Source organism: Burkholderia sp. WTPI3 (assembly GCF_021483755.1).
GTDB lineage: Bacteria > Pseudomonadota > Gammaproteobacteria > Burkholderiales > Burkholderiaceae > Burkholderia.
The window spans coordinates 1-47,413 of record NZ_JAGIXF010000059.1 but is presented as its reverse complement, the minus strand read 5'-3'; the positions used below and the strand labels follow the sequence as shown (position 1 = coordinate 47,413).

The 47,413-nt window shown below is 66.3% G+C and carries 35 protein-coding genes and 3 pseudogenes; 21 read left to right on the top strand and 17 right to left on the bottom strand.

From position 1 onward, the window contains the following. Positions 1–1,410: 1,410 nt before the first annotated feature. On the bottom strand, positions 1,411–1,935 hold the full coding sequence (locus J7024_RS26355) for a hypothetical protein (protein ID WP_124825374.1): 525 nt from the start codon (positions 1,933–1,935) through the stop codon (positions 1,411–1,413). 342 nt (positions 1,936–2,277) lie between these two features. Here J7024_RS26355 and J7024_RS26350 point away from each other — a divergent pair, with 342 nt between their 5' ends. Then, positions 2,278–3,525 carry a multidrug effflux MFS transporter gene (locus J7024_RS26350; RefSeq protein WP_124825373.1) on the top strand — a complete coding sequence of 416 codons (1,248 nt, stop codon included), beginning with the start codon at positions 2,278–2,280 and terminating at the stop codon, positions 3,523–3,525. Positions 3,526–3,650: 125 nt separating this feature from the next. Here the strand turns inward: J7024_RS26350 and J7024_RS26345 are convergent, their stop codons facing one another. Next, positions 3,651–4,340: a hypothetical protein gene (locus tag J7024_RS26345; RefSeq protein ID WP_124825372.1), complete on the bottom strand. Its 690-nt coding sequence runs from the start codon at positions 4,338–4,340 to the stop codon at positions 3,651–3,653. An 83-nt stretch (positions 4,341–4,423) separates the two neighbouring features. Here J7024_RS26345 and J7024_RS26340 point away from each other — a divergent pair, with 83 nt between their 5' ends. After that, the gene (locus J7024_RS26340; RefSeq protein ID WP_175769916.1) at positions 4,424–6,007 is read left to right on the top strand and encodes a TPM domain-containing protein; all 1,584 of its coding nucleotides are present in this window, start codon (positions 4,424–4,426) and stop codon (positions 6,005–6,007) included. Positions 6,008–6,085: 78 nt separating this feature from the next. Further along, positions 6,086–6,706 carry a LemA family protein gene (locus J7024_RS26335; protein ID WP_124825370.1) on the top strand — a complete coding sequence of 207 codons (621 nt, stop codon included), beginning with the start codon at positions 6,086–6,088 and terminating at the stop codon, positions 6,704–6,706. 26 nt (positions 6,707–6,732) lie between these two features. Here J7024_RS26335 and pbpC read toward each other — a convergent pair whose 3' ends face one another. After that, the gene (gene pbpC / locus J7024_RS26330) at positions 6,733–8,988 is read right to left on the bottom strand and encodes a penicillin-binding protein 1C (RefSeq protein ID WP_234745598.1); all 2,256 of its coding nucleotides are present in this window, start codon (positions 8,986–8,988) and stop codon (positions 6,733–6,735) included. A gap of 7 nt (positions 8,989–8,995) precedes the next feature. Then, complete coding sequence (locus tag J7024_RS26325; RefSeq protein ID WP_234745597.1) at positions 8,996–15,034, bottom strand: alpha-2-macroglobulin family protein; 6,039 nt, start codon at positions 15,032–15,034, stop codon at positions 8,996–8,998. A gap of 303 nt (positions 15,035–15,337) precedes the next feature. On the opposite strand from J7024_RS26325, the gene J7024_RS26320 reads away from it, so the two are divergent. The 6 genes and pseudogenes from J7024_RS26320 to J7024_RS26295 form a co-directional block, all read left to right on the top strand. Continuing rightward, entirely contained in the window at positions 15,338–15,844 is a 507-nt protein-coding gene (locus J7024_RS26320; protein WP_124825367.1) for a sugar dehydrogenase complex small subunit, read from the top strand. Further along, on the top strand, positions 15,844–17,463 hold the full coding sequence (locus J7024_RS26315; protein ID WP_124825366.1) for a GMC family oxidoreductase: 1,620 nt from the start codon (positions 15,844–15,846) through the stop codon (positions 17,461–17,463). The genes J7024_RS26320 and J7024_RS26315 overlap by 1 nt, the downstream gene beginning before the upstream one ends. Positions 17,464–17,465: 2 nt before the next feature. Continuing rightward, positions 17,466–18,743 carry a cytochrome c gene (locus tag J7024_RS26310; RefSeq protein WP_124825365.1) on the top strand — a complete coding sequence of 426 codons (1,278 nt, stop codon included), beginning with the start codon at positions 17,466–17,468 and terminating at the stop codon, positions 18,741–18,743. Positions 18,744–18,920: 177 nt separating this feature from the next. After that, positions 18,921–19,340, top strand: a complete 420-nt coding sequence (locus J7024_RS26305) for a DoxX family protein (protein ID WP_096499770.1) — start codon at positions 18,921–18,923, stop codon at positions 19,338–19,340. Positions 19,341–19,403: 63 nt separating this feature from the next. Further along, a complete protein-coding gene (locus J7024_RS26300) occupies positions 19,404–20,510 on the top strand; it encodes a porin (protein WP_124825364.1) in 1,107 nt (368 codons plus the stop codon). Positions 20,511–21,188: 678 nt separating this feature from the next. Next, a pseudogene (locus J7024_RS26295) lies at positions 21,189–22,088 on the top strand (phage late control D family protein); the annotation flags it as partial. Between the two features lie 213 nt (positions 22,089–22,301). Here the strand turns inward: J7024_RS26295 and J7024_RS37570 are convergent. The 3 genes and pseudogenes from J7024_RS37570 to J7024_RS26285 all read right to left on the bottom strand — a co-directional run. Continuing rightward, positions 22,302–22,685 (bottom strand): annotated as a pseudogene (locus J7024_RS37570) (type VI secretion system baseplate subunit TssF); the annotation flags it as partial. A 61-nt stretch (positions 22,686–22,746) separates the two neighbouring features. Further along, positions 22,747–22,920 (bottom strand): annotated as a pseudogene (locus J7024_RS37565) (type VI secretion system baseplate subunit TssF); the annotation flags it as partial. Between the two features lie 272 nt (positions 22,921–23,192). Then, the gene (locus J7024_RS26285) at positions 23,193–23,396 is read right to left on the bottom strand and encodes a hypothetical protein (protein ID WP_124825362.1); all 204 of its coding nucleotides are present in this window, start codon (positions 23,394–23,396) and stop codon (positions 23,193–23,195) included. Between the two features lie 235 nt (positions 23,397–23,631). Between J7024_RS26285 and J7024_RS26280 the strand changes: the two genes are divergently transcribed. Continuing rightward, complete coding sequence (locus J7024_RS26280) at positions 23,632–24,132, top strand: AAA family ATPase (protein ID WP_124825361.1); 501 nt, start codon at positions 23,632–23,634, stop codon at positions 24,130–24,132. 51 nt (positions 24,133–24,183) lie between these two features. On the opposite strand, the gene J7024_RS26275 is transcribed toward J7024_RS26280, so the two are convergent. The 3 genes from J7024_RS26275 to J7024_RS26265 all read right to left on the bottom strand — a co-directional run bounded on the left by J7024_RS26275 (position 24,184) and on the right by J7024_RS26265 (position 27,515). Further along, positions 24,184–24,726: a cysteine hydrolase family protein gene (locus tag J7024_RS26275; protein WP_124825360.1), complete on the bottom strand. Its 543-nt coding sequence runs from the start codon at positions 24,724–24,726 to the stop codon at positions 24,184–24,186. Between the two features lie 241 nt (positions 24,727–24,967). Beyond that, a complete protein-coding gene (locus tag J7024_RS26270) occupies positions 24,968–26,275 on the bottom strand; it encodes an MFS transporter (protein ID WP_175750439.1) in 1,308 nt (435 codons plus the stop codon). A 55-nt stretch (positions 26,276–26,330) separates the two neighbouring features. Further along, positions 26,331–27,515, bottom strand: coding sequence for a M20 aminoacylase family protein (locus J7024_RS26265; RefSeq protein ID WP_124825358.1), 1,185 nt, complete (start codon positions 27,513–27,515; stop codon positions 26,331–26,333). Positions 27,516–27,695: 180 nt separating this feature from the next. Between J7024_RS26265 and J7024_RS26260 the strand changes: the two genes are divergently transcribed. Then, the gene (locus tag J7024_RS26260) at positions 27,696–28,598 is read left to right on the top strand and encodes a LysR substrate-binding domain-containing protein (protein WP_124825357.1); all 903 of its coding nucleotides are present in this window, start codon (positions 27,696–27,698) and stop codon (positions 28,596–28,598) included. A 193-nt stretch (positions 28,599–28,791) separates the two neighbouring features. Continuing rightward, on the top strand, positions 28,792–29,112 hold the full coding sequence (gene ppnP / locus J7024_RS26255; RefSeq protein WP_012366195.1) for a pyrimidine/purine nucleoside phosphorylase: 321 nt from the start codon (positions 28,792–28,794) through the stop codon (positions 29,110–29,112). 133 nt (positions 29,113–29,245) lie between these two features. Here the strand turns inward: ppnP and J7024_RS26250 are convergent, their stop codons facing one another. The 4 genes from J7024_RS26250 to J7024_RS26235 all read right to left on the bottom strand — a co-directional run bounded on the left by J7024_RS26250 (position 29,246) and on the right by J7024_RS26235 (position 33,596). Then, complete coding sequence (locus tag J7024_RS26250; protein ID WP_175750440.1) at positions 29,246–29,578, bottom strand: hypothetical protein; 333 nt, start codon at positions 29,576–29,578, stop codon at positions 29,246–29,248. 507 nt (positions 29,579–30,085) lie between these two features. Further along, positions 30,086–31,873, bottom strand: a complete 1,788-nt coding sequence (locus tag J7024_RS26245; RefSeq protein WP_175750441.1) for a chloride channel protein — start codon at positions 31,871–31,873, stop codon at positions 30,086–30,088. Positions 31,874–31,902: 29 nt separating this feature from the next. Next, complete coding sequence (locus J7024_RS26240; RefSeq protein WP_124825355.1) at positions 31,903–32,316, bottom strand: MarR family winged helix-turn-helix transcriptional regulator; 414 nt, start codon at positions 32,314–32,316, stop codon at positions 31,903–31,905. Positions 32,317–32,420: 104 nt separating this feature from the next. Then, positions 32,421–33,596, bottom strand: a complete 1,176-nt coding sequence (locus J7024_RS26235; RefSeq protein WP_124825354.1) for an HPP family protein — start codon at positions 33,594–33,596, stop codon at positions 32,421–32,423. A gap of 367 nt (positions 33,597–33,963) precedes the next feature. On the opposite strand from J7024_RS26235, the gene J7024_RS26230 reads away from it, so the two are divergent. Further along, a complete protein-coding gene (locus J7024_RS26230) occupies positions 33,964–34,929 on the top strand; it encodes a LysR family transcriptional regulator (protein WP_124825353.1) in 966 nt (321 codons plus the stop codon). 48 nt (positions 34,930–34,977) lie between these two features. Here J7024_RS26230 and J7024_RS26225 read toward each other — a convergent pair whose 3' ends face one another. Both J7024_RS26225 and J7024_RS26220 read right to left on the bottom strand, forming a co-directional pair. Then, positions 34,978–36,372, bottom strand: coding sequence for an MFS transporter (locus J7024_RS26225; protein ID WP_175759973.1), 1,395 nt, complete (start codon positions 36,370–36,372; stop codon positions 34,978–34,980). Between the two features lie 70 nt (positions 36,373–36,442). Continuing rightward, on the bottom strand, positions 36,443–37,381 hold the full coding sequence (locus J7024_RS26220) for a 2-hydroxyacid dehydrogenase (RefSeq protein ID WP_124825351.1): 939 nt from the start codon (positions 37,379–37,381) through the stop codon (positions 36,443–36,445). Positions 37,382–37,494: 113 nt separating this feature from the next. Here J7024_RS26220 and J7024_RS26215 point away from each other — a divergent pair, with 113 nt between their 5' ends. The 7 genes from J7024_RS26215 (at position 37,495) to J7024_RS26185 (ending at position 44,822) form a co-directional block, all read left to right on the top strand. Next, on the top strand, positions 37,495–38,403 hold the full coding sequence (locus tag J7024_RS26215) for a LysR substrate-binding domain-containing protein (protein ID WP_124825350.1): 909 nt from the start codon (positions 37,495–37,497) through the stop codon (positions 38,401–38,403). A 256-nt stretch (positions 38,404–38,659) separates the two neighbouring features. Then, positions 38,660–39,691: a TRAP transporter substrate-binding protein gene (locus J7024_RS26210; protein ID WP_175769918.1), complete on the top strand. Its 1,032-nt coding sequence runs from the start codon at positions 38,660–38,662 to the stop codon at positions 39,689–39,691. A gap of 3 nt (positions 39,692–39,694) precedes the next feature. After that, entirely contained in the window at positions 39,695–41,581 is a 1,887-nt protein-coding gene (locus J7024_RS26205) for a TRAP transporter large permease (RefSeq protein WP_175769919.1), read from the top strand. An 8-nt stretch (positions 41,582–41,589) separates the two neighbouring features. Continuing rightward, on the top strand, positions 41,590–42,666 hold the full coding sequence (locus J7024_RS26200) for a LacI family DNA-binding transcriptional regulator (RefSeq protein ID WP_124825347.1): 1,077 nt from the start codon (positions 41,590–41,592) through the stop codon (positions 42,664–42,666). Continuing rightward, on the top strand, positions 42,663–43,688 hold the full coding sequence (locus J7024_RS26195; RefSeq protein ID WP_124825346.1) for an NAD(P)-dependent oxidoreductase: 1,026 nt from the start codon (positions 42,663–42,665) through the stop codon (positions 43,686–43,688). Before J7024_RS26200 ends, J7024_RS26195 begins: the two co-directional genes overlap by 4 nt. Beyond that, entirely contained in the window at positions 43,685–44,557 is an 873-nt protein-coding gene (locus J7024_RS26190) for an amidohydrolase family protein (protein ID WP_124825345.1), read from the top strand. The genes J7024_RS26195 and J7024_RS26190 overlap by 4 nt, the downstream gene beginning before the upstream one ends. Then, positions 44,526–44,822 (top strand): hypothetical protein, encoded by a 297-nt coding sequence (locus J7024_RS26185; protein WP_124825344.1) that lies wholly within the window; start codon positions 44,526–44,528, stop codon positions 44,820–44,822. The genes J7024_RS26190 and J7024_RS26185 overlap by 32 nt, the downstream gene beginning before the upstream one ends. 55 nt (positions 44,823–44,877) lie before the next feature. Here the strand turns inward: J7024_RS26185 and J7024_RS26180 are convergent, their stop codons facing one another. Further along, entirely contained in the window at positions 44,878–45,966 is a 1,089-nt protein-coding gene (locus J7024_RS26180; protein ID WP_124825343.1) for a calcium:proton antiporter, read from the bottom strand. A gap of 543 nt (positions 45,967–46,509) precedes the next feature. On the opposite strand from J7024_RS26180, the gene J7024_RS26175 reads away from it, so the two are divergent. Continuing rightward, the coding region (locus J7024_RS26175) for a 3-hydroxyacyl-CoA dehydrogenase NAD-binding domain-containing protein (protein WP_234745596.1) at positions 46,510–47,413 on the top strand (904 nt) is incomplete at its 3' end.

The window sequence follows — 47,413 nt, the reverse complement described above, 5'->3', positions numbered from 1 at the left end:
GTCAGGCTTTCGAGGCACGCAACGTGGAACAGGCGATGCGTTAGCGGACAAGCACCCGACTTGATGTTTATTCGTCAACCGGAGCATGGGCGCATAGAAGTACGGGACGAGTCATTTCAGCTTGCCGGTACAGCATCAACATCTAACTCGTGCGACGGAGCCACGGTGCTTGGTAAGGTCGTTTACTACATACCCAGTCCCGACTATCGTGGGCCCGATCAAGTGGACTATCGAATTTCGTCTCAGTATCGCACTTATACACGGACCGTATCCATCGAAGTAAATTAAACGTACACAAGGATAGCCGAGCCGAATTTAGAAGGTGCGACTAAATGGACTACAGTGCATTCAAGGTGCTAGTATTGGACGCCATTGCCACGCGCGACGGTGACTTGAGCTGGTGCTAACTTGATCGGCTTCTTGTTTTGGTAAATCAAAAAATGTCGACATCATTGATGTCTGCTCTCGCTGAACTTGAGAAAGAGGGCAAAATCTGTCGCGTCGAAGATGCGAACCCGTCCCAGCCGCGTTATGCCCGTTCCCCGAATGAATAATGTTAGCCAAGACCAATGCCACGAGCGGGAGTGGTCGAAGTCCGCCATCCGACTAGTTGTCGGTGATGGCGAGCGGCAGCCATGAAGAGCCGTTCAACGCAGTTGTGTCGATCATCGATAATCACGGAGGCAGGGACCGTTCGGTTATTAAATTTTTCACGACAAGCGAAACAAAAGAGTCTGCGATGAAAAAAGTAACCTTGCTGATGTAAATTTTATTTTTTTCATATATGACTGCCGCTTCTGCAAATGCTTATATTACACCCAATTCAACTACACTCGATCGCAATCAACAAATCGACGGAGATCTGATCCAGAGAATGAGCGTGATGAATAAAAATCTGTCTATCATGGTTGGGAGGCGTGAGCGACTGGATCGAGTAATGGCGATGAATCACATGATAATTTACATGTACACACATCGTTAATGTAAATAAATCACTCGTAGGCACTCAGCAGTTTGCCGCGGAGTTGCGTCCGAAATTAATTAGCGCGGTATGTACAGGTGACCTGATGAAGGATGTTAGAGATAATAGCATTCCGGTCACTTACGACTATCGATGGGAAGATAGCACCTCGGTTACGACGATCACGATCAGGCCGGAAGACTGTAAACATTGATGACCGTGTACTTTTTGTTGACAACGCGTCGAACTGAGTCAATCAGCATGCAGCCAGTCGGCCAGTTGGAGATGTTCGATGGAAAGGCCGTTCGTCAGCTTTAGGAGAATCCACATGGCAGCAACGGGTCGGCAAGCGACATCCACGGAATTCCACGAAGAACCAATAAGAAACCGCCGGCGCATGCCGGCGGTTTCGGTTTTCGGCCCGGTCGCTCGCGCGACGGAGCCGGGTATCAGGCCTTGATTTCCGGCCCGCGTGCGGCCGGTCGGGCCGGCGCTGCCTGTGCCGGTGCCGGCCCGATCGACTGCGTGGGCGGCTGCGCCGGCACGATCACGACGACCGGTTCCGGCATTGCCCAGATCGGCATCGCGAAGCCGACCGGTTGCGGCATCGGCATTGCGAGCGCGTCGCCCAGCGTCGCGTGCTGCAACATCATCATCTGCTGCTGCATCGCGATCATCTGCGCCTGGGCTGCCTGGATCTGTCGCAGCGCGGCCGCCGGCGGCACGCCGCCCGACGACGACGTCTGCATCTCGAAGCTCGCGCCGCCATGCGGGCTGTGCCAGCTCCACGAGCTGACCTTCATCGGGCCGAGCGCCGTGTGGACGACGTGCGTTTCGGCTTTCACGGGCACGGCGTGCCCGTCGACATTGACGAACATCGGCTGTGCGGCCGGGGCGTTGGCGGCCTGCCCGGCCAGGGCGAGCACGGGCATCAGCGCCAGCGCGCCCGCTGCCATATACGAACGGAATCGCATAGATCGTATCTCCATCAAACGAAACTGATCGAATCAACAACGAACGAATCGTGCGGCTCACGGATGGAGCCATGAGTGAATATGCGGGCACAGGCTTAAGTCAGGATTAAAAGCGGCGCAGGCCCGCGGCAAGCACCTGTCCCGTGCAGTCGCGACCGATCCGATGCAGGGTGCATAGCCGGTTTCCGGCTGTGCCGCAATCGGCATTCAACCTCGCCCGCGCCATGGGATTCCTGTCGCGTCGCGCAACAACAGGCACAATGTGCGATTGGCCGCGCACCGCTGTTCGTGATTCGAACAAATTGGCGCGTGTTGCCGCCGTCCGAATCCTTCCCGGTTGTCATGAACGCCTCGCTCACTCCTGCGCGCGAATCGAACTCGCCGCGCTTCCTGCTGTTCCTGATCTGCCTGTTCGCCTCCGCCGGCCAGCTCGCGATCGACATCTACGTGCCCGCGCTGCCCGACATGGCGCGCTCGTTCGCGACGACGCCGCAGGCGATCCAGTCGAGCGTGTCCGGCTACATGGCCGCCTATGCGCTCGGCCAGCTGATCTTCGGCCCGATCGCCGATGCGTACGGGCGCAAGCGCGTGCTCGCGTTCGGGCTCGTGATCTACACGATCGGCTGCCTGCTGTCGCTCGGCGCGCCGAACCTCGAGACGTTCGTGCTGGCGCGCTGCCTGCAGGGCTTCGGGATCGCGACCACGAACCTGCTCGCGAAGGCGATCATCACCGATTCGTTCTCCGGCCAGGCGCTGATGCATGCGTTCACGTACATGTCGATCGCGTGGGGCCTCGCGCCGATCATCGCGCCAGTGATCGGCGCGCACCTGCAGGAATGGTTCGGCTGGCGCGCGTGCCTCGTGTTCCTGCTCGTGTATTCGCTCGTGATGTGGGCGTTGTTGTGGCACTACCGCGAAACCTTGCCGAAACCTGTGCATCTCGAGCCGCGCACGCTGATGACGAACGCGGGCAAGGTGCTCGCGAGCCCGGTGTTCCAGAGCTGCTTCCTCGCGCAGGGGCTGTGCTACAGCATCCTGCTGGTGTTCAACATCGTCGGGCCGTTCATGGTACAGACGACGCTGCACAAGCCGCCGACCTTCTTCGGCTATCTCGCGCTCGGGATCGGCCTGATGTATTTCCTCGGCGGGCTGTCGAACCGGATTCACGGGCACGGGCTGCCGAGCGCCGAACAGCGGTTGCGTATCGGCGCGCGCGTGATGGCGGGCGCCGCCGTCGCGATGCTCGTGCTGGCGTTGGTCGTCGGCCTGCGCGTGTGGACGCTCGCGATGCCGGTGCTCGTGATGGGCTTCTGCGCGGGCGCGATGTATCCGACGCTGATGGCCAAGGGCAACTCGCTGTTTCCTCACATCGCGGGGCTGACCAGTGCGATCCTGGGATGCGCGCTGCTGCTCGTGTCGTCCGCGATGATGGGCCTCGCCGGCTTCGTGTCGATCCAGGTGCTGACGCCGCTCGCGGTGTTCTTCGTCGCGCTGTCGTTCATCGTCGTGTGGATGGTGACGAAGCTGCTGCGCTACCTGACGCAGCAGCACGCCGCGACCGTCGCGTGCGGCAGCGGCGAGGCCGCATAAGCGCATCGCTCATGAATGGCGCGATCACGAACGGTGGGCGTTGCCGGCCGATACGGGCGCCGATGCCGACACGGCAATCGCAGCGGGCGCCTGACCGCCCGATTCTTGCCTCGCGGCAGTGCCGCCTATAGCGGCTGCGCCGCGCCCGCCTGAGTCAACAGCGAAACCGCGGTCGCATCCGGCATCCCGTTCGAATCGATCGCGCCGGCCTTCGCCAGCGCGGCGAGATCGCTGTCGACGCCCGGTTGCCCGACCACGAACGGCGTCGTCAGGAACGCGGGCGTCGACAGCGTGACTGCATAGCGCTGCTGCAGATTCGTCACCACCGCCGATTGCGCGGCCTGCACCGTATTCGCGTTGTTCATCACCTGCTGGAAGTGCGCATTGCCCTGGAAGTTGCCGATCAACCCGGCCGTGTTCGTGCCGAGCTGCGCGGCGAGATAGACGAGCAGCAGCTCGGTCTCGGGCGTCGTGTTGAAGGTGCCCCCCGCATACGCGAGCGAGTGCAGGCTCGTGCCCCCCGATGCGACGGTAATCACGCATGGAAGCGCGGCGTTGACGGTGATGCGGTAGTTGCCGCCGCCGTCGGTCAGCGTCGTCGCCGAGCCTTGCGCGCAACTGACCGTCACCGATGCGCTCGCGAGCGCGCCGCCGGTGGCGGCCGTGCCCGACAGCGCGACAGTCTGCGTGTTGTCGTTGAAGCAGACGTCCACGCCGAAGCACGCGTCGCCGTTGCAGGCTGCAACGGTTACGAGGGTTGCGGCGCAGACAGTGCCCAGCGCAGGGCGGATGAAGCGCGGATGACGAAGATTCATGGTCGCGGTCAGTCGCAGGAAGGGGCAACCGTTGGGCGGCACAGGTGCGGCGCCGTTCATATTCTATGTCCCGGATCCGGGCGATGCTTGCCCGTTTTCATGGCGGATCGCGCGCAGGATGCGTTTCCGACGGACACTTTTCGCCACGTTTGCTCACACGAACGGCGCCGCCGCACTGCAGCAACACGGCAACCGCCCGGCTCTGGAACCTTTCGATTCCCTTCACGATTGGTTATGCTGCGGGACGATTAAAAAACGACGAGAGAATGCGCCGTTCCCGACGGAACCGGCGCTTGGTTTCCGACATGAATCTGAAACGACTGACGGGCCGGCCAGGCTTTCCGGATTGCGAGGGCGATCCGGTTTCGATCGCATGTACTTCCCGCACTCCCGTGCGAACCGCACGCCTGCGCGGCAATGCCAGCGGCACGGCCTGGGCGGTGCTGGCTGCCGTGCTGCTGGCGGGCGCGGCGCTCCTTTGCGGCGCGGCTGTCGGCGGCGATGGCAGTGGCGCCACCCCGTTGGTGGCCGGCGCGCCGTCGGCCTGCACGGACGTGGCGGCCGCAGCTTCCTATCCCGTCGCGAACGATCCCGAAGCACCGCCGCCGCTGAAAGGCCGCGTGACCGACATGACGGGCGCGCTGAGCGCCGCGTGCGCGTCGGAGCTGACCGAGCGCCTCGCCGATCTCGAACGTCGCCTCGGCGTGCAGATGGCAATCCTGCTGGTCGGCTCGACCGGCCACTCGACGATCGAGCAATTCGCGACCGCGGTGTTCGAAAAATGGCGTCTCGGCGAGAGCAAAATCGACAACGGGCTGCTGCTCGTCGCCGCGCTCAACGATCACACAGTGCGGATCGAGGTCGGATACGGCCTCGAAGGCGCAATTCCGGACATCGTCGCGGGGCGCATCATCCGCGAGCGCATCGTGCCGGCGTTTCGCGAGAAGCGGATCGAAGCCGGCGTGAGCGACGCGGTCGATGCGCTGGCGCGCGAGATGACGCCGCCGGAAATGGCGGCATCGGACAGCGCGCCGGCCGGCGACGAAGCGGCGCTCGCGTCGTCCCGCGACACGAGGCGGCTGTCGAACGGCTTGCCTGACCAACCCCCGGCCGACACGGGCAGCTTCATGTTCTGGTTGCTGCTCGGGCTGATCGGCGTCGCGCTGGGCGCCGTCACCGAATGGCGCAAGCTGCGCTGGCAGGTGATGTTGCCGGTCAGTTACCTCGTCGCGACGATCGTGCCGGCCGCGATGCTGCCGGTCGGCGCGATCTTCAACGGCGATGTCGAAGCGATCCTGGGCGTGCTGGCGATCGTCCCGACGGGCGCCGGTGCGGGTGCGTGGCTGCTCGGCATCGGCGTCGTTCGTTCCGCACGCATTCGCAAGTACACGGCGATCGTCGGCGGGGCGCTGCTGGCGCTGATCGGGATCGGGCATCTGTTGGGATATTCGCCCGGCGAGGTCCTGGTGGCGGTTTTCTGCGTGGTGGTGGCGATCCTGTGGATCGCCGAAAAACTGACGGGCGGCGGCTCCTCGTCCAGTGGTTCCTCGTCGTCGGGCTTCAAATGGCCGTCGTCCGGCTCGCGTTCGTCCGGCTCCGGTTCGTCCGACTCCTTCAGCGGCGGTGGCGGCTCGAGCGGCGGCGGTGGTGCATCGGGCCGCTGGTAGCCGCCGTATGTGGCGTGGCCGCGCCAGTCCTTTTCATTTACCGCTCCGACTGGGGCATTCAACGGGAAACATCAAGCAATGAAATGGTTTCGAATCCTGCTCGTGTGCTGCGTGCTCGCGCCGCTCGCCGGTTGCGGCTATAACGCGATCCAGTCGTCGGACGAGGACGTCAACGCGGCGTGGTCCGAGGTGCTGAACCAGTATCAGCGACGTGCCGACCTCGTGCCGAACCTTGCCGCGGCAGTGAAGGGGTATGCGTCGCACGAGGAGCGCGTGCTGACCGAGGTCGCGTCGGCCCGCGCGCGCGTGGGCAGCGTGCAGATGACGCCGGAGATGGCGAAGGATCCTGCCGCGCTGGCGGCGTTCGATCAGCGGCAGGGTGAATTGTCGGGCGCGCTGAGCCGGTTGATGGTGGTGTCGGAGCGTTATCCGGAACTGAAGGCGAACGAGGCGTTTCGCGACCTGCAGACGCAGCTCGAAGGCACAGAAAACCGTATCGCGGTCGCGCGCGGCCGCTACATCAAGACGGTGCAGCAGTACAACGTGCAGATCCGCCAGTTCCCCGGTGTCGTGATCGCGCGGATCTTCGACTACCAGCCGCGCCCGAACTTCAGCGTCGGGAACGAAGCGGCGATCTCCACCGCACCCGTCATCGACTTCTCCGCGCCAGCGCCGAAGGCGAATGCAGCCGGCCAGTAAGGCCGGTAAGCGGCCGGCTCACGCGCTCAGGGTTTGCGCGCGGCGGGCTTCGCGAACGCGCCGCGCACCTCGAAGCCGATCGCATCCGCGACGTTGCCGCGTGCATCGACGAGTTCGAGCCGGTGCCGTCCCGGCCACGGCATCCATGCGACGCGGTCGGCATGGCCGATCACCTTGTCGTCGAGCCGCCATGCAAAGCGACCGGCGTGTCCGGACGAACGCTCGAACCAGATCCGCTGGTTTTTCGGCGGAATGTCCGGATCGATCGCGAAGATCGTGCCGTCGGTCGGCGTGCCGATCGTCAGCGGCGCACGTGCGCCGTCCTTGCCCGGCGTGACGGGCGCGGCGAGCCGGATCGTGTCGAGCGCCGTCCCTGCAAGGAACCACTCGTTGCGCGACGGCTCGAGGTCGCGCTCGAACGTGATGCGGCGCATTTCGACACCGGCAGGCGGGCGCGGCGCGCGGCTCGGCAGGTCGCGGTGCAGATAGCCGACGACGGCCGACCAGACCGGTGACGCGCCCGTCACGCCCGACACGTCCCACATCGGCGAGCCGTCCGCATTGCCGACCCACACGCCGACTGTATAGCGCGACGTGAAGCCGACGGTCCAGTTGTCGCGCATGTCCTTGCTCGTGCCGGTCTTGACCGCCGAGAAGAAGCGCGTCGCGAGCGGGTTGTCGAAGCCGAACGTGCGCACGCGCGCGTTGTTGTCCGAGATGATGTCGGTAACGATGAAGGTGGCCGCTTCGCTGAACACGCGCGTGCCGTCATTCGCGCGTGTCGTCGTTGCGGCCGGAGCCGGCGCCGGTGCGCCGGCGGCGGGTGCTGCCGCAGGCAGGTCGACGGTCTTGCGCGCGACGCCGCCGTTCGCGAGCGCGCGATACGCATTGGTCAGCGACAGCAGCGTGACGTCCGCGCTGCCGAGCGCGAGGCTGAAGCCGTAATAGTCGCCTTCCTGCGCGAGCGGCAGGCCGAGCGCGGTCAGCGTGCGCGCGAAGCGGTGCGGCGTGACGAGCACGAGCGTGCGCACGGCCGGCACGTTCAGCGAGCCGCCGAGCGCGCTGCGCACGCTCACCCAGCCCTTGAAGTCCTTGTCGTAGTTCTGCGGAATGTACAGGCCGCCGCCGGCGGCGAGGTTGATCGGCGCGTCGTCGAGCAGCGACGCGGCGGTCAGCCGCTTCTCGTCGATCGCCTGCGCATAGAGGAACGGCTTGAGCGTCGAGCCGGCCTGGCGCGGCGCGAGGACGGCGTCGACGTCGCGCGCGCTCGACAGCGCCCCCGACGAGCCGACCCATGCGCGAATCTCGCCGGTCGCGTTGTCGATCACGACCACCGCGCCATCCTGCACGTTGCGCCGGTGCGCGGGCGCGTTGAGCTCGGTCAGCGCGCGCGTCAGCGTGTCGCGCGCAAAGCGCTGCAGCGGCGCATCGAGCGTCGTGCGTACCTGTGCGCCGGCCTTCGGCCGGACCTCGGCCGCGATGCGCCGCGCGAAGTGCGGGGCGAGCGCGGCGCCGTCGTCGCGCACGGCGTTGGCCGGGCGCGCGGTCACGAGCTGCACGTAGCCGTCGAGCGACGCGCACGCCTGCTCCGCGTGCATGTCGCGCAGGATCCGGCACGCGCGCTCGGCGACTTTCGCGGGTGCCGCGTTGGGCGCGCGCACCAGCGCGGCGGCGATCGCGGCCTCGCGTGCGTCGAGGCCGGACGGCGCCTTGCCGAACAGCACCTGCGACAGCGCGGCGAGCCCGACCGTCTCGCCGCGAAACGGCACGAGATTCAGGTACGCCTCCAGGATCTGGTCCTTGCGCCAGCCGCGTTCGAGCAGCAGCGCGTTCATCGCCTGCGTGGCCTTCTGCGGCAGCGAGCGCTGGCCCGAGCGGCGCGGCGAATCGCTGAGCAGCCCGGCGAGCTGCATCGTCACGGTCGACGCGCCGCGCGTGCGCTCGTTCCACAAGTTGCCCCAGGCCGCGCCGGCAATCCCGCGCCAGTCGACGCCGCTGTGTTCGTAGAAGCGCTTGTCTTCCGACACGACGATCGCTTCGCGGAACGCGGGCGACACGTCGGTGAGCGACACCCATTCGCCGCGGCGTTCGGTCAGATCGACGCGCGTGCGCTGCAGCGGCGTGCCGTCGCGCGCGAGCAGCACCCAGTCGGAACTGCGCCAGTTGCGGCGCACGTCGTCGTAGCCGGGCAGCGCATGCGCGACGAGCGGCACGGAGAGCACGACGGCGACGAATACGCGGCCGGCGAAACGCGCCGGCCGCGGCAATACCTGATCGATCATCGCTTGCTCACGACTTGTTCGTGTCGGCCGGCTTCACGGTCATCGGCGGGTTCGGCCACAGGCCGTACACGGACGGCGCGTACAGCGCTTCGACACGCGTCGGCGGCAACCCGAACGTACCGACGTTGTTCAGCCGCACCGTGTATTCGACCGAGAATTTGCCTTTCGGCAAATAGTCGTAATACGCGCGGTAGCCGTCGAAATCGCGTTCGATGAACGACGGCCACGCGCCGTCCGGCGTTTTCTCGCCCTGGGTCGCGGCTTCCGAATCGCGGCCGAGGCCCGAACCGAGGATCGTCGCGCCGGACGGAATCGGATCGTTGACGACGACCCACGTCATGTCGCTCTGCGCATCGATGTCGAGATGCACGCGCACGACGTCGCCGCGCGTAAGCACGCCCTTGACGGCGGGTGACACGGGCGTGATCGTCTTCGTGATCCGGTAGCCGGCCGCGAACGGCGAGCGCAGCGGCACGGCCGCGAGGCTCTCGACGGTCGCCCACGGGCGGCCCGTGCCGTCCTGCGTGACGGACAGCGTAGCCGGTGCCTGCGATGCGCGCGACCACGGCATCAGCACGCTGCGTGCCGTGGCGGCCCGCGTCGCGGCGGTGGCCGACGCGGAGGTGTCGGCGGGCGCCTGCGACCACGGGATCGCGCGGTCGTTGCCGGCGAGCGCGATCTTCGTCGTGCCGGTGACGGGCGTGCTCTCGTAGGTGCGTGAGAAGCGCTCGACCGCGAGCAGGCCGAGTGCGTTCGACGTCGTCGTCTGCCATGCGCCCTGGCGCTGCAGCGCCAGCAGGCCGGTCGTCACGCGCGGCATCTCGTCCTTCCATGCCGGGTCGCCCGCGAATTCGAGCGCGAGACGTGCGGCGTTGGTCTCGTTGCTCGTCATCAGCCACCACAGGTCGTCGTCGCGCGCGGTCGAGAACACGAGCTGCGTGCCCTGGTACGTGAGGCGCGCCCGCAGGATCTGCTCGACCTGCGCGCGTTTCTCGTCGCGTTGCGGGATGTCCTTCACGCGCGTGAGGATCGCGTGATAGTCGATCAGCGCCGACGTCGGCCACTGGTTCGGCGCGATCTCGATCGAGCCGAGCATGCGGCCCTGGGCGGCGCCGTAACGCGACAGGGCCTCGATCGCGGCGAGCTTGCGCAGGTCGCGATCCTGGCGCGGCGCCCATGTGTTGCGCTCGATGCGGCCGTCGACGAAGCGTGCGAGCCCGGCTTCCAGCTGCGTGCGCATGTCTTCCGGCAACGCGAAGCGCGGGTCGAGGCGGCTCGCCTCGTCGGACACCACCAGCAGGTACGACGACAGCGTCGGGCTGCCATGGTGCGAATCGTCGGACGACGGCGGAAAGTAGCTCGCGAGCCCGTCGCTGTCGAGGTAGACGGGCATGCGTGCCACCAGCGCCTGCCATTGCGCGGGGTCGTGCAGGCCGATCGCGCGCGACGCCTGCTGCTCGAGGCAGCGGTACGGGTAGCGTTCGAACCAGCGCCGCACGCCGGGCAGGCCGTCCGCCAGCTTCGATTGCAGCGACACGGCGATGCCGCCGCGCGGTGTGCCCTGTGCGTTGTTGACGGCACCGGCCGGTGCCGACACGGGCACCGTCAGCGTGCCGTCGACCTGCGCGAGCGTGGCCTGCTGCACGGTCACCGGCAGCGCGGGCACGACCTTCTGCGTGACGGCCAGCGCATCGGAGGCGCGCTTGCCGCCTTGCTCGGCCGCCTCGATGCGCCAGTTCAGCGCGCCGGCCGCGTCGAGCGCCTGCTCGGGCACGGTGATCGTCCACGCTAGCTCGGTCGCCGCGTTGGCCGCGAGCGATACGGTTTGCGGTGCGACATCGAGGCCCGTCACGCGCGGCGTCACGACGACCTGCATCGCGCGGTCGGTCGTGTTGCGCAGCGTGACCTGCGCGCGGAACGCATCGCCTTCGCGCACGAGCGGCGGCAGGCCGGAGATCAGCTGCAGATCCTGCGTGCTGCGGATCGACGTACTGCCGGTGCCGAAGCGATCGGCGCCGACCGCCGCGATCGCGACGATCCGGAAACGCGTCAGCGCATCGTTCAGCGGCACGTCGACGGTCGCGCTGCCGTTCGCGTCGAGCGTCACACGCGGGTTCCACAGCAGCAGCGTGTCGAACAGCTCGCGCGTCGGCGCGCTGCCGCCACCGCCGCCGGCCGGCACGGCCTTGCGGCCGAAGTGGCGGCGGCCGACGATTTCCATCTGCGCGGTGGCCGTTTCGACGCCGTATGCGCGACGCTGCAACATCGCGTCGAGCAGATCCCAGCTGTTGTTCGGCATCAGTTCGAGCAGCGCCTCGTCGACGGCCGCGACCGCGATCTGCGTGCCGGCCGGTGCGGGCTGGCCGTTCGGCAGCGTCACCTTCACATGAGCCTGTGCCTTGCTGCGCACCGTGTAGCGCGTGGCGTCGGTCGTCACGGTCACGCCGAGACGATGCACGCCCGTGCCGACCTTGATCTCGCCCAGGCCATAGCGGAACGCGGGCTTCGACAGGTCGACGAACGCGGTCGGCGCTTCATAGTGACGGCCTTCGCGCCAGAAGGCGCGCGCCCATTCGACCGGCGCCTTCCAGCCCCACGTGAAGAACGAGTACCACGGCACTTCACGAATCCGGCCGCGCAGTGCGAGCACCGACACGTACACGTTCGGCCCCCACGATTCGCCGACCTTCAGGTCGATGGTCGGGTTCTTGCCGTTCAACTCCACGACGTGCGTTTCCATCACGCCGCCGCGCTCGACCGCGACGAGGGCGGTGGCGTAGCGGAACGGCATGCGCACCTGGAAGCGGGCGGTTTCGCCCGGTTCGTACGACGTCTTCTCCGGAATCACGTCGATCCGGTCGGTGTTGTCGCCGCCGAACCAGAGTTCGTCCTCGCGCGTGACCCACACCGACGTCGACGCGTTCGACGCGCGGCCGTCGCCGTCCTTCGCGACCGCGATCAGCTGCACGTTGCCGGCCTGCTCGAGCGTCGCGTCGCAGGCCATGCGGCCCTTGTCGTCGGTCTTGCCCGAACACAGCACGCCGAGGTCGCGCGTGTCGCTCTTGTTGTCGTATGCGTAGAAGCCGCCGACCATCCGCTTGCGCGACGACGTCGTGACGTGCGCGACGCCCTTGATCTCGATCGACACTGACGCACGCGGCTTGCCCTGCAGATCGACCGCCAGCGCCTGTACGGGCACGCGCTGGCCGACCGACACCCAATGGCCGGCCTTGATGCCGACCGCCACCGCGGCCGGCCACAGGATCGTGTCGCCGCGGATCGTCTGTACTTCACCGTTCGGATCGGCGAACGTCGCTTCGAGCGCGATGCGCTTCGGTGCGTCGACGTCGGGCAGCCCCTTGAGCGTAACGGAGCCCGAGCCATTGCGATCGAGCGTCAGCGGCAGCTTGTCCGCGATCAGCTTCGTCGCATCGGGATCGCTGTTCGACGACGACGCGTTGTCGCCGTCCTGCGAATCGTCGTCGGCGTTGCCGTCGCTCGTGTCGGGACGATACGGCGAAAAGCTGAAGTCCTCGAAGCGATCCGCGAACGGCGGCGACGCCCACTTCATCAGCGCCGACACCTGCACGGGCAGGTTCGACGCGCCGCCGCCCGACACGTAGTCGATCTGCACGGCGAGCGGCGCTTCCTTCACGGCGACGAGCGGGCTCTTCTGCGCGTCGCGCGCGCTGATCGACCCTTTCAGCACCGGCAGGCGGAACGCCTCGACGCGGAAGCTGCCGCTGTAGTAGCTGGTGGTCGGCGCATCGTCCGGACCGCCTTCGAGCGACACGCTGTATTCGCCGAGCTTCGCTGCCGGCGGCAGCGTGAACTGCGTGTCGGCGCTATGGTCGGCCGTCCACGTGAGCGGCAGCTTGTACGTCTGGTCCGAGCCGAGATGGCGGATCGTCACGCGCGTCGGGTATTGCGACGGGAACGCGAGGCTCTGCAGCGTCTCGGTGCGCAGGAAATGCTTCATCGACACGGTTTCGCCGGCGCGCAGCAGCGTGCGGTCGAAGACGGTATGCGCGCGCATGGTCGGCGCGCTGTCGTTGTCGGTCGGCACGTTGAAGCGCCAGGATTCGATCCCGCGATTCCAGTTCGAGCTGACGAATGCCATGTCGGGGCCGGTCTTCGGATCGTCGACGCGAGCGGACACGAAGTAGTCGTCGAAGCGCTGTTCCGACGAACTGCACTCGCGCTTCGGCTCGAACGGGCCGTCGATCTTCAGCAGACCCTGCGCGTCGGTCTTGCCGGCCGCGATCTCGTCGCCGTTGCAATCCGATACGCGAATTTGCGCGTTCGGCACGGGCTTGCCCTTGTCGAGCGTCGTGACCCACACGAGGTTGTTCTCGCGGCCCTGTTTCAGATGCACGCCGAGGTTCGTCACGAGCACCGTGGTGCGCACATACATGCTCGACGGTTTCGCGAGCAACGAGCGGCCGAGCGCGGGCGACGCGAGTTCCAGCACGTAGAAGCCGGGCTTGTCGATCGGCACGCCGACGATCTCGAACGGGCGCAGCGTCTTCGGATCGGCCTTCGGCAGCGTCAGCGCCTGCGCGCCCGGTTCGCCGTCGAGCAGCGACAGCGAGCGCACGTCGATGCGCCGGTCCTGCGGCGCGGGCATCTTTTCGCCGGCTTCGAGCGGCACGTAGACGGGATGCTGGCCCTTGCGCCGCAGCAAACCCGGCATGCGCCCGTCGATCGTGCCGGCCGTCATCGACCAGTTGTCGAAGCGGTCGACGGTTCGCATCCATTGACGAATCGCGGTGTCGTTTTCGACCTTCAGGTTCGCGAATTGCGCGCCGCCCGCGTTGAGCCCGGCGATATGGAGATCGGCTTCGACGTTGCGCAGCGTGACCGGCACGAGCGCAGGCGTATCGGGTTCGGCGAAGCGCTCGACGATGCCGAAGGTGCCCGACGAGAATTTCGCGAGCGGCGGCATCGGCGCGGTGCGCGTCGCGAGCGGGAACAGGTCGGCATTCGCGAGCGAGCGGTCGGTCACGTCTCGCAGCCCGGACGGCAGCTCGATCGTCAGGCTGGCCTGCGCGGGCAGCGGCGGGTTGAACGTGACGGTCGTCACCTCGTCGCCGTGATCGTCCGCGGCGAAGGTCGGCGAAAGCGAACCGTCAGGGCCGCGCAGCTTGATCGCTTCGGCGTTCTTGCGCGAGATCGGCGCGTTGAACGACAGCGTCAGCGGGCGCAGCGGAGTGCAGGGCGCCTTCGCGTTCTCGCGCTCGCACGAGAAGCTCGCGGCGAACGGCGCGCGCACGGTGAAGTCGAAGCGCCGCTCGGTTTCGTTCGCGATGCCGCTCGGGCTTGCCACGCCCTTGCCGTAGACGAGCTGCATCTTCGCGCTGGCCGGCAGCGCCTGCGCGCACGATAGCGTGAGCACGCGCGCGGCGTCCTTCTTGAGCCCGAAGTGGTCGAGCAGCACGTTGCGCGTGTCGTCGGCGGCGGCCGTGACGGGGATGCGATTGCCGATGCCGGCCGCTTCGCACCAGATGTTCGCGAGCGCGGAGCGCGGCTCGGCCGGGCCGTTCAGCTTCAACACGAAGACCTGGCGTTCCTCGATCTCGCGCGAGCCAGGGCGCACCGTCACAGGGAACGGGCCGCCCGTTTGAAACGTGAAGCGGCGCGGGCCGCTCACCGCATTGCCGGCGACCGAGCGCAGCGTGTCGTTGAGCGCGACCGAGCAGCGTACGCCCGGCGGCAGGTCGTTTTCGAAATCGTAGACCCACGTCTTGTCGTCGAGCCAGTGACCCTGGCCGCGCGCGGCAGCGGCATCGTTGCAGGTCATGCGCGCGGGATTCGGCGCGGACGCCGAACCGAACGCAACCATCGCTTCGTCGAACTTGACGACGCTTTGCCGGACCTCGGTGACGGTGCCTTGCGGCGACACGCTCACGGTGCGTGCGGCGAGCGCGTGCAGCGACAGTGCGGCCGCGGCGCCGAGCGCCGCAACCGGGCCGATGCGCAGGAGCAGCCGTGTGGTGTGATTGGAATTGGATTGATTCGTGTTGTTGTGTTTGTCGTGCTGCTTCATCGCTCGATGCCCTCGGAGGGAAGCTTTCTGTTTGATTGCAGGCGATTCTAACCGACGGGCATGTGAGCGGATGACGGAATGCTGCGTGTCGTCGGCTTGCGACACACGGCATCCCGATGCAGAATTGTCGCGTCGACGACACAAAGATGCAGCGAAATGTCGATTGTCTCGGAATGCGGAACATTTAATGGACTATAAAGCCATTGTCCGATCCGATTTGTGCGCGTACATTTCAGGGCCGCGCCAATGTTTGAGAATTATCAAGCGTGGTTTTCCCGAATCCGGTGTTCGAGAGAAGGAAACATGCACAACGACAACACTCCCCACTCGCGTCGCGATGACGACGCAGCCGCAAGCGGCATCACGCGGCGTCAATGGCTGCAGGGCGCACTGGCGCTGACGGCGGCGGGCCTCACCGGCTCACTGGCGTTGCGGGCCCTGGCCGACAATCCCGGCACTGCGCCGCTCGATACGTTCATGACGCTCTCCGAAGCGCTGACAGGCAAGAAAGGGCTGAGCCGCGTGCTCGGCGAACGCTTCCTGCAGGCGTTGCAGAAAGGCTCGTTCAAGACGACCGACGGTCTGTCGCAACTCGCCGGCGCACTCGCGTCCGGTTCGCTGAGTCCCGATCAGGAAGCCTCCGCGCTGACGATCCTCGAAGCGTGGTATCTCGGCATCATCGACAACGTCGTGATTACGTACGAAGAAGCATTAATGTTCAGCGTCGTGTCCGATACGCTCGTGATCCCTTCGTATTGCCCCAACAAACCCGGCTTCTGGGCCGAAAAACCGATCGAGAGGCAAGCCTGATGGCCGATACCGATACGCAAAAAGCCGACGTCGTCGTCGTCGGGTCCGGTGTCGCAGGCGCGATCGTTGCGCACCAGCTCGCGATGGCGGGCAAGTCGGTGATCCTGCTCGAAGCGGGGCCGCGCATGCCGCGTGGCGATATCGTCGAGCGCTTTCGGAACCAGCCCGACAAGACGGACTTCATGGCGCCGTACCCGTCGAGCCCGTGGGCCCCGCATCCGGAATACGGCCCGCCGAACGACTACCTGATCCTGAAGGGCGAGCACAAGTTCAACTCGCAGTACATCCGCGCGGTGGGCGGCACGACGTGGCACTGGGCCGCGTCGGCGTGGCGCTTCATCCCGAACGACTTCAAGATGAAGACGGTGTACGGCGTCGCGCGCGATTGGCCGATCCAGTACGACGATCTCGAACATTACTATCAGCGCGCCGAGGAAGAGCTCGGCGTGTGGGGCCCCGGTCCCGAGGAAGACCTGTACTCGCCGCGCAAGGAACCATACCCGATGCCGCCGCTGCCGTTGTCGTTCAACGAGCAGACGATCAAGAGCGCGCTGAACGGCTACGACCCGAAGTTCCACGTGGTGACCGAGCCGGTCGCGCGCAACAGCCGTCCGTACGACGGCCGGCCGACTTGTTGCGGGAACAACAATTGCATGCCGATCTGCCCGATCGGCGCGATGTACAACGGCATCGTGCACGTCGAGAAGGCCGAGCAGGCCGGCGCGAAGCTGATCGACAGCGCGGTCGTCTACAAGCTCGAGACGGGCCCGGACAAGCGCATCGTCGCCGCGATCTACAAGGACAAGACGGGCGCCGACCATCGCGTCGAAGGCAAGTACTTCGTGGTGGCTGCGAACGGCATCGAGACGCCGAAGATCCTGCTGATGTCGGCGAACCGCGATTTCCCGAACGGCGTCGCGAACAGCTCCGACATGGTCGGGCGCAACCTGATGGACCACCCGGGCACGGGCGTGTCGTTCTATGCGAGCGACAAGCTGTGGCCGGGCCGCGGCCCGCAGGAAATGACGTCGCTGATCGGTTTCCGCGACGGCACGTTCCGGGCGACCGAGGCCGCCAAGAAGATCCACCTGTCGAATATGTCGCGCATCAACCAGGAGACGCAGAAGATCTTCAAGGCCGGCAAGCTGATGAAGCCCGAGGAGCTCGACGCGCAGATTCGCGATCGCTCCGCACGCTACGTGCAGTTCGACTGCTTCCACGAAATCCTGCCGCAGCCCGAGAACCGCATCGTGCCGAGCAAGACGGCCACCGACGCGATCGGCATTCCGCGTCCGGAGATCACGTACGCGATCGACGACTACGTGAAGCGCGGCGCCGCGCACACGCGTGAAGTCTACGCGACGGCCGCGAAGGTGCTCGGCGGCACGGAAGTCGTGTTCAACGACGAGTTCGCGCCGAACAACCACATCACCGGTTCGACGATCATGGGCGCGGACGCACGCGACTCGGTCGTCGACAAGGACTGCCGGACGTTCGATCATCCGAACCTGTTCATCTCGAGCAGCTCGACGATGCCGACCGTCGGTACGGTGAACGTGACGCTGACGATCGCGGCGCTGGCGCTGCGGATGTCGGACACGCTGAAGAAGGAAGTCTGACCGTGCGGAAATCTACTCTCACCTTCCTCCTCGCCGGGTGCCTGACGCTGCCCGGTCTCGTGCGCGCGGCCGACTCGGCCGATCCCGCGCAAATCAAGCGCGGCGAATATCTGGCGATCGCGGGCGACTGCATGGCCTGCCACACCGCGAAGGGCGGCAAGCCGTTCGCAGGCGGTCTCGGGATGCCGGTGCCGATGCTCGGCAAGATCTATTCGAGCAACATCACGCCCGACCCGGACACCGGTATCGGCAACTGGACGTTCGAGGACTTCGAGCGTGCGGTGCGCCATGGCGTCGCGAAGAACGGCGACAACCTGTATCCGGCGATGCCGTACGTGTCGTACGCGAAGGTCGACGACGACGACGTGCAGGCGTTGTACGCGTACTTCATGCACGGCGTCGAGCCGGTCAAGCAGGCGCCGCCGAAGAACGAGATTCCCGCGCTGCTGAGCATGCGCTGGCCGCTGAAGATCTGGAACTGGCTGTTCCTGAAGGACGGCGCCTACCAGCCGAAGCCGGCGCAAAGCGCCGAGTGGAATCGCGGTGCGTACCTGGTGCAGGGCCTCGCGCACTGCAGCACGTGCCACACGCCGCGCGGTGTCGCGATGCAAGAGAAGTCGCTCGACGAGACGGGCGGCAGCTTCCTGTCGGGTTCGGTGCTCGCGGGCTGGGACGGCTACAACATCACGTCCGACCCGAACGCGGGGATCGGGGGCTGGACCCAGCAGCAGCTCGTCCAGTACCTGCGTACCGGCAGCGTGCCGGGCGTCGCGCAGGCGGCCGGACCGATGGCCGAGGCGGTCGAGCACAGCTTCTCGAAGATGACCGACGCCGACATCGGCGCGATCGCGACGTACATCCGCACGGTGCCGGCCGTGGCCGACGGCAGCACGAAGCAGTCGCGTTCGTCGTGGGGCAAGCCGGCCGAGGATGGGCTGAAGCTGCGCGGCGTGGCGCTCGCGTCGTCGGGCATCGATCCGGCGCGGCTGTATCTCGGCAACTGCGCGACGTGTCACCAGATGCAGGGCAAGGGCACGCCGGACGGTTACTACCCGTCGCTGTTCCACAACTCGACGGTGGGTGCGTCGAACCCGGCCAACCTGGTCCAGGTGATCCTGAATGGCGTGCAGCGCAAGGCCGGTAGCGAGGATGTCGCGATGCCTGCATTCCGTAACGAGCTGTCGGATGCACAGATCGCCGCGCTGACGAACTACCTGACCGCTCAGTTCGGCAATCCGGCCGTGAAGGTGACCGAGCAGGACGTCGCGAAGGCGCGCTGACGCCGGCAGCACGCGACACGAAGCAGGGCAACACTGACAAGAGGAGGAGCACAGCACATCGGGCGGGCCCCGATGCCGGTTGTTGCAGAGGAGGGCGGGCGGCGCAGGCGGCTGCCCGTCCTGGTTCGTTGGCAATCCGGTGCGCGCGCTTCGCGCATCGTTTTCGTTGATCACACCATGACACCGAATCAACCGTTTCTCGCGTCCCAGCGCGATGTGCTGCTGCTGCTGTCCCGAATCCTGCTCGTGATCCTGTTCGTGATGTTCGGCTGGAAGAAGATCGTCGACTTCTCCGGTACGATCGCGTTCATGGGAACCGAGGGTGCGCCGGCGCCGATCATTTCGGCCGCGATCGCCGTCGTGATGGAATTGTTCGTCGGCATCGCGCTCCTCGTCGGCTTCCAGACGCGGCCGCTCGCGCTGCTGCTTGCGCTGTACACGATCGGCACCGCGCTCATCGGCCACCGCTACTGGACGATGACGGGCGGCGAGCAGATCAACAACATGATTCATTTCTACAAGAACATCGCGATCTCGGGCGGCCTGCTCGCGCTTTGCGCGGCCGGCCCCGGACGTTTTTCGATCGATCGCGGGTGAACGGGCCGCCGGCGCGCGCATGGGGTGCGCGCCGGACGGTCGAGACTCCGAGGGGGCATCATTTTGCGACTCAAACATTTCGCATGGCTGATTGCGGCTGCCACGCCCGCAGCCGCATTCGCGCAGACCAGCGTGACGCTGTACGGCCGGATTGACGGCGGCGTCGAATACCTGAACCACATTGCCCAGCCGAACGGCGGTAGCGCGACACGCTGGAGTGCCGAAAGCGGCGACTGGGGTACCAGCATGTTCGGCCTGAAGGGTGTCGAGGATCTCGGCGGCGGCATGTCGACCGTCTTCAACCTCGAAACCGCATTCCAGGTGATGAACGGCCAGACGGGCGGCGGGCGCATGTGGTCGCGCCGCGCGTATGTCGGGTTGAAGAGTGACACGTGGGGCCAGCTGCAGGCCGGCCGCAACCTCTTCATCGACAGCGACGGCGTGTGGGAATTCGATCCGTTCGTCCAGCAGGCGTTTTCGTCGGCATCGCTCGTGCGCGGCCGGAACTGGCAGCAGAGCAGCAACAACATCGAATATCACAGCCCGGTGATCGGCGGCTTCGACGTGCAGGCGCAATACGCGTTCGGCAATCAGTCGCGCGGTTTCAACTACGGCGCGGCCGACGACTTCGGCCGCTCGGACGGGATCATGCTGTCGTATCACTCGGCGCTGCTCGACGTGCGCGGCATCTATGACGAACTGCGCGACAACAACGGCAAGTTCAGCAACATCTTCACCGCGTCGCGCGAGTATTTCGTCGGCGCGAACGTGAAGGTGGCGAAGTTCAAGATTCAGGGCGCCTATACGCACTACCAGGCGCCGGACAGTCCGGCCGGCGTCGCCGATCGTGCCGATCACTACTGGCTCGGTGCGACCTATGCGGCCAATCCGCAGTGGGCCGTGACGGGGGGCGGGTACTACGTGAAGGTGGGCGACGGCGGCGGCGATGCGTCGCACGATCCGTCGGGCCACGCGATCATGTACGTGCTCGGCACCACGTACAACCTGTCGAAACGCACGTTCCTGTATGGGACGGTTGCGTATGTGCGTAACGGCGGGAATTCGAACTTCTCGCTGCTCGCGTCGCCGCGGGATGCGACGTCGGGTACCAGTCCGATGACGGGCGAGTCGCAGACGGGCGCGTATGTGGGGATGATGCATACGTTCTGAGCGGGGTGGACAGCTGAGGGGAAAGGCACAGGCGGAGAGACCCGTGCCTTTTTGTGTTTACAGCGATTGCGAAGATCATCGCGGCAAACAAATGGGTGTCGGCGGGCGGATTCGGACGCGTCGTGCCAGCCGCGGCCGCTGTTATATCGCTGCCTGCATGTCGCTCGGTCGCCGGTTCGCCGCGGGAGGTGCAGGGCGTGCTCGAGCATTGCGTCGCGGGTAGTACGCGCTCGATGGATTCACATTCTCTGACGTTTATGGACTGGAAACCACCGTCATACGCGACGATCCGTGCGCGGGCGCTTTGCCGCGACATCGTTGTGCTCGACAGCATGATGTAAGCCACGCGGGAGTTCCGACGCGCTGAGGCACTGAATGTGACACATCATCGGTGTATGCCGGGATAGATCACGATTCGATATGGTGAATTCCGGCTGGGCGCGATTCAGCGGTTTGAACCGCGTCGAGGCTGAAGGCCCCAGCAGCGGCGGGAATTCTGGGCCTTTTATTGTTTTGATGAAAAATACCAATCTGCCGCCCGGCGCTGCCCGGCGGCTGTTTTTGTTACAACCCAGCACGGGGTAGCCCGATGGTTTCCGATCTCCTGAACAAGACACTGCGCGCACAGTACGTGGAACATGGACGCATTGTCCGCCTCGATACGCCGCTTGGTGAAGACTGGTTGGTCCCGCTTTATGTCTGGGGCGCGCATGTCTGGGGCGAGACTTCGAATTCACGATCGACGTAACGTCGACGCGGCTCGAAGCGATTCGGGCCAACGCGCTGATCCGGCAATCCGTGACGCTGTGGGTTCGGCAAACGGACGGCAGTGAAATGCCGATTCACGGTTATGTAACTGCGTTCAGTCGCTCGGGTGCGGACGGCGCGAACACCTACTACCAGCTTCGATTCAACTCGTTCCTCGCGCTGCTTCGACTCGGCAGCGACCGGCGCGACTGGATCGAGACCCCCGCGCAGCAAACCGTATCTGACGTGCTCGGAAAGTATCCGCAAGCATCCGGTAACGTGACGTGGCAAGTGCGCCAAGCGCTGCGCTCGTATTCTCAACGGATGCAATGGGAGTCCGACTGGAACTACGTTCACCGTACATTCGAAGAACTCGGCCTCTTTCCGCGGTTCGATATCGCGAAGGACGGCAAGTCGCACAAGGTCGTCATCATGGACGATCTGTTCTCGGTTCCCGAGTTGATGCGCAAGAACATTTCGTTCAGCGGTGCGGTGCAGGACGAGGAATTTGACGGCCTTGGGGAGTGGATCGATTCGCAAGAAATCCAGTCCGCCGAACTCGACACGGGCACATTCGATTACAAGCGCCCGGACCTTTCCAAGCACGTCACGATGCCCGCGTTCGATCTTGACGACGTTCCGGGCTTGGGCGAGCAGTATGAATACACCGGGTCACATACGTGGTCGGATCGCGATATGGGCGAGAATCAGGCAAACTTTATCGCAGAGGAATGGCGCTCGCGCGCGCAGCGCTTCTACGGGGTGGGTGCGCTGCGTTGCGCATGGCCGGGCCGCTATGGCGTGCTGACAGGGCACCCCGTGCACGATGCGCAGTCGGAGCAGGATCGAGAGATGGCGATTCTCTCGGTGAACTGGCTTATCCAAAACAATGTGCCGGGTATTGAGAACTTGACGCGCTTTCGCAAGAGCCTGCGCGCGGAGGTCGAGCAAGCGCGGGCGACTGGCACGGGTTCGGCCGTGCGCCACGACTGGTATGCCGGCAATGGGTATCGAGCGTCCGCTGTCGTCCGCTTCGACGAATGCGCCCCGGACACGCAGCAGGACCGTATCCAGCAGCGCCACGACTGTCTGGCGTTCTCCGGTGAAGTGGACGCGCAGCGCGTCGGGCGAAACCGCTTCGAGCGGCGCGGCGGCGCCGCTCGACTCAATCGTGATGGAGATGAAGCTGGTTGTGTTCGGCGGTAATGCGACGTATGCCGGTGCGACGGTACTGCTTGAGAATCGGGCGCTTGCGATGTGGACCGGCGCAAGCGTTACATCATAGGCGGTCCGAAAGCGAACCTCCCCGCCGCGCGACGTGAGTTCCATGCCACGCGGCAAGACGACCGGCTTGTTCGGTAAATCCTTGACCGGATCGAGGCGAGCGATCGAGCATGCCGGGAACGGCCGCAGGTAGTGCGGGTGCAAGACATGAAGCAACGCTTCGGTGAATTTCGGCGCGCCGTCGTCGACGGTTGACCCGGATTTCGGCTGCAATCAACGCGAACGCCTGCATCATTCGCTGGACATGTGGGTCGCCCGTCTGCCCGCTTGTAAAGCTCAGGCGAGCGGCAACGCGTGGATACTCGTTGGAGAAGGTTGCGAACTGATTTTTCAGCTTCGCCATTTCCTGTTCATAGTAGCCGCGCAGCTTGTCGTGCATATCCAACGTCGTAGGGTCTCTGCGGTTCACGACGAGCGCTGTATTGTCTTGCGGTCATCGTAGCCGATTCTTCATCCTCAGCGTTAGCCACCGCCCGATAGTCCGACGCTAAAATATGACGACGGATCAGGCTGCATAGAAATGCATGATTGCGCGGTTGGCGCTCGTGCCCGGGCCTGTCGATAGGAGGGAACAGGGCCGGAAAGTCGCGTGTGAGGCTGAAAAGCGTCCACGAGTGTTGCTGGCCGAGGTGATCCAAAAGTGATTGATATTCAGTGGTTCATATTGATGGATTCTGCGTAGGCCTTGGCTTCTTCGATCTCGACATGAATATGCTTCGCAATGTGAACATCGAGAGGAATCGGCCAAGGATCGCCATTCCGATCCCAGCTTGTGATGCCCGAATTTCCATATGCTTCGCGGACTCTCGGGCGGGCTGCTCGCACTTTGCGCGACCGGCCCTGGACGTCTTTCAATCGATATCGGGTGAACGGGCCGCCGGCGTGCGCCGAACGGTCGAGACTCCGAGGAGGTATTGTTTTTCGACTCAAACATTTCGCATGGCTGATTGAGGCGGTCACGCTGCATGACGCTACCGAGAGAGTGCTCGATATGTTCACACGTCTCTGACGTTCATCGACCGAAAAGTCTGCGGCGAAGGGCGGCTATGCGATTCATCACCATCGGACTGACGTGAATTGAGACGGGAACATGAAGGTTTGCATTGTAGGCCCATCGGGCGCTGGGAAAACGACGATCACCAGGGAATTGGCGCGCAAGTTCAATATCGCCAGGTACGAATTCGATGACGTGTATTGGGACAGGAGCGGCGAAGCGTTTTCGAAGAGATCGGATGAGTCGATGGCGGCAGCCATCGAAAGGATCATCGAGCAGGGCAACTGGTTTGTCGAAGGTGCGTACGACAAACGGATGTATCCGCTGCTCGCCGAATGTTCGCTGATCCTGAGGGTGGAGGTTTCGTTCAGTGTGAGAGCGATACGCTTGATCAAGCGCTTCATTTGGTCGACGGTGACAGGCAAACTGCCCAAGGAGACCTTCCGGAACACCGTCGATCTGATCAAGTTTTCATTTCGCTTCGAGAGACGGCTCAGCGAATTTTTATCCGCAAACGTGATGCTCTCGAAGAAGGTCGCTTCAGTTCGCGACACATCGTCGTGCATCGAAGCGATGCGCGCGGCCGGTCTTTGCTGACGCTGTTGCGAGGCGTGCCGTTATGCGCCGTAGTCTGAGCGGTGTCGTGCATCAGAACCCGCACGCTTCCGTCGTCGTCAACATCGCAAACGGCCCGCCAAGCGTCGCATTGTGATGCGCGACGATCCGCTCGGCCGGCAACTCCAGCGTGTCCATGCAGGTATGCGCATCAGCAACGAGCACCGCACGCAAGCCGAGATCGCCGGCCGCACGGCAGGTCGTATCGATGCAGTACTGCGTCTTCATCCCCGCAACCACGATTTCGCCGATCCCGGCCGCGTGCAGCCACTCCGCGAGCCGCGTGCCGGCGAAGCAGTTGGGCCGCGTCTTGTCGAACACGGTATCGCGTTGCACATCGATCTCGAGCGCCGGCAACAACGCGGCGAGCGGTGCGTCGGGCGCGATCGGCGAGCCGGCCGGGCCGATGTGACGCACCGCGTACACGGGTGCGCCGGCTTCATGTGCGCGGCGAATCAGCCGGTTGATGTTGGCCAGCACGCGTTCGCCGTCATGCGGACGGTCGGGGCCGTGAAACAACCCGACCTGCATGTCGACGACGAGCAGCGCACGTTTGGGCGAACGGACTTCGGACATTGCGTTTCTCCTGAATGACCGGTGCGGACGGAGAAACGAAGAGACCCCGTCCGGAACCGGCGGGGCCTGCGGGAATCGGTGACGCTACGATCTTGCGCGCACTCGCCGCACGGGCCCGCCGGAGGCGGTCGTGCGCGTGGTCGTCGAAAGCGTGGTCGTGGCGTCGTGCATGAAGCGATCATGCACGATGCGCGAGTGCCGCGTCAATGGCACGGGCCATGCACAACGCACCGCCCACCATTCAATCAAGCGCCTTCCCTGCCTTCTCATCCATGCAACGAATCGCAAGCAGCGTGAATACGCCGCAACCGATCGCATACCACGCGGGCGCATTCGGATTGCCGGTCGCGGCGATCAGCCACGTGACGAAGAATTGCGCGAAGCCGCCGAAGATCGCGACGCCCACGCTATAGACGAGCGCGCCGCCGGTGGCGCGCACCGCTCGCGGGAACAGTTCGCCGAGCATGGCGCCCGTCGCGCCGATGTTGATCGCGTGCACGATCGACAACGCGGCGATGATCGACAGCAGCGAGGTGGCGCCTGGCCAGCGGTTTAACGCGACGAACGCGGGATAAATCGCGGCCATCAGCGCGATGCGGGTCCACCAGACGATCCGGTTGCGCCCGAACACGTCGGACAGGTGGCCGCCGATCGGCGTCACGAGCATCAGGATCGCGCCGGCGATGCAGCCTGCCGTCATCGACAGCCAGGTCGGCAGGTGCAGCACCTGCACGCCGTAGATCGCCATGTAGAACACGATGATGTAGTGGATCGACGTGCCGCCGATCGTTACGCCTAGCCCCGCGAATACGGCCTTGCCGTGATGGCGCAGCACGTCGGCGAGCGGCAGCGACGCGACCGGTTCTTCATGCGCGGCGGCCGGCACTTCCTCGACGGTGCGGCGCAGCCAATAGCCGATCGGCACGAACAGCGTGCCGATCACGAACGGCACGCGCCAGCCCCAGCTTTCGAGTTGCGCGGCATTGAGCGTCGACGTCAGCGCGACCCCGGTCAGCGCGCCCGCGAGTGCGGCGAGCCCCTGGCTCGAGAACTGGAACGATGCATAGAAGCCGCGGCGATGCTGTGGTGCCTGTTCGAGCAGCAGCGTCGTCGATGCGCCGACTTCGCCGCCCGATGCGAACCCTTGCAGCAGGCGCGCGAGCACGAGCAGCAGCGGTGCGGCGATGCCGACCTGCGCGAAGGTCGGCGCGACCGCGATCGTCAGGGTGCCGAGCGCCATCAGCAGGAGCGTCAGGATCATTGCCTTCTTGCGGCCGGCGCGATCGGCGTACATGCCGATCACGAGACCGCCGAGCGGACGCGTGACGAAGCCGACACCGAAGCTCGCGACCGCGAGCATCAACTGCCCGAACGACGAATGCACGGGAAAGAACAGCTTGCCGATCAGGATCGCAAAGAAGCTGTAGACCGTGAAGTCGTAAAACTCGAGCGCGTTGCCGACGGCGGCGGCCGCGATCAGGCGGCGTTTCTTCGCGGCGGTGCGGGCATCGGCCGGCGAGCCGGCGAGCGAAAGAGCGGACGTTTCCATGGGGTTCCCCCGGTAAGCGCGGAACTGCGTGATGAAGAGCCGTAAGGAACGGCCGTCAGGCCGCGAGCCACGCTTCGGCGACGCGCACCCAGTAGCTCGCGCCGATCGCGAGGATGTCGTCGTTGAAGTCGTAGCCGGGGTTGTGCACCATGCAGCCGCCCTTGCTGCCGATCCCGTTGCCGATGAACGCATAGCAGCCGGGGCGCGCTTCGAGCATGAACGCGAAGTCCTCGCTGCCCATCAGCGGCGCGGCCTCGGTTTCGACGCGCTCGGCGCCGAGCATCTGGCGCGCGATGTCGGCCGCGAAGGCGGTCGGCTCCGGATGGTTGACGAGCACCGGGTAGCCGTAGTCGTAATCGACTTCCGCAGTGACGCCGAAGCTTTCCGCCTGACCTTTGGCAAGTGCTTCGATGCGGCGTGCGAGCAGCGCGCGCACGTCGGCGTTCAACGCGCGCACCGACAGCTTCATCACGACGGTTTCCGGAATGATGTTGAAGGTCTCGCCGGCCTGCACGCTGCCAACCGTGATCACGGCTGCATGCTGCGCGTCGACCTCGCGCGCGACGATCGTCTGTAGCGCGACCATGATGCTACCTGCGGCCGACATCGGATCGCGCGCGAAGTGCGGCATCGCGCCGTGGCCGCCGACGCCGCGCAGCGTGATCGTCACGCGGTCGGCCGACGCCATCGCGGCACCGGTGCGGAACGCCATGTCGCCGGCCGCACGGCCCGGCATGTTGTGGATCGCGAAGATCGCATCGCACGGGAAACGGTCGAACAGGCCGTCGTCCATCATCGACTTCGCGCCGCCGAAGTTTTCCTCGGCCGGCTGGAAGATCAGGTTCAGCGTGCCGGAGAACTGGCGCGTGGCCGCGAGGTGGCGCGCCGCGCACAGCAGCATTGCCGTATGGCCGTCGTGGCCGCAGGCATGCATTTTGTTCGCGTGACGGCTTGCGTACGGCAGGCCGGTGGTTTCCGCGAGCGGCAGTGCATCCATGTCGGCGCGCAGGCCGACGGTGCGCGTGCCTTGTCCTTCGCGCAGCACGCCGACGACGCCCGTCTTGCCGATGCCGCGATGCACGTCGTAACCCCAGCCCGTGAGCAGTTCGGCGACGAGGTCGCTCGTCAGCGTCTCCTCGAACGCGAGCTCCGGGTGCGCATGGATGCGGCGGCGCACCTCGATCAGGTCGGGGGCGATCGCGGCGATGCCGGGGATGACGGGGTTCACGGCTTGCAGCATGGTCTCTCCTGTGGGGGCGGTGGGCGTTTGACGCGCATATGACGTGCAAGCATATAAATTTCTTTTGCGCACCAGAAGCTGATAAATTGCTTTGGTGCACACCACTGGTTGCCGCTCGGGAATACCCTGATTCGGCATGCGTCGCGGCACACAGGGTTTCCACGAATCACGCATGCCGTCATGAAATACCATCAGTTGAAAGCGTTCGTCACCGTCGCGGAAGAAGGGAGCATTCGCGCGGCCGCGCGGCGCCTGAACGTGTCGCCGGCGGCGTTGACGAAGGCGGTGAAGGAGCTGGAGATCGCGCTTGGCGTCTCGCTCGTCGTGCGCACCGCGCGCGGCGTGCAGCTCACCGCGTTCGGCCAGCAATTGCAGGTGCGTGCGCGGCTGATCGTCGCCGAGATGCAGCGTGCACGCGACGACATCGAGCAGGCGCAGGGCGCGATGACGGGCTCGGTCGCGGCGGCGATCACGCCGGCCGCCGCCGTAACGATCCTGCCGGATGCATTCCGCGCGTTCCGGCGGCGCTTTCCGGTCGCGCGCGTCAACCTCATCGAAGGATTTCCGGGCGTTGCGCTGCCGCGGCTGCACGACGGCTCGCTCGATTTCGCGGTGGCCGTCGTCGTGCCGGAACTGCTCGCGGCCGAGTTCGATCACGCGGAACTCTATGCGAGCCGATCGCTGATCGTCGCGCGCAAGGGGCATCCGCTCGCGTCTGCCACGTCGCTCGCAGATCTCGTCGAAGCCGACTGGCTGATGAATCCGTCGCCGGAAAGCTCGACCCAGGTATTGTTCAATTCATTCGTCGCATACGGGCTGCCGGTGCCGCAGCGGGTCGTCGAATGTCCGAGCTTCGGGCTCGCCCACAGCCTGATGACGGGTTGCGACCTGATCGCGTCGATGCCCGAGCAACTGCTGCAAGGGGAGTGGGCGCGCGACCAGCTCGTGGTGCTGCCGATCCGCGAGCGGCTGCCGGGCGTATCCGTGCAGGTCGTCACGCGCCGCGACAGCCCGCTCACGCCGGCCGCGGCGATGCTGCTGGACTGCCTGCGCGATTCCGCGCGGCGCAAGGGATTGCGGTGAGCAGAGCGCATGCGGGATCGAGCAATCTATAACGTAGTGATCCTGATTATCGGTCGTGCGCCTTCGTCGTTTCCCGCGTGCGATTGCGGGTTTGCGGCAGGTGTACCGCGAGCCGGTATCATATCGGCCGGCCCGCCGACCCGGCCGGCTTCCAACAACACGCCATCCGGCATCCAGCAATCAGAGGCATCACATGACCAGTGCAACCCAATTCGACAACGTATCGGTCGTCAAGCGCGCGAACGTCTATTTCGACGGCAAGTGCGTGTCGCATACCGTGCTCTTCCCGGACGGCACGCGCAAGACGCTCGGCGTGATCCTGCCGTGCGCGCTCAACTTCGGCACGGACGCGGCTGAATTGATGGAAGTGCAGGCCGGCAAGTGCCGCGTGAAGCTCGACGGCAGCAGCGAATGGCAAACCTACGGCGCGGGCGAATCGTTCTCGGTGCCGGGCAAGAGTCGCTTCGACATCGAAGTGCTCGAGACGCTCGATTACGTCTGCAGCTACCTGTAAGCTCCTTCGCGCGGGTACGCTGAGGCGTGAAACACGCACGCACGGGCCTGGCGGCCGGTGCGCATAAAGCGACAAGCCCCGCCGAAGCGGGGCTTGTCGCATGCGGGCGGCGCGATGCCGCCCGGCACGGCGCTCACAGGCAGGCGCTGATGTCGCCCGCGGAAGCGGCGTCGCCGCGAACGCCGACCCACGTCTTCGCGCCCGGCTTCCACGACGGGCGGACCATCGCGGCGGCGCCGTTCGGCGGCTGCTGGCCCGGTGCGTAGACGTCGGTCGCGAGGCCGTTGGCGAGCACGTTCTGCGAGATCACCTGTTGCTGCGACTTGTCGGCCCAGGTCTTCGCGATACATGCGGAGACGTCCTGGGCGGGCTTCTGGCTTTGTCCCACATTCTGCACGGCCGGATCGGCGGCATGAGCAGAAATTGCCACGGTCAATGCGATGAGCGGTAAGTATTTCACGTTCACGTTTTATCTCCCTCGAGTCGTGATTGATTGAGTGGGATGCGCAGCATAACTGCGTGCCTGTGAGATTGCATCGAGCGAGCGCGGTTCCGGCGAATCGGAAACAAGTTGTTAATGCGCTTGCCGGACGACAGCTCGAGTGCTGTGCGTTTTATGGCGGTGCGACATGCGTCGTGCGCGGCCCGAACGAGCCGGAGGACGCGGGGACGACGTCATGCGCCGTGTGGTCTGCTCGCTGTCCGGCGGTGTGGCGAATCGACGATCGCGGCGTGCTGCATGTCTTCGCATGTTGCGCCGCGACGCTTCTTTATTGGCTGCCGAAGTGGAATGGCTGAATGGTGGCCCCGTCGCATGCATTCCATGATGACAAACTTTCGTCCGTTGAATTGTCAACGAAGTTTAAACACGGAGCGCGCGGAATGTAAAACGGCGCGCGGTGCGCGCCGTTTCGTGAGTCGGAGTGAAGGGGGGAGCGCGGTGCGCGACGCTGCACCGCGCACGCTGCCGGCGTCAGCCGGGCCTGCGGATGCCGATGTCGCGCAGGTTGGCCGGCACGACCGGACGGAAGCGTTCGCGCTTCTGCTCGTCGTCGAAGTGCTGGAGCGCGGGCTTGATGAGGTCGCTGCGCGACACGATGCCGGTGATGCGCAGCGATTGCGGATCGTCGACGACCGGCAGGCGTTCGAGGCCGAGCATCGCGAGGCGCGACGCGACGACGCGGCACGTTTCGTGTGCGAGCGCGACAGCAGGTGCGCGATCGGCGAACGCGCTCGCGAGCGTCGCGCCGGCACCGGCTTGCGCGCGCTGCGCATCGAGCGTCGCGCGATCGACGAGGCCGAGCAGGCGGCCGTTCTGCACAACCGGGTAGGCACGGTGCGTCTGCTTCGCGCCGAAGTACTGCGACTCGACCGCGTCGAGCGTCGTTGCGCCGTCGATCGCGACGAGCGCATCGGCGGATGTCATCACTTCCCCCACGTCATGTCGCTCGAGCGGATCGACGCCGTATTCGCGGTAAATGTGATAGCCGCGCCGCGCGATCTTTTCGGTCATGATCGAGCGCTTCATCACGACGGTCGCGAAGCCGTGCGCGACGAGCGTTGCCGCGAGCAGCGGCAGCAGCGCGTTCGCGTCGTGCGTGAGGCCGAACGCGAACACGATCGCGGTCAGCGGCGCGCCGAGCGTTGCGCCGAGCGTCGCGGCCATGCAGACGAGTGGCCATAGCGCCGGATCGCCGCCGGGCAGCACCGGCGACAGCACGGTGCCGAGGCCCGCGCCGAGCATCAGCAGCGGGGCGAGCACACCGCCCGACGTGCCCGAGCCGAGCGCGACCACCCACATCACGGCCTTCACGATCAGCAGCGCAAGCGCGATCTTCAGCGCGATGTGCTGGTGCAGCAGGTCGCCGATGACGTCATAGCCGACGCCGAGCGCGCGCGGCTCGAGCCAGCCGCCGACGCCGATCACGACTGCGCCTAGCGCGGGCCACCACATCCAGTGCACCGGCAGTTTCGCGAAGCCGTCTTCGACGCGGTACAGCGCAGCCGACAGGCCGCATGCGAGCATGCCCGACAGAAGGCCGGCGACAATGCACGACAGTAGCGCGACGGGCGTCGGCGCGGCAGTCGTCAGCGGAAACAGCGGGCCGGCCCCGAAGAACACGGCGCGCGCAAAACCAGCCACCGCACACGCGAGCGCGACGGGCAGGAAACTGCGCGGACGCCATTCGAACAGCAGCAACTCGACCGCGAGCAGGACGGCGGCGACAGGCGTGCCGAACACGGCCGTCATGCCGGCGGCCGCGCCGGCGACGAGCAGCGTCTTGCGCTCGGCGGCGGTCACGTGCACGCATTGCGCGATCAGCGAGCCCAGCGCGCCGCCCGTCATGATGATCGGGCCTTCGGCACCGAACGGGCCGCCGCTGCCGATCACGATGCCGGACGACAGCGGCTTGAGCACGGCGACCTTCGGCGACATGCGGCTCTTGCCGAACAGGATCGCCTCGATGGCTTCCGGAATGCCGTGGCCGCGGATCTTCTCCGAACCGAAGCGCGCCATCAGCCCGACGATCAACCCGCCGATCACCGGCACGACGATCACCCATGCGCCGAGCGTGTTGTCGGCAGGCGAGCGGTCGGCGAACGAGAGCTGCTGGAAGAAGAACAGGTTCGTGAACAGGTGAATCAGGCTCAACAGCAGGAACGCCGCCAGCGTGCCGAGCAAGCCGATCACGGCAGCGAGCAACGCGATCCTGGGCAGGCGTTCGTTGGTCGAGAAATCGCGTTTGTGTGGTGCGTTCATCGGAATTGAAAAGGTCGGTAAAGCTTGGGTCAGTAATCGATCTGCGGAACCTGGAAGGTGCCCTTGAGCGATGTCAGCTCGGCACGATGCATCGCCGCGAGGCGGGCCAGCAGCGTTTCACCGGCCTGCTCGAGGTGAACCTCGACCTGCCGGCGGTCCGCTTCGCTCGTCTTGCGCTTCACGAGGCCGAGCGCCTCGCAGCGGGTCACCAGTGCGACGACGCCGTGATGCTGCGCCTGCAGGCGTTCCGCGATTTCTCCGATGGTTGCCCATTCGCGGTGCGGGTAGCCCTTGATGTGCAACAGCAGCAGGTATTGCAGCGGCGTCACGCCTTCGCTTTGCGCGGCGCGTTCGGAGAAGCGCTCGAAACGGCGCATCTGGTAGCGGAACTCGGACAGTTGCTGAAAATCGCTTTTGGTCAGTGCACGTCGGGTGTCGGTCATTGCAGTCGGTCGGGCAGGCGGTTTCGGTAGCATTAAATATATCACAATATGATATAAATGGCCGAATTTTCGCGAAAAGATCTGCATTGTAGATTGCGCCGGCGTTACGCGGCGTCGAGCATCTGCGTCTGCCGATACAGGCCGGTGACGAGATCCGTCTGGGTAATGATTCCGACGAGCCGGCGCGATGCGTCGACGACCGGGATGTGGTGGTGGCCCGAATGCGTGAACAGCGGCACCATCGCGGTGATCGGCATGGTCTGCGGCACGGACGCGACGTCGCGCGTCATCACGGTCGCGACGCTGGCGGGTTGGCCGCCGAACGACTGCGGCAGCCGCGCGGACAGCCGCTGCCACAGCGGCGTCGGGCGGCGCAACTGGCGCGTGAGGTCGGCGCGCGTGACGATGCCGACCAGGCGATCCTCACCGTCGACGACCGGCAACGCCTTCACGCGATGGCGCTCGAGCAGCGCGAGCGCGGTCGGCACCGGCGTCGACGGCGCGACTTCGATCGCGTTTTTCGTCATCAGGTCGGCACACGTGAGCTGGCCGAAGGTGCGCGTATACGCTTGCATTTCGGTTTCGCGCAGCAACATTTCGAGGTCGTCCGGATCGACGTCGAGCCATTCGCCGCGGCGCTTCAACACCGCGTCGAGGTCGCCGCGCGTGAAGCTGCCGCGTGCCGGCGCAATTGTGCCCGCTTGCGGCTTCGCGTCGGGTCGCACGCCGCCGTGCGGGTAGCGGTGGCCGGTCAGCGCGTGGTACAGGAGCGCGGCCGACAGCAGGATCGCGGACTGCAACGCGATCGGTTCGACCACGAAGCCGAAGCCGAGCGAGTGGATCGCCGGGCCGCCCAGCACGGCGGTCAGCGCAACCGCGCCCGACGGCGGGTGCACGCAGCGCAGCGCGAACATGCCGCCGATCGCGAATGCGATCGCGACCGCGGCGGCCGTGATCGGATCCGCGATCCACTGCGCACACGCAACGCCGACCGTCGCCGCGACGAGATTGCCGCCGACGATCGACCACGGCTGAGCGAGCGGACTCGCGGGCACCGCGAACAGCAGCACGGCCGACGCGCCCATCGGTGCGACGAGCAGCGGCACGAGGCCCGGCACGCCGGGCAGCAGCCGCATCGTGACGCCGACCGTCGCGATGCCGACGAGCGCCCCCGCGCACGAACGCATGCGTTCGCGCCAGCCGAGCGTCATCGGATGGGGAATGAAGCTGTGCAGCCACTGCCGGAATGTGCGGCGCGATGGGGAGGGGCCTGACGACATGGACGGGTAAGCGGTAAGAATGACGGCGCGAGCTGGCGCATCGCGGACAAGCGCGGAATTATATCGCGTTGTGATACAAATTGTCGCGCCTCATCAAGACGGTGCAGGCGCGCGACGCACGTGTCTTGCGAGAACCTTTCGTCGGATGAAAGCCTGAAGGCCGCATGAGTGCGCAAATTTGTCTGCAGCGGCGTACAATTCGGCCCACCGAATCCCCCGATATGTCAGAACCACGTACGCGATGCCCGCTCTCACGCCTGTTTCACGGCACGGTGATCGCTTTGGCGTGGTTCGCGCGCGCGTCCCGTTTCTGCTCTGACGCGAACGCCGCCGCCTTTTCTCCACCGACACTCCCCAAGCCAATTCAATGGACATGCTCGAAAACATGCGCCTGTTCGTGCGCGTTGTCGAAGCCGGCAGTTTTACCGCGGTCGCCAAGGAAATCGACGCGACCACCGCGCAGGTGTCGCGCGCGGTATCGAATCTCGAGGCGCACGTGCAGACGCGTCTGCTGCATCGCACGACACGCCATCTGGGTCTCACCGAAAGCGGCGAACGCTATTTCGAGCGTGCGAAATCGATCCTCGCCGAAATCGACTACGCGAACGCGGAGGCGCGCAACGCGCTGCTGAGGCCGAGCGGCAAGATGCGCATCCATGCGATGACGGGGCTCGGGCAGAGTCACGTCGTGTCGTCGATCGTGCGTTACCAGGAAGACAACCCGGACGTGTCGGTCGAGCTGACGCTCGCGCAACGGATGCCGAATCTCGTCGAGGAAGGCTACGACGTGTCGATCGTGACCGCGTCGCAGTTGCCCGATTCGGGCTACGTCGCGCAGACTTGCGGCACGAGTTGCAGCGTGCTCGTCGCATCGCACGACTATCTGGCGCGCCACGGCACGCCGAAGACGCCGGAAGACCTGCCGAACCATGTATGCCTGCGCCTCGATACGCCCGCGTCGCCGGCCAGCGAGTGGCGGCTCGAGCGCAACGACGGCGAGGAGGCGGTGTATGAACTGCAGCCGGCGCCGTTCCAGGTCAACGTGCCGGACGCGCTGTGCGTCGCGGTGCGGGCCGGGCGCGGAATCGCGTGCGTCGCGCTGTACACCGTGCTCGACGACATCCGCGAGGGCCGGCTGATTCGCGTGTTGCCCGAGTACCGGCTGCAGACGGTCAGTGTGTATGCCGTCTATGCGACGCGCCGCTATCTCGACGCGAAGATCCGCACGTTCCTGGATCACCTGCGCACGACGCTCACGCCGGCGCTGGAAAACGATCTGCGCGAACTCGACCGGCTGGCGGTCGGGGAGGCGCCGGCCATGCACCGCGCATAACACGGTGCGCGATCGCCGCGCGAGCAGGATCGCGCGGCGTGCCGACGCTCATGCGTCCGGCGTCACGCTAATCCGCTCGAAGCGGCCCGCGAGCCACGCGTACGCGGCGATGCCGATCAGCCCGTGCGCGGCGACGAACCACAGTGCGCCCGCGAACGAGCCGGTGTGCGCGACGAAGTAGCCGATCACGAGCGGCGTGACGATTCCCGCGATGTTGCCGAGGCCGTTGAACACGCCGCCGCTCAGGCCGACCATGCCTTCCGGCGCGGTATCGGCGAGCACCGCCCAGCCGACCGCCGCAAGCCCCTTGCCGAAGAACGCGATCGTCATCAGCGCGATCACGACCGTGTTCGACGAGGCGCCGTTCGCGAGCACGAGCAGCGTCGCCATCGACATTCCCACGACGAACGGTGTCTTGCGCGCCTTCGACGGATGCACGCCGCGCCGGATCAGCCAGTCCGACAGCACGCCGCCCAGCACGCCGCCCGTGAACCCGCAGAGCGCGGGGAGCGCGGCGACCCAGCCCGCTTCCATGATCGTCATCCCGCGTCCCTTGATCAGGTAGATCGGGAACCAGGTGATGAAGAAGTAGGTGAGCGCCGTGATGCAGTACTGACCGATATAGATCGCCCACAGGTTGCGGTGGCGGAACAGTTGCGATGCATCGCGCCACGACACGCGTGCGCGGTGACGGACGCGATTCGCCTCCAGATCGACGAGCGCGCCGTGTGCACGCAGATAGTCGCGCTCGGCGTCGCTCACGCGCGAATGGCCGTGCGGCTCGCGATACCACGCAAACCACAGCGCCGCCAGCGCGACACCGAGCAGCCCCATCCACAGAAACACGTGCTCCCAGCCGAGCGTGTGCGTGAGCCACGCCATCGCTGGCGTGAACAGCACCACGGCCATGTATTGCGCGGAATTGAACAGTGCCGACGCGGTGCCGCGCTCGGCCGTCGGGAACCAGCACGCGACGATGCGCGAATTGGCCGGGAACGCCGGCGATTCGACGAGGCCGAGCATGAAGCGCATCGCGAACAACGCGAGCGTCGCCGCCACGCCCTGCACGGCGAACCATCCGACCGTGCCCTGCAGCATCGTGAAGACCGACCACAGCAGCAGGCTCAGGCCATACACGCGGCGCGCGCCGAAGCGGTCGAGCAGCCAGCCGCCCGGGATCTGGCCGATCGCATAGGCCCATGCGAACGCCGAGAAGACGATGCCGAGCTGCACGGGCGTCAGCCCGAGATCGTGCGCGACGCCGGTGCCGGCGATCGACATCGTCGCGCGGTCCGCATAGTTGACGACGGTGACCGCGAAGATCAACGCGAGCACCGTATAGCGGACACGGCCGATCGTGCGCGATGCGGCGGGGGAAGTGGGTGAGGCGGGCGACGCGGGCGACGCGGTGGCGGCTGCGCCGCCGCTGGATCGATTGGACATGCGTGTCTCCTGGCCTCCGTCGTGCGGAGGCATCCGGTTTGGTGTTGTCGTGCGGGCGGGCGTGTCGCGATCAGCGCGTGACGCTGGTCGGCGGCCGCTGGCCCGCGAAGCAGGCGGCGAGGTTGGCGAGCACGATGCGTCCCATTGCTTCGCGCGTCTCGTGCGTGGCGCTCGCGCGGTGTGGCTGCACGACGACGCGCTCGAGTTCGAGCAGCGCGGCCGGCACGTGCGGTTCGTTGGCGAACACGTCGAGACCGGCGCCGGCGATCGTGCCGTCGGCGAGCGCGCGCACGAGCGCGGCTTCGTCGACGAGCTTGCCGCGCGCGACGTTGATCAGGAATCCTTTTCTACCGAGTGCGGCGAGAACGTCGGCCGTCACCAGCACGTTGCCGTGATCCGCGGATGCCGCCAGCACCAGCACGTCGCTGTCCCGTGCGAGCGCGATCAGGTCGGGCTCGTAGCGATAGCCGCTGTCGCGATGCTCGCGCGGGCCGAAATAGCTGACGGGCATCCGGAACGCCTGTGCGCGTTGCGCGATCGCGCGCCCGACGCGGCCAAGGCCGACGATGCCGAGCCGCTTGCCGGTCACCTGCGTCGCGAGCGGCTGCGCGGCCTTGCCCCAGCGGCCGGCGCGCACGATGCGCTCGCCGGCGCCGAGGTCGCGCAGCGTCATCAGGATCAGTCCCATCGCCATGTCGGCGACGTCGTCGGTCAGCACGTCGGGCGTCGTCGTGACGTGGATGCCGCGCGTGCGGGCGCGCTCGAGGTCGACGGCGTCGGTGCCGATCCCGCTGATCGCGACGATTTCGAGTGCGCTCAGCCGGTCCATCAACGCGGTGGACAGCCCGTTCGCGCCGCCCGTGACGACGCCGCGGATGCGTGGCGCGACACGATCGAGCAGCGCGTCCGGCTGGTCGGCCGCATACAGGCGATGCACCGCGTAACGGGCGGACAGTTCGGCGTCGATGATGTCGGGAAGCGGCTGGGTGAGCAGGATATCGATGGTCATGAAAGTCTCGGTCGTCGTGCGCGGCGTGGGCCGCGCATCAGGTGCAACCGAGTATAGAAATCGTATCGATATCCGTCTAACATCAAACGACTATCGATTGATTCAATAATTGAATGATTGAACTGAACCAGCTTCGCTGTTTCGTCGCGGTGGCCGAGGAACTGCACTTCGGTCGCGCGGCGAAGCGGCTTTTCATGACGCAGCCGCCGCTCAGCCGGCAGATCCAGTTGCTCGAGCATGCGCTCGGCATCGCGCTGCTCGAACGCAGCAGCCGGCAGGTCAGGCTGACCGCGGCCGGCGAGCGCTTCCTGCGCGATGCGCGACACATCCTCGAATTTTCCGCGCGGGCGGAACAGGCCGCGCAGCGCGTCGCGCATGGCGGCGCGGGGCGCATCACGCTCGGCTTCACGGCCGTCAGCGCATACCGGATGATTCCGGTGCTGCTCGCGCATGCGGCGCACGCATTGCCTGACGTCGATGTCGAACTGCGCGAGATGGTGTCGACCGTGCAGATCGACGCGCTCGCGTCGCGCATGCTCGATGCGGGTTTCGTGCGCCAGCGTGCCGCGCGCCACCCGCTCGAATACCGGCTTGTGCAGCGCGAGCCGATGCTCGTCGCGGTCGCGCAGGGCGCACCGCTCGCCGCATATGAACGGATCGGCCCCGACGAACTCGACCGGCAGCCGTTCATCGCGTATTCGCCGAACGAGGGGAAGTACTTCCACGACATGATCTCGGGGATGTTCGCCGGCGCCGGGCGCCTGCCGAACTACCTGCATTACGTCGGGCAGACGCACACGATCCTCGGCCTCGTGCGTGCCGGGCTCGGCGCCGCGCTCGTGCCCGCATCCGCGCGCGAACTGCATGTCGACGGGGTGGTGTTCCGCCCGCTCGCGGGCGTCGACGTGGCGGCCGAACTGTACCTCGCCTGGCGCGCGGACAACGACAATCCGGCGCTGCCGGTGTTTAACGCGATGGTCGAGCGGTTTCTGACGGAGGGGGCGGACGGCGGAATCGTGTAACGCCCGAGTCTCAACCGAAAGTCAGTTGTCTGACGATATGGGCGGCGATTGGGCCGGACGCTGCGCCCGCGGCGCCAGAAGCCGCATGATCCTGCGTTCCATCCCGGGTTCGGGCCGGAAATAGCCCCGCATCCGTCGAATTTTCATCCGCAAACAGGGGAAACCCTCATTTTGTTCTCGTCGGTCGTCGTATTACTGTATCGATACACTAAATCGATACAGTGCGCCGGGAGGCGCAATCGCAAAGGAGACGTCCATGACTACCTTCACCCGGCGGCGCTTTCTGCAAACGGCGTCCGCAGCCACGCTCGCGGTCGCGGGCGGTTTGCCGAACCTCGCCCGCGCGGCACAGCCGACCGTGACGCTGCGCTGCTCGTCGTCGATGCCGGCCGACCAGAACGCCGCGCACTACGTGTGGTACGAGCGCCTCGCCGCGAACCTGAAGGCGAGCGTCGGCGATGCGATCCGGATCGACTACTTTCCGAACAGCCAGCTCGGCAAGGAGAGCGACGTCGCGCAGCAGGTGAAGATCGGGGCGATCGACATGATGATCGCGGGGTCGTCGATCTGGGCGACGGTCGCGCCGGAGCTCGGCATGCTCGATCTCGGCTACCTGTTCGACAGCTATGCGCACGTCGCGAAGGTGCTCGACGGTCCGGTCGGCGCCAGCCTGAACGCGCTCCTCCAAAAGCGCTCGGGCTGTTCGGTACTGACGTGGGGCTCGCACTTCGGCGGGCGCTGCGTATTCACGAAGCAACCCGTGACGGCGCTGCAGGGCGTGAAGGGCACGAAGCTGCGCGTGCTGCCGACGCCGGCGTTCATGGACACCTTCAAGGTGATGGGCGCGGTGCCGACGCCGATTCCGTTCGGCGAGTTGTACATGGCCGTGCAGACGGGCGTCGTCGACGGGCTCGAGCACGATCCGGCCACCGTGCTCGCGAGCCGCTTCGACGAGATCGTCAAATCGTGCTGGCAATCGCACCACGTGTTCGCGGCGATGACCGTGGTGATGGGGCGGCGCGCGCTCGACCGGATTCCCGCGAACCTGCGCCCGGCGTTCGACCGCGCGGTGGCCGATGCGACCGTGCAGCAGCGCGCGATTGCCACGCAGAAGGCCGCGCAGGCGGAGCAGGCGCTGAAGCAGCACGGGATGACGTTCCACCCGATGGCGGACGCCGAGCGCACGGCGCTGCGGCAGGCGATGCACGACCGGCTCTACGTCGCGTTCGCGAAGCAGTATCCGGCGACCGCGTCGCTGTTTCCGGCGATCGCCGCCGCGCGGAGTTGAGCGATGGATACCGGTTCCGTTTCGCGCGCCACGCCGGCTGCCGGCGCAAGCCGTCCGGCCCGCGTCGCGTCGCGCACGCTGGACGCGGCGATGCGCTGGATCGAATACGTGTCGGCGGCGGTGCTGGCCGCCGACGTGCTGGTCGTGTTCGTGTCGGTCATCTTCCGCTATTTCCTTCACGATCCGGTCGACTGGGCCGAGGAGGTCGCGAGCGCGCTGATGATCGTGCTGGTGTTCTTCGGCGCGGCGACGGTGCTGGGGCGCAGCCAGCATGTCGGCATCGACCTGTTCCGCGGCTGGCTGCCGGCAAGCTGGCAGGGCGCGCTCGTGCAGATCGGGCACTGGATCGTCGCGGCGGTTTCGCTGAACCTGCTGGTGTCGTCGTGGCAGTTGCTCGGCGACTCGTACGACCAGTTGACCACCGGTGGCCTGCCGGGCTGGATCAACGTGTATCCGATGATGTTCGGCGCGCTGTTCATGAGCGTGTTCGCGCTGGCGAACGCACTGAACGCGCCGCGCCGCCGCGTGATCGGCACGCTCGCGTGCTGCGCAATGCTTGCGGGTGCCGTGTACGGCTGGAATGCGCTGCAGCCCGAGCATGCGATCGCACCGGGGGCGCTGCTGATCGCCGGCTTCGTCGGCGGGCTCGTGCTGGGCGTGCCGATCGGCTTCGTGCTCGCCTTCTCGGCGCTGCTGTATTTCCTCGCCGATCCGACGTTGCCGCTGCTCGTCTACTCGCAGCAGGTGATGGCCGGCGCCGATCATTTCGTGCTGCTCGCGGTGCCGTTCTTCGTTCTCGCCGGCCTGCTGATGGAGTCGAACGGGATGTCCGCGCGGCTTGTCGAATTGCTGCTGCGGATGTTCGGCCGCGTGCGCGGCGGGCTCGGGCTGATCGTGATCTTCGCGACGGCGTGCTTTTCCGGCGTATCGGGTTCGAAGCTGGCCGACATCGCGGCGGTAGGCGGCGTCGTGATGCCCGCCGTGCGCCGCGCACGCCAGGACCCCGACGAAACCGCGGCGCTGCTCGCGTGCAGCGCGGTGATGGCCGAGACGATTCCGCCGTGCGTGAACATGATCATCATGGGCTTCGTCGCGAACATCTCGATCGCGGGGCTGTTTCTCGCGGGGATCGTGCCGGCGGCCGTGCTGGCTGCGTCGCTGGCCGTCGTGACCGTGATCTGCGGACGCCGGATCGACATCGACTCAGTGTTCACCGAGCGTCGCGCATGGCTGCCGCTCACGGGCGGCGCGCTCGTCGCGCTGATCATGGTCGCGATGATCGGCAAGGGCGTGACGTCGGGCATCGCTACGTCGACGGAAGTGTCCGCGTTCGCGGTGGTCTATGCGCTCGTGGTCGGCTGGGCGGCGTTCCGCGAACTGACCTGGCGTTCGGTCGGCCGCGTGTTCGTGCGTGCGGCGTCGATGGCGAGCGGTATCCTGTTCATCGTCGCGGCGGCGTCGAGCGTGTCGTTCGCGCTGTCCATCGAGCAGATACCGGCGCTCGTCTCGGGCACAATGACCGCGTTCGCCCATCAGTACGGCTCGACGGCATTCCTGTTGCTGGCGGCGCTGTTGATGATCGTGTTCGGCGCGGTACTCGAAGGCGCGCCCGCGCTGATCATCTTCGGGCCGCTGCTCGCGCCGATCGCGCTGCAGCTCGGCATCAACCCGCTGCACTTCGGCACGGTCGTGGTGGTGGCGATGGGGCTCGGATTGTTCGCGCCGCCGGTCGGGCTCGGCCTGTTCACGACCTGCGCGATCACGGGAACCGAGGTCGGGCGCGTGGCGCGGCCGATGGTGAAATACCTGCTGGTGCTGTTCGCCGCCCTGGTGGCGCTGATCTTCGCACCGGCGTTTTCGTTGTGGCTGCCGGCCCATTTCGGCCTGTAGCCCGTTCAATGCAAGACGACATGAGTACGATTCAGGACGTGGCCCGTCATGCGGCCGTTTCGGTCAGCACGGTTTCGAACGTGCTCAACGGCCGCACCGATCAGATGAAGCCCGAGACGCTCGAACGCGTGAAGGCGTCGATGGACGCGCTGCAATACCGGCCGAGCACGCTCGCACGCCAGCTCAAGACGGGGCAGACGCCGCTCGTCGGGCTGCTGGTGCCGTCGATGGCGAATCCGATGTACGGCTACATCGCGCGCGAGATCGAGGCCTGTGCGCAGGAACAGTACGGTCATCGCGTACTGATCGGCAACACGTATCGAGATGCCGGCAAGGAGGCGTCGTTCTTCGAAGACCTGTTCGCGCACGGCGTGCGGCGCGTGATCGTGATCTCGTCGCTCGCCGACGAAAGCCACCTCGAGCGCGCGGCCGAACGCGGGATGACGGTCGTCAGCTACGACCGCCGCGCGACGCCCGGCGAGCAATCGCAGGTCGATCACGTGACGGCCGACAACGAGGCGGCCGCGCGGCTCGCGACCGGCTGCCTCGTGGCCGCCGGCCATACGCGGCTCGCGTTCGCGACGGTGGCCGGCATCACCTTGAGCCGCAGCGACAAGATTCGCGGCTTTCTGGCGGTGGCGCGCGATGCGGGCGTCGACGCGCACGTGCTCGACGGCGGCCCGGCGAACGAATACGGCGACGCGGTGATCGTCGACGTCGGGCGCGCGCTCGGCGCCGCGCTCGCGGCCGACCCGGCGCGGCCGACCGGCATCGTCGCGGTCAACGACCTGTTCGCGCTCGGCCTGATGGCCGGGCTGCGCGACGGCGGATTGCGGGTGCCCGACGATGTGTCGGTCGTGGGGATGGACGGTCATTTCCTGTCGGCGATTTCGTCGCCGGCGCTGACCACGGTGCAGTTGCCCGTCCCCGACATGGCCGCGGAAATGGTGCGACGCGTGATGCGGCACGACGGCGATGCGTCGTCGGTGCCCGGGCAGTGCGTGTTTCCGGGCGTCACGCTCGTGGAGCGCGCGTCGGTTGCGCCGCCGCCGCGTGCAGTGGACGCTGACGGAGGCCCGGCATGACCCGCGTCTATGTCACCCATCCGTCGGGGATGCTCGATCACTACTTCGGCGCGAAGGCGCTGCGCGCGCTGCAGGCGATCGCGGACGTCACGTGCAATCCGCTGGACCGCGAACTCGGCACGGACGAGCTGATCGCCGCCGCGCACGGATGCGACGCGATCATCGCGTACCGGCAGACGCCGGCGCCGCGCGCGCTGTTCGAGGGGTTGCCCGCGCTCGCCGCGTTCCTGCGCTGCGCCGTCGACATCCGCACCGTCGACGTCGGTGCGGCGAGCGCATCCGGCGTGCTGGTCACGCAGGCGAGCCCAGGCTTCGGACCGGCCGTCGCGGAGTGGGTGATCGGCGCGATGATCGACCTCGCGCGCGGCATCGGCGGCTATGCGAACGCGTACCACCGCGGCGCACCGCCGGTGCCGCTGATGGGCCGCGAATTGCGCGGCAGCACGCTGGGCGTGATCGGTTACGGACAGATCGCGCGCCGTCTCGCGCCGATCGCGACCGCACTCGGCATGCGTGTGCTGGTGAACGACCCGTACGCGCGGGTTGACGCGCCGTCGCTCGAACAGGTCGATTGGGCGACCTTGCTGCGCGATGCCGATTACGTCGTATGCCTCGCGCCGGCGACGCCGGCAACCGCGAACCTGTTCGATGCGCGTGCGTTCGCCGCGATGAAGCCCGGTGCGTGCTTCGTTAATGCGTCGCGCGGCGAGCTCGTCGACGAGCAGGCGCTCGCCGAGGCGCTCGACGGCGGCCGGCTGGCCGGTTGCGCGCTCGATGTCGGCCGTGCGGCGGACCAGATGCCGACTCCCGGACTTGCCGCGCATCCGCGCGTGATCGCCACACCGCATATCGGCGGGCTGACGCGGCCGGCGGTCGAGCATCAGGCGCTGGAGACGGTCGAGCAACTCGCCGCGCTGCTCGACGGGCGCGTGCCGAATGGCGCGGTCAACGCGGCACATGCGACGCGGCTCGAACGCTGGCGTTCGACCGACACGTCCGCCGTGCAGGGCGACGCACGATGACGCGCGACGACGACGACGGCCTGCAGCCGTCGCACGCGTGCGATTGCCATATCCACATCTACGACGATGCGTATCCGCTCGCGCCGACGGCGACGTTCCGGCCGCCGCACGCGCCGGTGGAGGCGTATCGGCGCGTGCGACGAGCGCTCGGTCTTGCGCGCGTAGTCGTGGTGCAGCCGACCGGCTATGGCTTCGACAACCGCTGCACGCTCGCTGCGCTGGCCGCGCTCGGCCCGCAGGCGCGGGGCGTGGCGACGGTGCCGGTCGACGTGCCGGACGTCGAACTCGAGCGGCTGCACGCGGCGGGCATCCGCGGCGTGCGGTTCATGATGCTGTCGGGCGGCACGTCGCGATGGGACGAACTGGAACGGATGGCCGCACGGATCGCGCCGCTAGGCTGGCACGTCGACCTGCAGCTCGACGGCCGCACGCTGCCGGACGTCGAGCCAACGTTGGCGTCGCTGCCCGCGCGCGTCGTGATCGATCATACGGGCAAGTTCCTGACGCCGGTTGCGCCGGATGCACCCGCGTTCGTCGCGCTGCGGCGCCTGCTCGATTGCGGCCACGTATGGGTGAAGCTGTCGGCGCCTTACGAGACGTCGCAATCCGGTGCGCCGGGTTATGACGACGTCGCACGCCTCGCGACCGTGCTCGCGCACGCGCATTCGGCGCGCTGCGTGTGGGGCAGCAACTGGCCGCACCCGAACGCCGTGCCGGTGCCCGACGATGCGCGCCTGCTCGACTGGTTGCACGCATGCACGGCGAACGATGCGGTCGGCCGCGCGATTCTCGTCGACAACCCGGCGGTGCTGTACGGATTCGATCCGAATGCCGCGAATGGCCGCGAATCCGATCGAGACGCCGGTTGACGCGCTCGCGCAAAAGTGCCGGGCGGAGCGGCAATGCGCGGATAGCATCGCCGCGTTGCGCGCCGAAGCAAAGAATCCGGAGCGCGAGACCGGGCTGTTCGAGAAGCCGCGTCCGGACGACGCGCCACGCTTTCGCTTGCGTCCCGGCACGATGAGGCCGCTGCTCGCATCCCTTGCGCTCGGCCTTGCTGGCGGCCGGCGCAAGCCCGTTATTGGCGTGCCGTGGTTTCCGCGTGAAGCGGGAAAGCGACGCAGGGGTAGGTGAAGCGATGCGCGGGGCTTCGGCGCGGCGCGTTCGCCGGGCCCCGCGCCGTTTTGCGTCAGTGGGTAATCGACAGGAACAGGTAGGCCGCGAACAGCGACAGGTGCACGACGCCGTGCAGCACCGTCGTGCGTCCCTGGCTGAGCGTCAGCGTGCTGACCAGCAGAGTCAGCGACAGCAGCACGGTTTCCATCGCGCCGATGCCGAGCGTGAGCGGCTGGCCGACCCAGATGAAGACGGCCGCGACGGTCGGAATCGTGAGCCCGATGCTCGCGAGCGCCGAGCCGAGCGCGAGGTTCATGCTGGTCTGCAGACGGTTCGCGCGCGCGGCGGTCACGGCCGCCAGCCCTTCGGGCAGCAGCACGAGCGCGGCGATCACGATGCCGACCGCGGCTTCGGGGGCGCCGAGCTTCATCACCGCGTGCTCGACGGCCGGCGACAGCAGCTTCGCGAGCAGCACGACCGCGACGAGGCTTGCGAACAGCAGCACCATGCTGATCACCGCTGTGCGGCTACTCGGCGGTGCCGCGTGGACCGATTCGTTCGCGCTGTCGTGCCCGGTGAGGAAGTAGTCGCGGTGGCGCACAGTCTGCACGAACACGAATGCGCCGTACAACACGAGCGACGACACGCCGGCGAAGGCAAGCTGCGATTTCGAAAAGAACGGGCCCGGCGCGGCGCTCAGGTAGTTCGGCATCACGAGCGACAGCACCGACAGCGACGCGAGCACCGCGAGCGCCTTGCTCGCGCCGCGCCCCTGGAAATCCTGTTCGCCGTGCTTCCACGCGCCGACCAGCAGGCAGAGGCCGACGATCCCGTTGCAGATGATCATCACGGCGGCGAACACGGTGTCGCGCGCGAGGCCCGACTTCTCGGGGCCGGCGCCGAGCATGACCGACACGATCAGCGCGACTTCGATAATGGTGACGGCCACCGCGAGCACGAGCGTGCCGAACGGCTCGCCGACGCGGTGCGCGACGACTTCGGCGTGATGGACCGCGGCGAACACGGCGCCGGCGAGGGCGGCGGCGAACAGCGCGATGACAAGGCCTTCGGCCGGCACGACGCGCGACAGCGCGAGTACCAGCCATGCGGCAAGCGGGGCCCAGAGGGTCCAGCGCGGGAGCTGGTTGGACGAGAGCGGCATGGACGGTTTCCTATGCGGGTGGCGGCGCGCGACGCGCCGTCACGGGTTGACGAAGCCCGGCCGGATGATCCGCCGAACGAGGACGATGAAACGAATGAGCGGGTGCTGCCTGGGGTTCGCCGCGATGAGGCGGCGAGGGGCGCGGGCGGGCCGAAGCCCGTCGCTGGATGAAACTGGAACGGTTCGATGCGGTCGGCCGCCGATGACGGGGGGCCGGTACGTGACGACCTGCAGGCCGAAGCCTGGATCCGACCCCGGACGGGCGGCGGGCCATGGACGACAGCGGTAGCTGTGACACGCGGTTTCCCCCTGAAATCCGGCGGTTTGTCGAATTTTATCAGGCGTTCGGGGGCTACTATCTCACATTAGATTGCTTTCATTGACCTTTCGGTTTGCAAAAAGTGCCCCGATCGTTCGATTTTTTGTTTTTGCAGTTTCCGTAACGGTCTATTGCACGACAAATTCGGGCTCACCCTGACATAAATCTACCGACCGGTCGGTTTATAATTGCTCGCACTTCCACTTCATGACGGATCGCAAGCGATGGCTGTTTCTTCTGCACATTCGGTGAATTCGGGCGCGCTGGCGCCGTCGGCGGTCGTCGGCGTGATCGGCGCGGGCGCGATGGGCGCGGGCATCGCGCAGGTCGCGGCGGCCGCAGGCCATACGGTGCTGCTGTACGACCTGAACGAAGCCGCCTGCGACAAGGCGCTCGCCGGGATCCGCGCGCAGTTCGCGCGGCTTGCGGAGAAGGGCCGGATGGCGCCGGCGCAGGCCGAGGCGGCCGGGAGCCGGATCCGTGCGGTGCGGGCGCTGGCCGATTTCGCGGGCGTCGCGCTGATCGTCGAGGCGGCGGCCGAGCGGCTCGACGTGAAGCGCGAGATCTTCGCGACGCTCGAACGTCACGTCGACGATACCTGCGTGCTGACGACCAACACGTCGTCGATCTCGATCACGTCGATCGCCGCCGGGCTGCGCGCGCCGCAGCGCGTGGCCGGCCTGCATTTCTTCAATCCGGCGCCGCTGATGGCGCTCGTCGAGGTGGTCAGCGGGCTTGCCACGGCGCCCGAGATTGCCCGGGCGCTGTACGACACCGCCGCCGCGTGGGGCAAGAAACCGGTGATGGCGAAATCGACGCCGGGCTTCATCGTGAACCGCGTCGCGCGCCCGTATTACGCGGAGGCGCTGCGTGTGCTGAACGAGCAGGGCGGCACGCCGGCATCGATCGACGCGGTGATGCGCGACGCGGGCGGCTTCCGGATGGGGCCGTTCGAGCTGATGGACCTGATCGGCCACGACGTGAACTTCGCGGTGACCGAGTCGGTGTTCCGCGCGTACTTCAACGATCCGCGCTTTACGCCGTCGCTGATCCAGCAGGAACTCGTCAACGCCGGTTTCCTCGGGCGCAAGTCGGGGCGCGGCTTCTATTCGTATGCGGACGGCGCGC

Coding starts and splice junctions, on each gene's coding strand:
- J7024_RS26270 (WP_175750439.1), bottom strand. CDS start 26,275: ATGGAAACGTCCGCTCTTTCGCTCGCCGGCTCGCCGGCCGATGCCCGC.
- J7024_RS26265 (WP_124825358.1), bottom strand. CDS start 27,515: ATGCTGCAAGCCGTGAACCCCGTCATCCCCGGCATCGCCGCGATCGCC.
- J7024_RS26190 (WP_124825345.1), top strand. CDS start 43,685: ATGACGCGCGACGACGACGACGGCCTGCAGCCGTCGCACGCGTGCGAT.
- J7024_RS26340 (WP_175769916.1), top strand. CDS start 4,424: ATGCTTGCCCGTTTTCATGGCGGATCGCGCGCAGGATGCGTTTCCGAC.
- J7024_RS26275 (WP_124825360.1), bottom strand. CDS start 24,726: ATGTCCGAAGTCCGTTCGCCCAAACGTGCGCTGCTCGTCGTCGACATG.
- J7024_RS26225 (WP_175759973.1), bottom strand. CDS start 36,372: ATGTCCAATCGATCCAGCGGCGGCGCAGCCGCCACCGCGTCGCCCGCG.
- J7024_RS26240 (WP_124825355.1), bottom strand. CDS start 32,316: ATGACCGACACCCGACGTGCACTGACCAAAAGCGATTTTCAGCAACTG.
- ppnP (WP_012366195.1), top strand. CDS start 28,792: ATGACCAGTGCAACCCAATTCGACAACGTATCGGTCGTCAAGCGCGCG.
- J7024_RS26220 (WP_124825351.1), bottom strand. CDS start 37,381: ATGACCATCGATATCCTGCTCACCCAGCCGCTTCCCGACATCATCGAC.
- J7024_RS26350 (WP_124825373.1), top strand. CDS start 2,278: ATGAACGCCTCGCTCACTCCTGCGCGCGAATCGAACTCGCCGCGCTTC.
- J7024_RS26345 (WP_124825372.1), bottom strand. CDS start 4,340: ATGAATCTTCGTCATCCGCGCTTCATCCGCCCTGCGCTGGGCACTGTC.
- pbpC (WP_234745598.1), bottom strand. CDS start 8,988: ATGATCGATCAGGTATTGCCGCGGCCGGCGCGTTTCGCCGGCCGCGTA.
- J7024_RS26245 (WP_175750441.1), bottom strand. CDS start 31,873: ATGAACGCACCACACAAACGCGATTTCTCGACCAACGAACGCCTGCCC.
- J7024_RS26235 (WP_124825354.1), bottom strand. CDS start 33,596: ATGTCGTCAGGCCCCTCCCCATCGCGCCGCACATTCCGGCAGTGGCTG.
- J7024_RS26320 (WP_124825367.1), top strand. CDS start 15,338: ATGCACAACGACAACACTCCCCACTCGCGTCGCGATGACGACGCAGCC.
- J7024_RS26335 (WP_124825370.1), top strand. CDS start 6,086: ATGAAATGGTTTCGAATCCTGCTCGTGTGCTGCGTGCTCGCGCCGCTC.
- J7024_RS26315 (WP_124825366.1), top strand. CDS start 15,844: ATGGCCGATACCGATACGCAAAAAGCCGACGTCGTCGTCGTCGGGTCC.
- J7024_RS26215 (WP_124825350.1), top strand. CDS start 37,495: ATGATTGAACTGAACCAGCTTCGCTGTTTCGTCGCGGTGGCCGAGGAA.
- J7024_RS26200 (WP_124825347.1), top strand. CDS start 41,590: ATGCAAGACGACATGAGTACGATTCAGGACGTGGCCCGTCATGCGGCC.
- J7024_RS26230 (WP_124825353.1), top strand. CDS start 33,964: ATGGACATGCTCGAAAACATGCGCCTGTTCGTGCGCGTTGTCGAAGCC.
- J7024_RS26205 (WP_175769919.1), top strand. CDS start 39,695: ATGGATACCGGTTCCGTTTCGCGCGCCACGCCGGCTGCCGGCGCAAGC.
- J7024_RS26325 (WP_234745597.1), bottom strand. CDS start 15,034: ATGAAGCAGCACGACAAACACAACAACACGAATCAATCCAATTCCAAT.
- J7024_RS26195 (WP_124825346.1), top strand. CDS start 42,663: ATGACCCGCGTCTATGTCACCCATCCGTCGGGGATGCTCGATCACTAC.
- J7024_RS26185 (WP_124825344.1), top strand. CDS start 44,526: ATGGCCGCGAATCCGATCGAGACGCCGGTTGACGCGCTCGCGCAAAAG.
- J7024_RS26305 (WP_096499770.1), top strand. CDS start 18,921: ATGACACCGAATCAACCGTTTCTCGCGTCCCAGCGCGATGTGCTGCTG.
- J7024_RS26280 (WP_124825361.1), top strand. CDS start 23,632: ATGAAGGTTTGCATTGTAGGCCCATCGGGCGCTGGGAAAACGACGATC.
- J7024_RS26210 (WP_175769918.1), top strand. CDS start 38,660: ATGACTACCTTCACCCGGCGGCGCTTTCTGCAAACGGCGTCCGCAGCC.
- J7024_RS26180 (WP_124825343.1), bottom strand. CDS start 45,966: ATGCCGCTCTCGTCCAACCAGCTCCCGCGCTGGACCCTCTGGGCCCCG.
- J7024_RS26355 (WP_124825374.1), bottom strand. CDS start 1,935: ATGCGATTCCGTTCGTATATGGCAGCGGGCGCGCTGGCGCTGATGCCC.
- J7024_RS26260 (WP_124825357.1), top strand. CDS start 27,696: ATGAAATACCATCAGTTGAAAGCGTTCGTCACCGTCGCGGAAGAAGGG.